The organism is Glycomyces xiaoerkulensis, assembly GCF_002798405.1.
Classification (GTDB): Bacteria; Actinomycetota; Actinomycetes; order Mycobacteriales; family Micromonosporaceae; genus Glycomyces; species Glycomyces xiaoerkulensis.
This window is the reverse complement of sequence record NZ_PGGV01000014.1, coordinates 1-57,671: the sequence shown is the minus strand read 5'-3', so window position 1 is coordinate 57,671 and position 57,671 is coordinate 1. Positions and strand designations below refer to the sequence as shown.

The 57,671-nt window shown below is 70.4% G+C and carries 49 protein-coding genes and 3 pseudogenes (1 of these 52 running past the window's edge); 27 read left to right on the top strand and 25 right to left on the bottom strand.

All coding sequences use genetic code 11. The features are described 5' to 3' along the window. On the top strand, window positions 1–367 hold the 3' portion of the coding sequence (locus tag CUT39_RS04385) for a TetR/AcrR family transcriptional regulator (RefSeq protein WP_100444754.1). It extends 203 nt beyond the left edge of the window; only the last 367 of its 570 coding nucleotides appear in the window; its start codon lies off the left edge, out of view; the stop codon is at window positions 365–367. An 84-nt stretch (window positions 368–451) separates the two neighbouring features. Here the strand turns inward: CUT39_RS04385 and CUT39_RS04380 are convergent, their stop codons facing one another. From CUT39_RS04380 to CUT39_RS04365, 4 genes are all read right to left on the bottom strand, one after another. Then, window positions 452–3,403 carry an RICIN domain-containing protein gene (locus tag CUT39_RS04380; RefSeq protein ID WP_100444753.1) on the bottom strand — a complete coding sequence of 984 codons (2,952 nt, stop codon included), beginning with the start codon at window positions 3,401–3,403 and terminating at the stop codon, window positions 452–454. A gap of 230 nt (window positions 3,404–3,633) precedes the next feature. Beyond that, window positions 3,634–4,458, bottom strand: a complete 825-nt coding sequence (locus CUT39_RS04375) for an NmrA family NAD(P)-binding protein (protein ID WP_100444752.1) — start codon at window positions 4,456–4,458, stop codon at window positions 3,634–3,636. Window positions 4,459–4,635: 177 nt separating this feature from the next. Further along, entirely contained in the window at window positions 4,636–5,034 is a 399-nt protein-coding gene (locus CUT39_RS04370; protein WP_100444751.1) for a TA system VapC family ribonuclease toxin, read from the bottom strand. After that, a complete protein-coding gene (locus CUT39_RS04365; RefSeq protein WP_100444750.1) occupies window positions 5,034–5,267 on the bottom strand; it encodes an antitoxin in 234 nt (77 codons plus the stop codon). Before CUT39_RS04365 ends, CUT39_RS04370 begins: the two co-directional genes overlap by 1 nt. A 171-nt stretch (window positions 5,268–5,438) precedes the next feature. On the opposite strand from CUT39_RS04365, the gene CUT39_RS04360 reads away from it, so the two are divergent. Continuing rightward, on the top strand, window positions 5,439–6,140 hold the full coding sequence (locus CUT39_RS04360; RefSeq protein WP_100444749.1) for an alpha/beta fold hydrolase: 702 nt from the start codon (window positions 5,439–5,441) through the stop codon (window positions 6,138–6,140). Here CUT39_RS04360 and CUT39_RS04355 read toward each other — a convergent pair. Both CUT39_RS04355 and CUT39_RS04350 read right to left on the bottom strand, forming a co-directional pair. Next, complete coding sequence (locus CUT39_RS04355) at window positions 6,137–6,586, bottom strand: hotdog fold thioesterase (protein ID WP_100444835.1); 450 nt, start codon at window positions 6,584–6,586, stop codon at window positions 6,137–6,139. The genes CUT39_RS04360 and CUT39_RS04355 overlap by 4 nt on opposite strands. A gap of 16 nt (window positions 6,587–6,602) precedes the next feature. After that, complete coding sequence (locus CUT39_RS04350) at window positions 6,603–7,226, bottom strand: LysE family translocator (protein ID WP_100444748.1); 624 nt, start codon at window positions 7,224–7,226, stop codon at window positions 6,603–6,605. Between the two features lie 116 nt (window positions 7,227–7,342). Between CUT39_RS04350 and CUT39_RS04345 the strand changes: the two genes are divergently transcribed. Together CUT39_RS04345 and CUT39_RS04340 are read left to right on the top strand one after the other, a co-directional pair. After that, complete coding sequence (locus CUT39_RS04345) at window positions 7,343–7,888, top strand: hypothetical protein (protein WP_100444747.1); 546 nt, start codon at window positions 7,343–7,345, stop codon at window positions 7,886–7,888. An 80-nt stretch (window positions 7,889–7,968) separates the two neighbouring features. Continuing rightward, the gene (locus CUT39_RS04340) at window positions 7,969–8,949 is read left to right on the top strand and encodes an aldo/keto reductase (RefSeq protein WP_408611105.1); all 981 of its coding nucleotides are present in this window, start codon (window positions 7,969–7,971) and stop codon (window positions 8,947–8,949) included. Between the two features lies 1 nt (window position 8,950). Here the strand turns inward: CUT39_RS04340 and CUT39_RS04335 are convergent, their stop codons facing one another. Further along, a complete protein-coding gene (locus CUT39_RS04335) occupies window positions 8,951–9,490 on the bottom strand; it encodes a histidine phosphatase family protein (RefSeq protein ID WP_157930476.1) in 540 nt (179 codons plus the stop codon). Window positions 9,491–9,587: 97 nt separating this feature from the next. Continuing rightward, a complete protein-coding gene (locus tag CUT39_RS04330; protein WP_100444744.1) occupies window positions 9,588–10,415 on the bottom strand; it encodes an SAM-dependent methyltransferase in 828 nt (275 codons plus the stop codon). A gap of 277 nt (window positions 10,416–10,692) precedes the next feature. Here CUT39_RS04330 and CUT39_RS04325 point away from each other — a divergent pair, with 277 nt between their 5' ends. Beyond that, window positions 10,693–11,862, top strand: a complete 1,170-nt coding sequence (locus CUT39_RS04325) for a MalY/PatB family protein (protein WP_100444834.1) — start codon at window positions 10,693–10,695, stop codon at window positions 11,860–11,862. Window positions 11,863–11,886: 24 nt separating this feature from the next. On the opposite strand, the gene CUT39_RS04320 is transcribed toward CUT39_RS04325, so the two are convergent. Together CUT39_RS04320 and CUT39_RS04315 are read right to left on the bottom strand one after the other, a co-directional pair. Beyond that, the gene (locus CUT39_RS04320; RefSeq protein ID WP_100444743.1) at window positions 11,887–12,549 is read right to left on the bottom strand and encodes a DUF4386 domain-containing protein; all 663 of its coding nucleotides are present in this window, start codon (window positions 12,547–12,549) and stop codon (window positions 11,887–11,889) included. 159 nt (window positions 12,550–12,708) lie between these two features. Next, the gene (locus tag CUT39_RS04315) at window positions 12,709–15,087 is read right to left on the bottom strand and encodes a xyloglucanase (protein WP_100444742.1); all 2,379 of its coding nucleotides are present in this window, start codon (window positions 15,085–15,087) and stop codon (window positions 12,709–12,711) included. A gap of 158 nt (window positions 15,088–15,245) precedes the next feature. Between CUT39_RS04315 and CUT39_RS04310 the strand changes: the two genes are divergently transcribed. Continuing rightward, window positions 15,246–17,150 (top strand): glycoside hydrolase family 3 protein, encoded by a 1,905-nt coding sequence (locus CUT39_RS04310; protein ID WP_100444741.1) that lies wholly within the window; start codon window positions 15,246–15,248, stop codon window positions 17,148–17,150. 1 nt (window position 17,151) lies between these two features. Here CUT39_RS04310 and CUT39_RS04305 read toward each other — a convergent pair whose 3' ends face one another. Continuing rightward, complete coding sequence (locus tag CUT39_RS04305; protein WP_100444740.1) at window positions 17,152–17,832, bottom strand: cellulose binding domain-containing protein; 681 nt, start codon at window positions 17,830–17,832, stop codon at window positions 17,152–17,154. A 133-nt stretch (window positions 17,833–17,965) separates the two neighbouring features. On the opposite strand from CUT39_RS04305, the gene CUT39_RS04300 reads away from it, so the two are divergent. The 5 genes from CUT39_RS04300 (at window position 17,966) to CUT39_RS04280 (ending at window position 24,501) form a co-directional block, all read left to right on the top strand. Then, window positions 17,966–19,129 carry a site-2 protease family protein gene (locus CUT39_RS04300; RefSeq protein WP_100444739.1) on the top strand — a complete coding sequence of 388 codons (1,164 nt, stop codon included), beginning with the start codon at window positions 17,966–17,968 and terminating at the stop codon, window positions 19,127–19,129. After that, window positions 19,126–21,414, top strand: a complete 2,289-nt coding sequence (locus tag CUT39_RS04295) for an FdhF/YdeP family oxidoreductase (RefSeq protein WP_100444738.1) — start codon at window positions 19,126–19,128, stop codon at window positions 21,412–21,414. Before CUT39_RS04300 ends, CUT39_RS04295 begins: the two co-directional genes overlap by 4 nt. After that, on the top strand, window positions 21,414–22,232 hold the full coding sequence (fdhD, locus tag CUT39_RS04290) for a formate dehydrogenase accessory sulfurtransferase FdhD (protein ID WP_100444737.1): 819 nt from the start codon (window positions 21,414–21,416) through the stop codon (window positions 22,230–22,232). The genes CUT39_RS04295 and fdhD overlap by 1 nt, the downstream gene beginning before the upstream one ends. Window positions 22,233–22,318: 86 nt before the next feature. Further along, window positions 22,319–23,530, top strand: coding sequence for a 3'-5' exonuclease (locus CUT39_RS04285; protein WP_100444736.1), 1,212 nt, complete (start codon window positions 22,319–22,321; stop codon window positions 23,528–23,530). A 422-nt stretch (window positions 23,531–23,952) separates the two neighbouring features. After that, on the top strand, window positions 23,953–24,501 hold the full coding sequence (locus CUT39_RS04280) for a hypothetical protein (protein WP_100444735.1): 549 nt from the start codon (window positions 23,953–23,955) through the stop codon (window positions 24,499–24,501). Window positions 24,502–24,936: 435 nt separating this feature from the next. On the opposite strand, the gene CUT39_RS04275 is transcribed toward CUT39_RS04280, so the two are convergent. Continuing rightward, the gene (locus CUT39_RS04275) at window positions 24,937–25,608 is read right to left on the bottom strand and encodes a response regulator (protein ID WP_100444734.1); all 672 of its coding nucleotides are present in this window, start codon (window positions 25,606–25,608) and stop codon (window positions 24,937–24,939) included. Then, complete coding sequence (locus tag CUT39_RS04270; RefSeq protein WP_100444733.1) at window positions 25,605–26,780, bottom strand: sensor histidine kinase; 1,176 nt, start codon at window positions 26,778–26,780, stop codon at window positions 25,605–25,607. Before CUT39_RS04270 ends, CUT39_RS04275 begins: the two co-directional genes overlap by 4 nt. 136 nt (window positions 26,781–26,916) lie before the next feature. Here CUT39_RS04270 and CUT39_RS04265 point away from each other — a divergent pair, with 136 nt between their 5' ends. From CUT39_RS04265 to CUT39_RS21415, 7 genes and pseudogenes are all read left to right on the top strand, one after another. Continuing rightward, on the top strand, window positions 26,917–27,510 hold the full coding sequence (locus CUT39_RS04265) for a DedA family protein (RefSeq protein ID WP_100444732.1): 594 nt from the start codon (window positions 26,917–26,919) through the stop codon (window positions 27,508–27,510). Between the two features lie 33 nt (window positions 27,511–27,543). After that, a complete protein-coding gene (locus CUT39_RS04260) occupies window positions 27,544–28,734 on the top strand; it encodes a glycosyltransferase (protein WP_100444731.1) in 1,191 nt (396 codons plus the stop codon). Between the two features lie 78 nt (window positions 28,735–28,812). Beyond that, window positions 28,813–29,241, top strand: a pseudogene (locus tag CUT39_RS21655) (DUF998 domain-containing protein); the annotation flags it as partial. 234 nt (window positions 29,242–29,475) lie between these two features. Next, window positions 29,476–30,186 (top strand): ABC transporter ATP-binding protein, encoded by a 711-nt coding sequence (locus tag CUT39_RS21650; protein WP_408611104.1) that lies wholly within the window; start codon window positions 29,476–29,478, stop codon window positions 30,184–30,186. 83 nt (window positions 30,187–30,269) lie between these two features. After that, complete coding sequence (locus CUT39_RS04250; RefSeq protein WP_198586873.1) at window positions 30,270–32,717, top strand: FtsX-like permease family protein; 2,448 nt, start codon at window positions 30,270–30,272, stop codon at window positions 32,715–32,717. Window positions 32,718–32,932: 215 nt separating this feature from the next. Next, a pseudogene (locus tag CUT39_RS21645) lies at window positions 32,933–33,157 on the top strand (transposase); the annotation flags it as partial. 64 nt (window positions 33,158–33,221) lie between these two features. Further along, entirely contained in the window at window positions 33,222–33,350 is a 129-nt protein-coding gene (locus CUT39_RS21415) for a hypothetical protein (protein ID WP_269799139.1), read from the top strand. A gap of 695 nt (window positions 33,351–34,045) precedes the next feature. On the opposite strand, the gene CUT39_RS04240 is transcribed toward CUT39_RS21415, so the two are convergent. Continuing rightward, window positions 34,046–35,032, bottom strand: coding sequence for a hypothetical protein (locus CUT39_RS04240; RefSeq protein ID WP_232805581.1), 987 nt, complete (start codon window positions 35,030–35,032; stop codon window positions 34,046–34,048). Between the two features lie 99 nt (window positions 35,033–35,131). Then, window positions 35,132–35,353 (bottom strand): annotated as a pseudogene (locus CUT39_RS21640) (helix-turn-helix domain-containing protein); the annotation flags it as partial. A 134-nt stretch (window positions 35,354–35,487) separates the two neighbouring features. On the opposite strand from CUT39_RS21640, the gene CUT39_RS04235 reads away from it, so the two are divergent. After that, entirely contained in the window at window positions 35,488–36,261 is a 774-nt protein-coding gene (locus CUT39_RS04235) for an LbetaH domain-containing protein (protein ID WP_100444726.1), read from the top strand. Then, entirely contained in the window at window positions 36,258–37,412 is a 1,155-nt protein-coding gene (locus CUT39_RS04230) for an acyl-CoA dehydrogenase family protein (protein ID WP_198586871.1), read from the top strand. Before CUT39_RS04235 ends, CUT39_RS04230 begins: the two co-directional genes overlap by 4 nt. A 16-nt stretch (window positions 37,413–37,428) precedes the next feature. Here CUT39_RS04230 and CUT39_RS04225 read toward each other — a convergent pair whose 3' ends face one another. From CUT39_RS04225 to CUT39_RS04190, 8 genes are all read right to left on the bottom strand, one after another. Next, on the bottom strand, window positions 37,429–37,935 hold the full coding sequence (locus tag CUT39_RS04225) for an NUDIX domain-containing protein (protein WP_100444832.1): 507 nt from the start codon (window positions 37,933–37,935) through the stop codon (window positions 37,429–37,431). Between the two features lie 87 nt (window positions 37,936–38,022). Further along, complete coding sequence (locus tag CUT39_RS04220; RefSeq protein WP_100444725.1) at window positions 38,023–38,808, bottom strand: methyltransferase domain-containing protein; 786 nt, start codon at window positions 38,806–38,808, stop codon at window positions 38,023–38,025. 96 nt (window positions 38,809–38,904) lie between these two features. Next, the gene (locus CUT39_RS04215) at window positions 38,905–39,705 is read right to left on the bottom strand and encodes a methyltransferase domain-containing protein (RefSeq protein WP_100444724.1); all 801 of its coding nucleotides are present in this window, start codon (window positions 39,703–39,705) and stop codon (window positions 38,905–38,907) included. A 24-nt stretch (window positions 39,706–39,729) separates the two neighbouring features. Then, complete coding sequence (locus CUT39_RS04210) at window positions 39,730–39,975, bottom strand: anti-sigma factor family protein (RefSeq protein ID WP_198586870.1); 246 nt, start codon at window positions 39,973–39,975, stop codon at window positions 39,730–39,732. Further along, window positions 39,972–40,598: an RNA polymerase sigma factor gene (locus CUT39_RS04205; protein ID WP_100444723.1), complete on the bottom strand. Its 627-nt coding sequence runs from the start codon at window positions 40,596–40,598 to the stop codon at window positions 39,972–39,974. Before CUT39_RS04205 ends, CUT39_RS04210 begins: the two co-directional genes overlap by 4 nt. 46 nt (window positions 40,599–40,644) lie before the next feature. Then, window positions 40,645–41,208, bottom strand: a complete 564-nt coding sequence (locus tag CUT39_RS04200; RefSeq protein WP_100444722.1) for an OsmC family protein — start codon at window positions 41,206–41,208, stop codon at window positions 40,645–40,647. Between the two features lie 154 nt (window positions 41,209–41,362). Next, complete coding sequence (locus tag CUT39_RS04195; protein WP_100444721.1) at window positions 41,363–42,655, bottom strand: caspase family protein; 1,293 nt, start codon at window positions 42,653–42,655, stop codon at window positions 41,363–41,365. A 76-nt stretch (window positions 42,656–42,731) separates the two neighbouring features. Further along, entirely contained in the window at window positions 42,732–43,388 is a 657-nt protein-coding gene (locus tag CUT39_RS04190; RefSeq protein WP_157930473.1) for a hypothetical protein, read from the bottom strand. A gap of 934 nt (window positions 43,389–44,322) precedes the next feature. On the opposite strand from CUT39_RS04190, the gene CUT39_RS04185 reads away from it, so the two are divergent. Together CUT39_RS04185 and CUT39_RS04180 are read left to right on the top strand one after the other, a co-directional pair. Then, a complete protein-coding gene (locus CUT39_RS04185; RefSeq protein ID WP_100444719.1) occupies window positions 44,323–44,985 on the top strand; it encodes an LPXTG cell wall anchor domain-containing protein in 663 nt (220 codons plus the stop codon). Between the two features lie 209 nt (window positions 44,986–45,194). Next, a complete protein-coding gene (locus CUT39_RS04180; protein ID WP_100444718.1) occupies window positions 45,195–46,910 on the top strand; it encodes a DUF6055 domain-containing protein in 1,716 nt (571 codons plus the stop codon). 50 nt (window positions 46,911–46,960) lie between these two features. Here the strand turns inward: CUT39_RS04180 and CUT39_RS04175 are convergent, their stop codons facing one another. Continuing rightward, entirely contained in the window at window positions 46,961–49,624 is a 2,664-nt protein-coding gene (locus CUT39_RS04175) for a rhamnogalacturonan lyase family protein (RefSeq protein WP_100444717.1), read from the bottom strand. Between the two features lie 195 nt (window positions 49,625–49,819). Next, on the bottom strand, window positions 49,820–50,863 hold the full coding sequence (locus tag CUT39_RS04170) for a LacI family DNA-binding transcriptional regulator (protein ID WP_100444716.1): 1,044 nt from the start codon (window positions 50,861–50,863) through the stop codon (window positions 49,820–49,822). A gap of 234 nt (window positions 50,864–51,097) precedes the next feature. On the opposite strand from CUT39_RS04170, the gene CUT39_RS04165 reads away from it, so the two are divergent. The 5 genes from CUT39_RS04165 to xylA all read left to right on the top strand — a co-directional run. Next, window positions 51,098–52,393: an extracellular solute-binding protein gene (locus CUT39_RS04165; RefSeq protein ID WP_100444715.1), complete on the top strand. Its 1,296-nt coding sequence runs from the start codon at window positions 51,098–51,100 to the stop codon at window positions 52,391–52,393. Window positions 52,394–52,470: 77 nt separating this feature from the next. Then, window positions 52,471–53,316 (top strand): carbohydrate ABC transporter permease, encoded by an 846-nt coding sequence (locus CUT39_RS04160; RefSeq protein ID WP_100444714.1) that lies wholly within the window; start codon window positions 52,471–52,473, stop codon window positions 53,314–53,316. Continuing rightward, complete coding sequence (locus CUT39_RS04155) at window positions 53,316–54,149, top strand: carbohydrate ABC transporter permease (RefSeq protein WP_100444713.1); 834 nt, start codon at window positions 53,316–53,318, stop codon at window positions 54,147–54,149. The genes CUT39_RS04160 and CUT39_RS04155 overlap by 1 nt, the downstream gene beginning before the upstream one ends. Window positions 54,150–54,167: 18 nt before the next feature. Next, entirely contained in the window at window positions 54,168–56,483 is a 2,316-nt protein-coding gene (locus CUT39_RS04150) for a beta-xylosidase/alpha-l-arabinosidase (protein WP_100444712.1), read from the top strand. Window positions 56,484–56,500: 17 nt separating this feature from the next. Further along, on the top strand, window positions 56,501–57,671 hold a 1,171-nt coding region (xylA, locus tag CUT39_RS04145; RefSeq protein WP_100444830.1), incomplete at its 3' end, for a xylose isomerase.

Sequence of the window (57,671 nt, the reverse complement as noted above, 5' to 3'; positions counted from 1 at the left end):
CACGCACATGGCCGACGAGGCCGAAGCCGCGGAGGCCCGCATCGCCGCAGGTGAGCGCGCCACCGACGCGCTGCGGTCGCTCGCGTACCGGATCATGGACGGCGCCGCCCACAATCAGGCGGTCAAGGCCGCCGCCCGGTCGATGGGCGCCGACGACGCCCTGCACCACGGATCAGAGCTGCAGCGCGGCATCGACGTGCTCGCCCGCATCATCGCCGCCGCGAAGGCCGACGGCGGCCTCCGAGCCGACCTGACCGTGGAAGACCTCCTCCTGTTCTTCAAGACCGTCCCGGTCGACGCGGCTCCGGCCGTCCGCGCCCGCTGGTGCGAACTGATGCTCGACGGCTTCAGCGCCGGCCGGCCCTGAGGACGCGAGCCCGTACGGCGACGGCAAGGGCCCGCCGCTCTTGTGGAGCGGCGGGCCCCGAACCGATCCGGAAGTGGTCTGGGACTACGGAGCCGGGGCCTTGGCGTAGACCTCGATCTCGCTCATCGTGATCCAGCCGACGTCGCCGACGGTCATCGCCACCCGGATCGCGGTGGTCGGCGCGTCGACGGCGACGTCGATGACCGGCGACGGGTCGGTGCCGACCGCGACCGGGTCACCGGCGTCCACCCAGGAGCCGTCGGCGGCCAGGTACTGGACCTGGAGCGTGTCGGCGTAGCTGGCGCGTCCGCCGTCGCTGTAGAAGTGGCTGACCACCCGGGTCACGTCGCGCTCGGCCGGGAGGGTGAACGTGATCGCGTCCTCGGTGCGCTTGTCGCCGGACACCCAGTTCGACCAGGCCTTGTCGTTCTCGGTCCCGTTGCGCAGCCCTTCGGTGGAGTAGCCGGGCTCGGTGAAGGTCGCCGAGGTCGTCACGCCGTCGTCGAGCGCGGCGTTGACCTCGACCGGCTCGGTCACCTCGACCTCGACGGTCGCCTCCAGTGTGGAGCCGTCGACCAGTTCGGCGGTGCCGCCCAGGGCGACGGTGCCGGTCTCGTCGAACGCGCCCTCGGGCGGCGCGTCCCAGGTGGCCGGAACCTCGACGCGACTGCCGTTGTCGCCGAGGGCCACGACGGTCTCCGGCAGGTCCGGCACGCCGCCTTCGTAGGTCCTGGCCTCGGCGGTCTCGGTGGCGCCGAAGGTGTCGACGGCGACGATCGCGGTCGGCCGGTGCTTGTTCCCGAGCGCGTCGTAGGCCTTGCCGCGGATCTTGATGACCTGGGGCTTCTTCCACTCGCCCTTCTCCGGGTAGTCCCAGGTCACCGCCAGCTCGCCGCGCGGGCCGTCCCGGTAGACCGGGGTGACGGTGTCGGGCAGCTCGGGCTTGAGGTCCGGCACGGTGTAGGCGTGCACGTCCTGGATGTCCTGAACGGTCTCGTCGGTCACCGCCCAGAGCTGGTTGTCGCCCGAGGTCGGCGTGTAGGTGCCGACCGTCGCGCCGTCCTCGGTGGAGTGTCCCCACACGTCCGGCAGGCGTCCGGTGGCGGCGTTGACGAACGTCCAGTCGCCGTCGCCGGTGGACGACATCGTCCACTGCGCGCGTGCCCCGGGGTCGCCGGAGGCGTCCTCGAGGACCAGGGCGTCGTCCTCGGCTACCGCCAGCCGGCCGCCGGTGGCGGCGTTGACCACCTCGTACCGCTCGCGGTTGGTGTCGCCGCCGGTGAGCTTGCCGATCGACCACATCTGGTCGACCGCGGCCGGATCCTCGGTGCGGATGACCACGCCGCCGTCCTCGCCGGGGGCCATCGAGTGCCCGCTCTGGACGCCGGTCAGCCGGTAGACGTGGCCGTCCTGGACCAGCGCCGCGTCCGGGGCGACCCCGGAGACGCCGTCGACCAGGAGCGTGGTGACCGATTTGCCGGGGACGGTCAGCGTCGCCGAGGAGTCGGCGACCTGGACCGGCTCGCCTTCGACCAGGGCGCCGTCGGTCCCGGTCACGACCGGGGTGACGGTGGCGTCCGCGGCGACGGTCCCGAACTTCGACAGGTCGAGCGTGATCTCGCGCGGGTCCTCGCCGTTGTTGGTGTGGACGACCGAGGCCGCCTCGCCGGAGGACTTGAGCGCCGCGACCGTCGAGTCGTCGTCGACGCCGATCATGCGGTCGCCCGGCTCGATGTAGTGGGTGAAGTTGCGGATCGTGTCGTACTTGGTGTTGGTCCGGATCGGGCAGGTCTCGAGGGTGTCCTCGGCGGTGCAGTCGAACGGCACGTGGATGCTGCCCCAGTTGCCGCCGCCCTCCTGCTGCGGGGCCGCGTCCTCGATCGGCTGCCAGAACACCCACGCCGACGGTTCCAGCTCCCGCAGGTCGTCGGTGATGCGGTCGGCGATGCCGAGCCCGGTCTCCATGGTCTCGTAGTCGGTCGGGGAGTGGAAGCTGCCCTCGACCTCGCTCATCCACAGGGTCTTGTCCTCGCCCTTGGCCAGGTCGCGCACGCTGGTGCGCCCGCCGGTGCCGTAGGTGTGGACGTTCATCTGGTCGACGGCCGCGCGGGCCTGGTCGCCGTAGGCGTTCCAGTTGGAGGTGAAGGTCCCGGGGTTGGTCTCGTCCATCGCCGCGATCACCGCGTCGGTGTCGGCCTGGGGGAGCCGTTCGGCCAGCGCCTGGATGACCTGCTGCTGGAGGGCCGGCCCGGCGTGGGCGCCCTCCTGCCGGCCGCCGGTGGGCTGCACGCCGTCGGGGCCCAGGGTGGTGCCCCAGTAGTCGGTGTTCGGCTCGTTGAGCGGGTCGACCGTGTCGAACTCGATGCCGTGGGTCTGCTCCAGGTGGTCCATGACCTCGGTCAGGTAGATCGCGAACTCGTCGAGCGTGTCGGTGCGGATCTGGTCCTGCGCCGAGTCGAAGCCGCCGGAGACGTAACCGGACACGGTCTGGAAGTACGGCGGGGAGTTGGAGAAGGCCTCCCAGTGGGTCACCTCGTCCTTGATCCGGTCGATCCACCAGCGCTGGTTCGCGTCGGCGTCCCAGTTCCAGTGGTCGGGGTCGTCCGGGTCCCACCAGTCCTTGTCCTCGTGGGTGATGCCTTCGGGGGCGGCCCAGTAGCCGGGCATGTCCGCCCCGTCCTTCATGTAGTCGGAGCTGATGTCGGGCGCGTTGCCGCCGCCGATGTTGAAGCGGGCGATGTTGAGGTTGAGGCCCTGGTCGCCGAACACCATGTCCGCCAGTTGCTCGCGGATCTGGTCGGGGTAGCCGCCGGTGGCGTTGCCGGACCAGACGATGCTGGCGCCCCATCCCTCGAACTCGGGGTGCTGATAGGAGGGGTCGGGGGTCACCGTGACCGGGAGCGGCGAGGCCTCCTGGGCGGAGGCCGCCGACGATCCGGTCAGCACCGGCAGCGCGGCGGCGACGATCGCTGTCGCGATCCCCGCGGTGCCGGACAGCGCCAGCACGCGCTTTCTTTTCGGTTTCGGGGATGACATCGTTGTCTCCTTCAGGGGATTTTGGTCGAACGCTATGGATCTTTCCACAGAATCCAACGTTTGTGAACACCCTTTGTTTAACCGACCGAGAAAGCCCACGGGCACCGGCCTCCATCCCCCGAAGCCGTCCACGAGCCCCGGCCTCCATCCGTCGAAGTGATCCAAGGGCGTTGGGCCCGCCCCCGGGCCCGAAGACCGGGTAGAGACGCGTTCCCCACCCGGTCCGGCGCTCAACGGAAGTCGTCGGCGTGCTCGGCCGCCCAGTCGGCGAACGTCCTCGCCGGTCGGCCGGTGATAGCGCGGATGTCGGCCGACTCGGCGGCCAAACTCGCATCCTGGGACGGGTCGCGCCCCCATTGCAGAACGAAGTCGATCGTCTCGTCCTCGATGCCCATGGCTCGCATGCGCTCCCGCGCCTGAGACTCGCTCAGTTCCTCGAATCGCAGCTCCCGGCCGAGCGCGCGCGACAGGATCGCGACCTTCTCGGCCGGGGTCACCGCCTCCGGCCCGGTGAGCACATAGGACCGGCGCGCGTGTCCCTCGCCGGTGAGCGCCGCCGCGGCCACCGCCGCGATGTCGGCCTCGTGGACGAGGTGATGCGGGACGTCGCCGAACGGTTCGCGAACCACGCCCTCGGCGCGGACCTCCTCGGCCCATTCCAGCGTGTTCGACATGAAGTCGCCCGGCTCCAGCAGAGTCCCCTCCAGATCGCTCGCGGCGACCGCTTCCTCGACAGGGCCGCGGTACCCGTTCCACACCACCGTCGCGCGCCGGACCCCGGCCTTCCTCGCCAGTTCGACCAGCTCGGGGGCGTTCGGCACCGGCTCGTACGACGGGCCCTGGGCATCGAGCAGGTGGACCGCGGTGGCGCCCTCGAACGCCGCCTCCATGCTTGCCAGGTCGGTCAGGTCGCCTCCGACGATCTCGACCCCCGGCCCGAACCGCGCCGCCCGCGGGTTCCGGGTCAGCGCCCGCACCGGACGACCGGCCTCGGTCAACCGGCGCACCAGGTGGCGGCCGACGTTGCCGGTGGCGCCCGTAACCAGAATGGACATCGACGTCCCTCCCCTGAATCATGCCTTCGTGGTGGGGCCAAGCCTATGGACGCCCGCGCGGGACGCCCTCGGCCCGAGTTCCCGGACCGCTTCCGACCCAGGTCTTACGACCGGGGACTGCGCCGGGCGAAGTCCACTCGCCCGGCGTCGTCCGGCCGGGCCGGTGAGCGCGGCGGCTCAGCGCTTGGGGACCAGCACCGCCACGTCGCCGTGCAGGCCCGCCAGACCCGCATCGAAGGTGGCCACCATGCCGCTTCGTTTCCTGGCCAGTCCTGCCAGATAGGCGTCGGTGACCTGTCGATGACCGACGACTCCGGAGAGCGAGATGGTTCCGTAGGACAGGTCGTCCGGCCAGAACTCGTATCCGGGCAGGCCGGCGATGCCGTTGACGACGTGCCGGGCCGTATCGGCCGAAGCCCCTTCTCTCATGAGAAAGCGCACGAGACCGCCTTCGGTGATCGGGCACAAGGCGAACCCGTTTTCGTGGGTGGCGAACCACTCGGCAGCGGCCGTGCTGTGGACGTGTTCTGGAACGGCCAATGCGACCAGGACATTGACGTCGAGCAGGTGGACCACTATTCCTCGTCTTCCAGGCTACGGACGTCCTCTGTGGTGACGACGCGTCCTACCGAGAGCTGCGGGAACCCGGTCCGATCGTTGAAGGTGACATCCGCGGTCGGCGCCGTGTCCCCTCGCAGACCCTTCCTCATGAGTTCCGCCACGACGTCGCTGAGTGTTCTCGCGGTGTCTCGGGCGAGAGCGAGAGCCTGCTGGTGGAGTTCCGGTGGAATATCGACGGTGGTTCGCATCCTCTCATTATAGCATTGATGCATCATGATGCAGGTTCATCTTGGTCGTAGGCGGAGCATGGATACCCGCCGGCGTGCGCCATGGATGCGGCCGGTCCAAGGCCCTGCACTCGAGCCGCGCCTGATCGAACCGGCCCCGAGTGTCGGACGCCTCCTCTAGCCTCAGAGCACATGGACATCATCATGATCCCCGGCCTCTGGCTCGACGGTTCCTCGTGGAGCGCGGTCACGCCGCCGCTGGAACAGGCGGGCCACCGAGTCCGCGCACTGACGCCGCCCGGCATGGAATCCAAGGACGCCGACCGCAGCGGCATCGGGCTCCGCGACCACGTCGACTACGTCGTCGCCGCCATCGACGAGGCCGACGAACCGGTCGTCCTGGTCGGCCACTCCGCCGGCGGCGCCATCGCGCAGCAGGCCGCCGACGCCAGGCCCGACCGAGTCGCGCGCGTGGTGTACGTCGACGCCGCGCCGATGCCGCCCGACTCGGTCATCAACGACGACATCCCCGCCGACGGTGGGGAACTCCCGCTGCCGGACTGGGGCTTCTTCGAAGACGAGGACCTGACCGACCTCGACGACGAACTGCGCCGGCACTTCCGGGAGCGGTCGATCCCCTCGCCCAAGGCCGTGGCCTATGAACGCGGCGAGCTGACCGACGAACGGCGCCTGGAGGTGCCGAGCACCATCATCTGCTGCCAGTTCCCCAGCAAGCTGATCGCGGAGTGGATCGACCAGGGCGCGCCGTTCGTAGCCGAGATCGCCCGGATGCGCCGGGTCGACTACGTCGACCTGCCCACCGGGCACTGGCCGCAGTTCACCAAGCCCACCGAACTGGGCGAGGCGCTCCTGGACGCCGTCGGCCGCGGTTAGGCCGGCCGGATCATGCAGGTGAGCCGCCCGGTGCAGACCCGGCGGCCCTGCTCGTCCTCGATGACGATCTCGTAGGTGGCGGTCGAGCGCCCGCGGTGCACGGGCGCGGCCTCGCCGGTGACCGAGCCGGAGCGGACGGCGCGGTGGTGGGTGACGTTGAGGTCCACACCGACGGCGATCTGCTCCGGCCCGCCGTGCAGCATCGCACCGATCGAACCGAGCGTCTCGGCCAGCACCGCCGAGGCCCCGCCGTGCAGCAGGCCGTACGGCTGCGTGTTGCCGTCGACCGGCATCGTGGCCACCACCCGGTCAGGTGAGGCGTACCGCACGTCGATGCCCATGCGGGCGCCGAGGGCCCCCGCCGAGAACAGCGCCTCCAGGTCGATGTCCACCTGCTTGAACGCTTCGGTCACTTCGTCGGGGAACTCGGTCACGGGAGGCTCCATTCCGTCGGTGCGGGGATCAGGCGCGCTCGCCGGCTGCGGCGGCCGCACCGAGCCCGATCATGGACGCCCCGCCGATACCGCCGAGCACCCGCGTGGCTCTCGGTGACTCGAACCACGCGCGGACGGTCGAGGCCAGCAGGCCGGTGAACGAGTCGCAGACCAGCCCCAGGGTCATGTAGATCAGCCCCAAGACCAGCATCTGCACCACCGGCGAGGCACCGGCGGGGTTCACGAACTGGGGGAGCATCGCCAGGAAGAACAGGACCGACTTCGGGTTCAGCATCCCCACCAGGAAGCCCTCGAGGACCGACTTCGAATCGGACCGCCCCGCCCCGGGATCCTCCAACAGGCGCCCGCGGTCCCGGATCGCCTTGACGCCCAGGTAGATCAGGTAGGCGGCACCGGCGTACTTCACGACGTTGAAGACCAGCGCGGACTGCTGCACGACCGCGCCGAGTCCGACCGCGACGAACGCCGCCGCCGCGAACTCGCCGAGGTTGTTGCCGGCGACCGTGGCCAGGGCCGTCTTCCGCCCATAGGCCAGGGCCCGGCCGACGATGAACATGACGCTGGGGCCGGGGATCACGATGATGACGACCGAGGCGGCCGAGAACGCCAGCAGTTGTCCGACACTTGGCATGCTCGCATCCAACCATCGGCCCCGACCGCCGTCAACTTGCGCGGGACCCACCGGCACCGCCGTGCTCGGTACGCTGGAGGTCACCGACCCGGCCCCTGCCCCGAGGAGAGCCCGGTATGCGCGCCGACCGCCGTCCGAACGTGAGGATGCTCTGCTGGCAGCTCGGCTCCTTCGGGATCGTCTGGGTTCCGCTGCTGGTGCTGTTCTCCTCGCAGTCGCCGGACGGGACCTGGCCGGTGCTGCTCGTCGGCTCCGCGGTCGCCACCGCCGCCGGCAAGCGACTGCGGCAACTGCCGGATCGGTTCGCCGACCGCGTCTTCGTCGCCGACGGTGCCGATCGGGCCGGACCGGGGCGCACCGACAGCGCGGTCGTCGTCCCCGCGCGGCTTTTCGACCGGCGCGCTTGGCTCGAGCGGATGTGCCTCCCGGAGCGGTACCGGAGGTTCTGGAGATGGTCGTGGGGCGCCGGTCTGGTCGGTTTCATCCTCGCCCAGGGGCGGTTCGTCGCCGACAGCGGCCTCGGGAACGACCTGATCGAGCTGTCGGTGATCTGGGCGCTGGTGACCGGGATCCTGTGGATCGTGTGGGTCTGCGGCGGCGCGGCGACCGACCCCCGGCGGCCCGGACCGGGGGACCCGCCCGGCATCGAGCCGTCCCGATAAGCCCGAAGAACCGGGCAGGTGACGTCATACGCTGCGGGTTTGCCTTGAAGTGCACTCCAGGTTCTAGCGTCGAGGCCATGATGCAGCGAACACTGGGAAGAAGCGACATCCGGATCAGCGGCCTCGGCATGGGCTGCTGGGCCATCGGCGGCCCGTTCTTCAGCGACACCGGAGCCTGCGGCTGGGGCGAGGTCGACGACGACGAATCGATCCGGACCGTGCACCGCGCGATCGACATGGGCGTGAACTTCTTCGACACCGCCGACGTCTACGGCGCGGGGCACTCGGAGCGGATACTCGGCCGAGCGCTCGCGGGCCGCCGCGACCAGGTGGTGGTCGCCACGAAGTGGGGCAACCGGTTCGACGAGGAGACCAAGTACATCGTGGGCACCGGCGAAAGCCCCGACTACGTGCGCGAAGCGGTCGAGGCCTCGCTCCGCCGGCTCGGCACCGACTACATCGACCTCTACCAGTTCCACCTGAACGGATTCGAGATCGACCGGGCCGCCGAGCTGCTGCCGGTCCTCGAAGACCTGGTCGACCAGGGCAAGATCAGGTCCTACGGCTGGAGCACCGACTCCCCGGAGGGGGCCGAGGCCTGGGGCGCCGGCGGCGCGCACTGCACCGCCGTCCAGAGCGACTTCTCGGTCATGTACGGCGGCAAATCCGAGGTCGTCGAGGTCTGCGAGCGCCACAACCTGGCCAGCATCAACCGAGGGCCGCTCGCAATGGGCCTCCTCACCGGCAAGTACAACGCCGAGACCCGGGTCGGACGCGACGACGTCCGCGGCAGCGACGCGCCGTGGATGACCCTGTTCGAGGACGGCAGGCCCGCCCCCGAGTACCTCGCCCGGCTTGAGGCCGTCCGCGAGGTGCTCACCAGCGACGGCCGCACCCTCGCGCAAGGCGCGCTGGGCTGGCTGTGGGCGGTCAGCGACCGCACCGTCCCGATCCCCGGATGCCGGACGGTCGCACAGCTCGAGGAGAACGCCGGCGCCCTCGAGAAGGGCCCGCTCACGTCCGCCCAGGTCGAGGAGGTCGCGGCGCTCCTGGGCTCCTGAACTACATCCGGACCATGTCCACGTCGTGGAAGCGCGCGGCTTCGCTGTCGAAGTGGAGCCGCGCGCCTTCCATATAACCGAACAGGGCGCCCCACCGGTCGTGGTCGGCCTCGGGGAACAGCGACACCAGCGCGCACTCCATGTGCCCGCCGTGGCCGATGACCAGGGCGGCGTCCCCCGGGCCGAGCGGCACCATCAGGTCCTGCCACTGCGCGGCCATGGCCTTGGAGTAGTCCTGCACCGGCCCCGGGCGGCCGACCAGCCGCGCCAGGCGGGTGAACGGCGCGCCGACGTCGTCGGCGGCCGCGGCCGATTCGGCCATGAACTGCCGGATGTTGGGCAGCGTGGCCAGCTCGCGGTCGGCGGCGAACCCCATCGCGATGGCGGTCTCGCGGGTCCGCGGGGCGACGCTGCAGGCCACGGTCTCGAACGGGCCCAGCATGGTGCCGGCCCAGCGGGCGAGCTCGACGCCCGCCTGCGAGAGGTGGACGGCCTCGGGGCTGTCGCGCTTGCTGTGCCGGCGGATTTCGAGCATGGGCATGGACGGCCTCTTTTCCTATGTCTCGCCAGCGGATCGGCATAGAGCCTACGCGCTCGCGACGGGTGCGCCGACCGCGCCCGACCGATGCGGGGCCCGGTCAGGCCTTCCTGGCGATCGCGGCCATCTGGGTCCGCTGGTGCGGTGGCAGCTCCTCGACCTCCGGCACCGGGCGGTCCGGCTCCTCGGGGAACCACCTGGCGATGTAGTCCAGGCCGGGCGGCACCAGCTCCATCCCGTTGAAGTGCCGCTCGATCTGGTCGACCGGGCGGCACCAGCCGCTGCCGAGCGTCTCGACGCAGGCCTTCGAGAGCGCGTGCTGCGCCGGTTCGCCGGTGTCGGGCCAGGCGGTGATGAACAGGTGGCTGCCCGACGGCAGCGGCTCCATCAGCCTCGCGATGAGATCATCGGGTCGACGGCCATCGGGGATCTGCATGATCATTCCGATGATCATCAGCCCGATCGGGCGATCGAAGTCCAGGAAGGACCGGATCTCGGGGTGGTCGGTGATCCCCTCGGGATCGAGCAGGTCGGCGGTCACGACCGTGGTGGTGTCGTTGTCGGCCAGCAGCGCCCGGCCGTGGGTGAGCACCATCGGGTCCTTGTCCACGTAGACCACGCGGGCGCCGGGATCGATGTCCTGGGCGGCCTCATGGGTGTTCTTGCCGGTCGGCAGGCCGCAGCCGACGTCGAGCAACTGGCCGACCCCGGCCCCGCGCACCAGGTACTCCACGCCGCGGACCAGCGCCGTCCGGTTGTCCTCGGCGCACTCCCGGGCCTGCGGGATGTGGCGGGAGAAGACCTCGGCGGCCTCGCGGTCGACCTTGAAGTTGTCCCGGCCGCCGAGGATGGCGTCGTAGACGCGCGCGGTCGAGGGGACGGTCGTGTCGAGACCGGGAGGCGGCCACTCGGTGATTTCCTCAGCCAACGTCGTTCCAATCGCACGGGCGGGACCTGGCACGGTGCCCCGCCACCCCCGCGGGGCACCGCTTCAGGCTACTCCACCCGACCTGGCGGTCTGGCGCGAATGCGCCCCCGAGTCGCGCACATGTCTTCCGGCGGTGGCGGATCGCGGGGAAGTAATCCGACATTGCGTACAATTCGCATAGGATATTCCACTGCGGATCCGACTGCGGACCGTCCGAACCGAGGGAAGCCCGACAAGGACCGGGACATCCGGCCCCCGGCTCATTACGGTGGAGGTCATGTTCGGCTCCACCAGTACCCCGCCCGGCCCTCCCGACAACCCGCTGCGGCGCCTCACGCTCGACCAACTGCGGCGGCGCACCAGCGTCAAGTGGCGCGCCCACCCCGGCGACGTGCTGCCGCTGTGGGTGGCCGAGATCGACGCGCCCCTGGCCGAACCGGTCGCGGCGGCCCTGACCGACGCGATCGCGATCGGCGACACCGGCTACCCGTCCGGCACCGGCTACGCCGAAGCGCTGTCCGCGTTCGCGGCCGAACGCTGGAACTGGACCGACCTAGCGGTCGAGCGGACCCGCCCGGTGCCCGACGTCATGGGCGGCACCGCCGAAATACTCCGGCTGCTCACCGCGCCCGGCGACGCGGTCGCGGTCAACTGCCCGGTCTACCCGCCGTTCTACGGCTTCGTCCGGCACATCGGCCGCCGGTCGGCCGAGGCCCCGCTCGGGCCTGACGGCCGGATCGACTTCGCCGCGCTCGAAGCGGCGTTCGCTCGGCCGGAGGTGACCGCCTTCCTGCTGTGCAACCCGCACAACCCCACCGGCACCGTCCACACGGCCGCCGAACTGGCCGAGGTCGCCGCGCTCGCCGAGAACCACGGCGTGCGCGTGGTCGCCGACGAGATCCACGCGCCGCTGATCGCCCCCGGCACCGCCTATGCGCCCTTCCTGACGGTGCCCGGGGGTGAGCGGGCGCTGGCGGTGACGTCGGCGTCGAAGGCGTGGAACCTCGCCGGGCTGAAGGCCGCGGTCGCCGTCGCCGGCACCGGTGCGGTGACCGACCTGGAGCGGTTGTCCGAGGAGGTCGGCAAGGGCGCCTCGCACTTCGGAATCATCGCGCACACCGCCGCGCTGCGCGAGGGCGGCGCCTGGCTGGACGCGCTCCTGACGGCGGTCGAGGACAACCGCCGCCTGCTGGGGAGCCTGCTGGCCGAGCGGCTTCCGGCCGTCGCCTACCGGCCCCACCCGGGGACCTACCTGGCATGGCTGGACTGCCGGGATCTCGGCCTGGGCACCGACCCGGCCGCGGTGTTCCTGGAGCGGGGCCGCGTGGCCCTGAACTCGGGCCTGCCCTTCGGCACCGGCGGCGCGGGCCGCGTGCGATTGAACCTGGCGACCTCGCCGGAGATCCTCACCGAGGCGGTCGACCGGATGGCGGCCGCCGTCGAGTAGTCGGGCCTCCGTTCGGGTGCGGGATCATTCCTCGACGGTGGTGCGGGTGCCCTTCGCCAGGAGCCAGATCAGGAGCACGATCTCGCCGAGGAAGGTGTACATCGCCAGGTCGAGCCCGTAGTCGCGGACCACGATCGTGCCGAAACCGTCCACGAGGTACCCGGCCGCGGCGACCGCGAGCAGGAGGCCGAGGATCTTCGGCATGAACGCCGCCCGGTAGGCCAGCCAGCCGATCAGCAGCAGGTGGACCCCGAAGACGCCCAGGCCGATGTTCCACAGTGCGCCGAACTCCTCGATCGAGGCCAGTGCCCGCTCGGGCTCGTCGAGCCGCTCCGGCACCAGGGCGAGTTGCCCGATCGCCACCAGGAACGCCGCCGAGTAGGCGACCCGGACCCAGGCCGCCGTCATCGACACGGTCCGGTCGACCGAGGCGAACACCCTGAACAGCGCGGCGGCCACGATCAGGTCGAGGATCACCACCGCCACCAGGGCGGCGACGCCCCACCGGAAGGTGGACTCCGCGGCGGTGACGTCGGCGGCCGTCTGCGCGGCGTCGCCCGGCGTGGTCAGCGATTCGACGGCGACGAAGTTCCCGAAGATCGCCAGGACGGCCATCAGGAGCAGGGAGATCCCGGCGGTGAGGCTGGCGGGGCGCAGCGACCGGGCGGGGGAGTGGACGGTGTTCATCTGCGGACTCATTTCATGAGAGGAAGGATGTCCTCTCGAATGTAAAGCAGACTTTACCTCATGTCAATCAACGTTGACGTGATCCCGGATACGGGAACCGCCCCGAACGCGAGGCGGGCCGCACCGAGACTTCGGTGCGGCCCGCCGTCTCGATCCGGTTCAGTGCTCGATGTCGCCGTAGATCAGGCCCCGCCCGTTGGTGGCGATGTAGACCCGCCCGAAGACCGCCGGATCGCCGGTGACGGCGGCCCCGGTCCACCCCCACTGGTGGTCGTCGTCGTTGATGCGGACCCAGTGGTTGCCCCCGTCCAGCGACCGGTAGATCCCGCGCCGGCCGCCGGCCCGGGCGGAGGTGTAGATCGCCGGGTAGTGCGCCGGCTTGGCGCTCTTGCCGAAGCCGACCGCGTCGGCCGCCTCGAACTCGCGGATGCGCTTCCAGCTCCGCCCCCCGTTCTTCGAGCGCCACATACCGTAGTCGGCGCCGTCGCCGCCGACGAGCCAGATGTGCCGCCGGTAGCCGGGGACGCAGCGGAAGTCGACGTCGCCGGAGGCGGGAAGGCCGGTCGAGCCGGTGTCGGCGAAGCTCGCCCCCGCGTCGGTGCTCCGGTAGAACGCACCCGCCGCGAACGCGTACGCGACGTTCGGCCGGGCCCGGTCGGTCCGGATCACGGCCCCGGCCGGGAGCCCGGCCACCGGATCCCACGTCTGCCCCAGGTCGGTGCTGTAGACCGGGGCGACGTCGGTGTCGCCGGGGGACCAGAGGACGACCGCGCCGTCGGCGCTGACCGCGACGACGCCGCCGTGGCCCTCACCGGGCACGCCCTCGAGGCGGGCGGTGGTCCGCCAGGTGGCGCCCCGGTCGGTCGAGACGCCGACGTGGCCGTCCACCTCGCCCTCGACGTCGCCGCTGCCGACGATGACGTCCGGGTTCAGCTCGGCGAAGTCGACGCTGCGGCCCGAGCTCCAGTCCGGGTCGCGGATCATCATGGTCGCGACCTCCAGATCCCGGTGGACGAAGCCGCCCAGGTCGCCGACCGCGCTCACCAGCGTGCCGCCGAGCGCGGCGATGTCCTGAACGGAGGTCTCCTCGAGGCCCTCGACCCGGACCCCGACGGTGAACCGCTCGATCGGCAGCGCGGTCTGGCGGCCGGCCTCGTCGTCCCAGCCGACCAGGTCGCCCTGCTCGTCCCACCGGGTCAAGTCCTCGGTCCCCCAGATGGTGGCCCCGGTGCCCCACATGAGCCGGTCGGAGTCGTGCGGGTCGATCGCCAGCGCGTCGATCATCCACCCGTGCTTGACCGCGTACGCCGGACCGTCGTCCTCGGCGCCGAAGGTCAGCCACGGGCTCCCGGAGTGGTCCATCTCGAACCGGTCGGTGCGCTCCGGCGGCCACGACCAGTTCTCGTCCCACACGTAGTCCCAGCTCGTCTGCCAGGTGGCACCGGAGTCGTCGGAGCGGAAGAGGACCTCGTCGGGCCACCAGTTGTTGAGCGTGGCCGCCATGAGAGTGCCGGGGTTCCGGCGGTCGAGCGTCAGGCCCCCGAAGCCGGGGACGGCCCCGACCGGGTTGTAGGGCGGGGTGACGTCGGTCCACTCGCCGGTCCGGGTGGACAGCCGCCAGATCTGGCCGCCCCGGCCGGAGTCCGGTGCGCCGCTGTAGGGGCCGGGGTCCCAGCCGGTGACGACGAACAGGTGGCCGTGCTCGTGGTCGATCGCGGCCTGTTTCGGGATGGTGGCGTTGCCGTCGGCTTCGCCGAGCGCCGCCGCGGCGCCGGGGACGCTCCGCCAGGTCGCGCCGCGGTCCTCGGAGACGTACAGCGGGTCGGCCGGGTCGGCTACGCCCACATAGGTCGTTCCGTCGACCGGGTCGATCCGGATCCAGGTGATGCCCTGGTTGTCGCCGAGGTAGTCGTCGCCGGGTTCGACCGTGAAGTTCCCGGGGTTGGGGAAGTGCTCGACCCGGGCCCAGGTGCGGCCGTGGTCGGTCGAGCGCCACAGCCCGTGGCCGGAGGGTGCGCCGAGGTAGACGGTGGCGTTGTCGGTGGGGTCGATTTCGAGGCGTTCGCCCATGCCGCGGCCGGGCATGTTGCCGCCCTGTTTGAACGGGAGGTCGGCGACGCCCCAGGTCCGGCCGTAGTCGTCGGAGTGGAGGACGGCCCCGTTGCCCGGGTCCCAGTCGTTGGTGTAGGTGCCGACGGCCGCGTAGACGCGGGCCGGTTCGACCGGGTCGGTGGCGACCGAGACGACGCCGGTGTGGCCCCAGGAGTCCCAGCCGATCCAGTCCAGCAGCGGCTTCCAGGTCCGGGTGTCCTCGCTCCAGCGGTAGAGCCCGCCGATGTCGGTGCGGGCGTAGATGAGATCGGCCTCGGTTTCGTTGAACACGATCCCCGGCACGAATCCGCCGCCGTTGACGGTGACGTTGCTCCAGGTGTAGGCGTCTTCGCTCTTCTTGCCGCCCTTGGCGAGGGCGGGCGCGGGCATGGTGCCGGCCGCGACCGCTGCGGCGCCGATAGAGGCGCCGAGAGTGCGTCGTCGCACGGTGCTCTCCTTTGAAGGGGTTCGAGGGAGTTTGTTTAATGACCCAACATAACAGTCGCGACACCTGCTCGCAATAGGTGCGAATCCGGCCCGGCCGGTTGGGTACGGTGGACCGAGGTTGGGGTTGTCCGGATACGAAAGCCGATAGGAGACCCCACATGTCCTCACCGTTCAACCGCCGCGCCGCGATCTGGACCGGGGCGGTCGCCGCCGCCGCGGCGGCGGCGCTGGCCGTCTGGCTCGTCGTCGTTCCGGACGATCCCGGTCCGGGCGACCGGTTCGATCCCGGGGCCGCCTACCTCGACCCCTCGCTGCCGATCGCCGAACGGGTCGACGACCTGCTGGCCCGCATGACGATCGAGGAGAAGGCCGGCCAGATGACCCAGGCGGTGGTCGACGCGGTCGGCGGCAGCGAGGACGACATCCGGGACCTCGGTATCGGCTCGCTCCTCAACGGCGGCAGCGACGCCCTCCACGACACGCCCGAAGACTGGGCGGCGATGATCGACGGCTTCCAGGAGCGGGCGCTCGACTCGCGGCTGCGCATCCCGCTGATGTACGGGCTCGACGCCGTGCACGGCAACGCCTCCCTGCCGGGCGCCACCGTCTTCCCGCACAACATCGGCCTCGGCGCCGCCGGCGACCCCGGACTGGCCGAGCGCACCGCCGCGATCACCGCGATCGAGACGCGCGTGGCCGGGGTCCACTGGACCTTCTCGCCGTGCCTGTGCGTCGCCCGCGACTCTCGCTGGGGCCGCACCTTCGAATCCTTCGGCGAGGACCCCGACCTGGTCGGCAGCATGGCGACGGTGGTGAACGGCTACCAGGGCGAGGACCTGTCGGCCGCCACCAGCGTCCTGGCCACCGCCAAGCACTTCGCCGGCGACGGCGGCACCGCCTACGGCAGCTCGACCACCGAGGACTACCTGCTGGACCAGGGCGTCACCGAGCTGAGCGAGGAGGAACTGCGCCGCCTCCACATAGCGCCCTTCGAGGACGCGATCGAGGCGGGAGTCGGCTCGGTGATGGTCTCCTACTCCAGCAACGACCTCGGCGACGGGCCGGTCAAGGCCCACGCCGACGAGTACCTCCTCACCGACGTCCTCCGGGGCGAACTCGGCTTCGACGGCATCGTCCTGTCCGACTGGCAGGCGATCGACCAGATCAGCCCCGACTACAACGAGGCGGTCCGCACCTCGATCAACGCCGGCATCGACATGGTCATGGTCCCGTTCGACTACCGGAAGTTCATCGACACCCTGCTCGAAGAGGTCGAGGCCGGCAACGTCTCCGAAGACCGCGTCGACGACGCGGTCGGGCGCATCCTGACCCAGAAGTTCGCGCTCGGCCTGTTCGAGGAGCCCTACGCCGACACCTCGGGTGCCGACCTGGTCGGCTCCGAGGAGCACCGCGCGGTCGCCCGCGAGGCGGCCGCCGCCTCGCAGGTGCTGCTGCGCAACGAGGACGACCTGCTGCCGCTGTCCGGGGAGGAGTCGGTCTACGTCGCCGGCTCCGGAGCCGATGCGCTCGGCCGCCAGCTCGGCGGCTGGTCCGGCGCCTGGCAGGGCACCGTCGAGGGCGTGAACGAGGGAACCACGATCCTCGAGGGGATCGGGGAGGTCGCCGGGCCGGGCGCCGAGATCCGGTTCAGCGAGGACGCGAGCGAGCCGATCGGCGCCGCCGACGTCGGGGTCGTGGTCGTCGCCGAGGACCCCTACTCCGAAGGCGTCGGCGACGCCGGGGCCGGAAGCCACGACATGACCCTGTCCGAAGCCGACGCCGCGGCGGTCGACTCCGTCTGCGCCGCCGCGGATTGCGTGGTCATCGTCGTATCCGGCCGCCCGGTCGAACTGGACGGCCACCTTGAGCGGGTCGACGCCCTGGTGGCCGCCTGGCTGCCCGGCAGCGAGGGGGCCGGGGTGGCCGACCCGCTGTTCGGGGTGGAGCCCTACACCGGCACGCTCCCGGTGAGCTGGCCCCGGAAGGTCGACGACGAACCGCTCAACGTCGGCGACCCCGGTTACGACCCGCTGTTCGAATTCGGGTTCGGCCTGGGGACCTGACTCAACCGAACGCCTTGCACGGCGCGGTCTCGGGCACTTCGAAGCCGCGGTCGACTTCGGCCTGGAAACCGGCGCCGGTCCACTCGTCGGGCGGCGGCTCGGAGTTCCAGTGCACGCTGGAGTACCGGTCGCCGCCCTCGTGCTCGAGGCCCCAGGAGTGGTAGAGGTCGGCCTCGAGGTCCAGGGTGATCTCCCAGCCCGAGATCGCCTCGCCGCCGTCGTTGTGGACCGCGACCCCGACCTCGACGTGGCCGTCCCACCGCTCCTCCTCCCACAGGTGGGCGGCGCAGCTCACGCCCGAAGAGGCCGTCGTCTCCTCCTCCTCGGGCGGGGGCTCCTCGCCGCCGCCGGCGCCGCCGTCGTCGGTCGGTTCGGTCTCGGTGCTCGGCTCCTCCGAAGGGGACGGCGACGGCGACCGCGACGGTGAATCCGAGGAGCTCGGCGAGCCGAATTCGGCCTCGGCCCCGGGTTCGGTCGGGGACCGCCCGCCGGAGGGCCGTTCGTCGGGCAGCGACTGCTCGTCGGCGGTCGGGAACGGCTCGTCGCCCTCTTCGCCGCCCATGAGGCTGGTCAACTGCCAGACCGCGATCAGCACCGCGACGACCGAGACCACGCCGAGGACCCGCAGCCAATCGCCGTGCAGGCTCCCCGTCGCCTCCCTCGATCTCGTGTGGCGCCCCACCGCACCTCCGTTATGGGCTCCGATCCGGCCGTGACCTCCCGTAGCGTACCGGGATCGGACCACCCGGAGTGATCCGCCGATGCGCCCCGATTGGTCCGGGATTAGGGCCTTATAGTGCGGGTACGCTTAAAAAGTGAAGGCCACACTGAAACTGGGCAACGTCGCCGGCGTCGCCGTGGGCCTGCACTGGAGCGTGCTGGGCGTGGTGGCGCTGCTGGTCACCGTCGTGTCCGCCGGCATGGCGACCGCCTTCCCCGGCCGCCCCGGGGCCGTTTACGCCGCCGCCGGCGTGCTCGCCTCCGTCCTGTTCCTGTTCTCCCTGCTGGCGCACGAGGTCGCCCACGCGATCGTCGCCAGGCGCAACGGCGTCGAGGTCGACGACATCACCCTCTGGCTGCTGGGCGGGGTCGCTCGGCTCCGCGGCGAATCGCCGACCCCCGGCGCCGACTTCCGCATCGCCTTCATCGGACCGGTCGTCAGCATGGCCGCGGCGGTCGTCTTCGGCCTGCTCGCCTCCCTGATGGCATGGGTCGGCGTCGGCCCGCCGTGGCTGCAGGTGGTGGCCTACCTGGCCGGCATCAACGTCATCCTCGCGGTGTTCAACCTCATCCCCGCCGCCCCGCTCGACGGCGGCCGGGTCCTCCGGGCGGCCCTGTGGGCCTGGCGCGGCGACCGCACCGGCGCCGCGGTCTGGTCGGCGCGCGCCGGACGGGCCTTCGGGCTCGCCCTGCTGGCGGTCGGCGTCCTGTCGTTCCTGTTCGGTCACGGCAGCGGCCTGTGGTGGGTCCTGCTGGGCCTGTTCATCGTCGTCATGGCCGGCGCCGAGGAGCGCCAGGCGCAGGTCGGCTCGGCCCTGTCGGGCCTGCGCGTGCGGGACGTGATGACCCAGGACCCCGACACCGCCCCCGGCGAGACCAACGTCGAACAGTTCCTCCAGCAGACCGCCCTCCTCCACCGCCACTCGGCGTTCCCGCTGCTCGACGAGTCCGGCCGCCTCGAAGGGCTCATCACGCTCAACCGCATGAAGGGCGTCGACGCCGACCACCGCGCCGACACCAGGCTCCGCGACGTCGCCTGCCCGCCCGACGAGGTCCCCCGGACCGAACCGGACGAACCGCTCGCCGACCTGATGCCGCGCCTGGGCGGCTGCACCGACGGCCGCGCCCTGGTCTTCAGCGACGGCCGCCTGGTCGGCATCGTCTCGCCCAGCGACGTCAGCCGCGCCGTCTCCCTGCGCGGCCTCGGCGTCGAAGCCGAGGCGTTCAGCGGCCGCACCGCACCTAAACTGGGGGAATGACGAAAGCTCCGCAGGACGACCCCGACCAGGACTCCCCGCAGGTCTCGCGGCCGGGGCGCCGCGCGGCGGGGCTGCCGGCCGTAGCGAACTCGCTGCGGACCGTCGGCGCCCAGGCCGGGCTCCGGCGCGGGCTGCCGCTGCTGCGCGCGGTCAACCAGACCGGAGGGTTCGACTGCCCCGGCTGCGCCTGGCCCGAACCCGACCACCGGCACCCCGCCGAGTTCTGCGAGAACGGCGCGAAGGCGGTCGCCGAGGAGGCCACCCGGCGCACCGCCGGCCCGGAGTTCTTCGCCGAGCACAGCCTCGAGGACCTGGCCGGCAAGTCCGGCTACTGGCTCGGGCAGCAGGGCCGGATCACCCGGCCGATGCACCTGGCCGAAGGCGCCGACCACTACGAGCCGATAGGCTGGGACGAGGCGTTCGGCCTGATCGCCTCCGAACTGGGCGCCCTCGACCACCCCGACCGGGCGGCCTTCTACACCTCCGGCCGCACCGGCAACGAAGCGGCGTTCCTCTACCAGCTCCTGGCGCGCAGGTTCGGCACCAACAACCTGCCCGACTGCTCCAACATGTGCCACGAGTCCTCCGGCGTGGCCCTCGGCGAGACCATCGGGATCGGCAAGGGCAGCGTCCGGCTCGAAGACCTGTGGGAGGCCGACCTCATCATCGTCGCCGGCCAGAACCCCGGCACCAACCACCCGCGCATGCTGACCGCCCTCGAGAAAGCCAAGCGCGCCGGGGCGAGGATCGCCACGGTCAACCCCATGCCCGAGGCCGGCATGCGGCGGTTCAAGAACCCCCAGACCGCGCGCGGCCTGGTCGGCCGCGGCACTGAGCTGACCGACCTGTTCCTCCAGATCAAGGTCGGCGGCGACCTCGCGCTGTTCGGCGCGATCAACCGGATGCTGCTGCGGGACGACGCGATCGACCGCGACTTCATCGACCGCCACACCCACGGCTTCGACGCCTTCGCCGCCCACCGCACCGCCGGCGACGACGCGGCGGCCCTGGCCGAGGCCGCCGATCGCACCGGCCTGACCGAGGCCGAGATCGAGCGCCTCCACGAACTGGTGCTCGGCTCCGGCAGGATCGTCGTCTGCTGGGCGATGGGCCTCACCCAGCACAAGCACGCCGTACCGACCATCCGCGAGATCGTCGACTTCCTGCTGCTGCGCGGCAACATCGGCCGGCCCGGCGCCGGGGTGTGCCCGGTGCGCGGGCACTCCAACGTCCAAGGCGACCGCACCATGGGCATCTCCGAGCGGATGCCCGAGCGCTTCCTCGACGCCCTCGGCGCCGAATTCGGCTTCGAACCGCCCCGCGAACCCGGACTGGACACCGTGGACACCATCCGGGCCATGCGCGACGGCAAGGTCGAGGTCTTCATCGGCATGGGCGGCAACTTCGTCTCCGCCACCCCCGACACCGCCGCGACCGAACGGGCCGTGCGCAACTGCCGCCTCACCGTCCAGATCTCCACCAAACCGAACCGCTCGCACGTCGTCACCGGCGCGAGCGCCCTGATCCTCCCGGCCCTGGGCCGCACCGACCTCGACTTCCGCGGCGGCACCGAGCAGTTCACCACCGTCGAGGACTCCATGGGCCTGGTCCACGCCACCCGCGGCCGGGTCCGGCCCCTGAGCGAGCACATGCGCTCCGAAGTCGCCATCGTCTCCGGCCTGGCGCGCCGCCTGTTCGGCCCGGACGAACACCTGCCGTGGGAGGAGCTCGCGTCCGACAACGACCGCATCCGCGACCGCATCGAACGGGTCGTGCCCGGATTCGAGGACTACAACGCCCGCGCCCGCCGGCCCGGCGGCTTCGCCCTGCCGCACGCCCCGCGCGACGAGCGCGCCTTCCCCACCGCCACCGGCAAGGCCAACTTCACCGTCAACGAGGCCGCACCCACCGAAGTCGGATCCGGCCGCCTGCTGCTGCAGACCCTGCGCAGCCACGACCAGTTCAACACCACCGTCTACGGCCTCGACGACCGCTACCGGGGCATCCGGGGCGGCCGCCGCGTGGTCATGGTCCACCCCGACGACGCCGCCGAACTCGACCTGCCCGACGGCTCCTACCGCGATCTGGTCGGCGAATGGGACGGGCAGGAGCGGCGCGCCCCGCACTTCAGGATCGTGCACTACCCCACCGCCCGCGGTTGCGCCGCCGCCTACTACCCGGAGACGAACGTGCTGGTCCCGCTCGACTCGGTGGCCGACGCCAGCAACACCCCCACCTCCAAGTCGATCGTCGTCCGCTTCGAACCCGACAGCGGAGGCCGCTGATGGGACGGGTCACCGACCGCCGCAAAGTGGTGCGCCTCGACGGCCGCGAGCGCACCACCCGCGCCGACACCCTCGTGGTCGAAGAGCCCCTGGAGATCCGCGTCGGCGGCGAATCACTGCTGGTCACCATGCGCACCCCCGGCGACGACTTCGACCTCGCCGCGGGCTTCCTCGTCTCCGAGGGCGCGGTCGCCGAATCGGCCCACATCACCACGATGCGGTTCTGCGCCGGGACCGACGAGACCGGCGCCAACACCTACAACCTCCTCGACCTGCGGCTCGCCCCCGGCATCGCGACCCCCTCGACCGCCAAACGCCTCTTCGCCGCCACCGCCGCCTGCGGCATCTGCGGCAAGGAATCCCTCGACGACGTCCGCACCAAGGCCCGCTGGAGCATCGCCGACGACCCCCTCCGGGTCGCGCCCGAGACCCTCACCTCCCTCCCGGACGGGCTCCGCGCCGCCCAACGCGTCTTCGACCGCACCGGCGGCCTCCACGCCGCCGGACTGTTCACCTCGGACGGTCGGCTGATCGCCGCCCGCGAGGACGTGGGCCGCCACAACGCGGTCGACAAGCTCATCGGCTCGGCCGTACGCGACGACCGCCTCCCGCTGCGCGAAACGATCCTCATGGTCTCCGGCCGGGCCTCGTTCGAACTGGTCCAGAAGGCGGTCATGGCCGGCATCCCGGCTCTGGCCGCCGTCTCCGCACCGTCCTCTCTGGCCGCGGACCTGGCGGCCGAATCCGGCCTGACCCTCGCCGGGTTCCTGCGAGGCGACACGGTGAACCTCTACGCCCGCGCCGACCGCATCGCCTGACCGCCGCCCCGACCGAGGTGTTCCCCGACCCCGGCCCGGCCGGTAAAGTGGTGTCACTCACAGTCTCGGAGTGAAAGCGGAATGTCATGTACGCGGTATTCGATGTGGAAACCACCGGTCTGTACAACAGGGACAGAATCGTCGAGATCGCCATCGCCCACCTCGACGGCGACGGCAACCTCACCGACCGCTGGGAGACCCTGGTCAACCCCAGACGGGACCTCGGCCCGCAAGAGCTGCACGGCATTCGCTCGGCCGACGTCCGGCGCGCACCCGACTTCGCCGAGATCGCCGGGGAGATACGCGCCCGCCTCGCCGGGCGCATCCCGGTCGCGCACAACATCGCCTTCGACGGCCGGATGCTCACCCACGAGTACCGCCGCCTGGGCCACGAGATACCGAACCTCTCCGAATGCGGCGTCTGCACCATGTCCTGGGCCGGACACTTCCTGCCGGGCGCCGGACGGGCCCTGGACGACTGCTGCCGCGCCGCCGGGATCCGCAACGACCGCCCCCACGAGGCCATGTCCGACGTCCTGGCCACCGCCGAACTGCTGACGCTGTACCTCGGCAGCACCAGCGCGATTCCGCCCTGGGACGACCTGCGCGACCTGTCGGCCCGCCTGCCCTGGCCGACCCTGCCGACCGGCCGCGCCGCCCCGGTCCGCCGCGGAGCCGGAGCGGCCGACGGCAAGGACTTCCTCAGCCGACTGGTCGACCACCTCCCGCGCGTCCCCGACCCGCCCCAGGCCGACACCTACCTGGCCCTGCTCGACCGGGCCCTGATCGACCGCCACGTCTCGGCCAGCGAGGCCGACCAGCTCGTGGACCTCGCCGCCGACCTCGGCATCACCCGGCCGATCGCGATCGACCTGCACCGCCAGTATCTCCGGGCGCTGGCCGAGGCCGCGCTCGACGACGGCGTGGTCACCGACGACGAACGCGCCGACCTCGAGCACGTCGCCCGGCTCCTGTCCCTCCCGGCCGCCGAAGCCGACCGGGCCCTCCGAGCGGCCGCCGCCCTCGAACGGCCGATCCGAGTGCCGGCCCCGTTCACCCTGAAAGCCGGCGACACCGTGGTGCTGACGGGCTCCTTCGCCGAATCGAAGCGGTACTGGGCCGACCGCCTGGAATCGGCCGGACTGCGGGTGGGCGCGGGCGTCACCAAGCGGACCGCCCTGGTGGTGGCCGCCGACCCGGACTCGATGTCCGGCAAGGCCACCAAGGCCCGCCAATACGGCATCCCGGTCATCGGAGTCGAGTCGACCGACCTCGTCCTATCCCGCCTCACCGATTGATCGGCGACCCTCCGGTGACGCGGGGCTGCAAAAGATCCGACCCTCCGGCCCGGAAGGCGACTCCGGGCGCCGACCGCGCGTGCCGGTCCGGCCGGAGGCGGCCGGGTCCGCGGCATGGTACGCCACCGCGGCGGCGCATAGTGGACGCGATCCGGGAAGCGCTCGAGACCGCCGTCGACGTCGCCTCCCGCCGCGCGCGAGCGATCGGCCCGTAGGCACCGGTCAGGCCTGCGGATCCGGAAGGCGAGCGTGAAGTCAACGGCTGCAGCGCGCAACTCGTACTGTCGGCATGTCGTCACTGACTGGATCCATCCATAGTGAGCTGTCAAGCTGGGTGGGCCCGCAATCACCTCTCGAAGGGAGTGCCTATGCGCCGAGTCAGGCGAATCACGCTAGCGATAGCTCTTGCCCTCAGCGTCACCATGCTCGCGCCGGCCACACCGGCCCAGGCCGAATCACAGCGGGTCCCCGTCTGCCACATCGTGTGGGAGCGGAACGACGACGGCCAGCTCGAACCCCACCAGGTCTGCATCTACATCGAACTCCCCGACCTCCGGTTGGAGAACCCGTGCCCGCCCGCCTGCGGCCCGGTGTTCGACTGGAGGGAGCGGATCAACCCGGTGGACGAGTTCGAGTACTTCGAACGCTGGAACGACGCCTTCCGGACGCTGAACGAGTCCCGGCTCGCTGAGGATCCCGAGTTGGAGCGGAAGCTCCGCCACGAAGCGACCGAACGATTCCTCGGCGCCGCCAGGATCCTCGAAGGATCCGAAGTGGAGCTGAACGGGATCGGCTGGTTCGATCCCGAGACCGGGGAGTCGTACAAGTCCGACAGCCCGCGACTGTGGGAGATCGGCGAGCAACTGGCCGAAGGCCAGCGGCTGATGAGCGCGGCGGTCGAGGACCGCGAGGCCGTGGAGCCCGCGATGGAGGCCTACGACGCGGCCCTGGACGGGTTCGGATACGAGTGAGTCCGCAAGCCGCCGCTCGCCCCCGGGCCCGGGGGCGAGCGGCGGCTGCCGAGAAGGCTTGGAATCCCAAAGGACCGTTGTCAGGACGCGGTTGGTGGCGCGACACTAGACGACGGCCGGTACGACTTCCACCTCAAGCTCTACGACCCGACTGATCTGCACCGGCCTGCTCGCGCTCACCCAGCCCTACTCACAGGAGAACATCGAGGTGCTCGGTGGCCGGGAGACCGCGATGCGGGGGCACCTGGAGATGGTCGACGCCATGCAAGCGGGCGACGCGGAGAGGTAAGCCGAGCTGCTGCGCCGGCACCTCAGCACCGCACGCGATCGGCTGACCGCGGCCCGGATCAACCCGCGCGGCCCGGCCGACCCCGGCCTGACGTCGCTGCTCGGCAGCCGGGTCCGACTGGCGATCGGAGATCGGATCACGGCGAATCACCCGCCGCCCGGGGTGACCAGGCCGCACTCGTAGCCGAAGACGACGGCCTGGACCCTGTCCCGCAGCCCAAGTTTGTGCAGGATCCGGCTGACGTGAGTCTTCGTGGTCTGCTCGGCGATGAACAGGGTGGCCGAGATTTCCGCGTTCGACATGCCCTGTGCGATCAGGCGCAGCACCTCGCGCTCCCGGTCGGTGAGCCCGTTCAACGCCACCGAGCCGTCGGCGGGTCGTGGTCGAGAGGCCACGAAGGTCTCGATCAGTCGCCGGGTGACGCTCGGCGACAGCAACGCCTCACCGGCGGCCACCACCCGCACCGCGTGCACCAGATCCTCCGGCTCACCGTCCTTGAGCAGGAAGCCACTCGCACCGATCCGCAGCGCCTCGTAGATGTAGTCGTCCAGGTCGAACGTGGTCAGCATCAGCACCCGCGGCTCGTGGCCCTCGACCCGCTCCACCCCGAGCAGCGCCCGCGCGGCGGCCAGGCCGTCCAGCACCGGCATCCGCACGTCCATCAGCACCACGTCCGGCCGGGTCCGCTGGTACAGATCCACCCCGGCCCGGCCGTTCTCGGCCTCGCCCACCACGGCGATGTCGTCCTGGGACTCCAGGATCGCGCGGATACCGACCCGGATCATCGCCTGGTCGTCCACGATCAGTACCCGGATCAATCGACACCCCTCGGCAGCCGCGCGTACACCCGGTAACCTCCGTCGTCGGTCGGTCCGGTCTCCAATGATCCGCCCACCAGACGCACCCGTTCCCGCATCCCGGGCAGACCGTGTCCACCGGGCGTGGTCAGCATAGAGTCCGCCGCCGGGGCCTCGTTCACCACCTCGATCTCCACCGCGTCCGGCCCGCAGTCCACCACCACATCGGTACGGGCACCCGGCGCGTGCCGGATGACGTTGCTCAACGCCTCCTGAACGATCCGGAAGCCGGCCATGCTCACCGGGCCGGGCAGGGCCGGTACCGGCGACAGCGTCAGACGCAACGGAACGCCGGCCTGCCGCGTCGACTCCACCAGGTCGTCCAGCCGGTCCAGACCGGGTACCGGGGCGAGCGACGGGTCAGCATTCTCGTCCCGCAGCACGGCCAGCAACTGCCGCATCTCCCGGATCGTCGAACGGGCGCCGTCCGCGATCCGCACGAACTCCGCCCGCGACTCCGGATTGATGTCTTCAATCCGGTACGAGGCCGAGGTGGCCTGCATGTGGATCACCGATATGCTGTGCGCGACCACGTCGTGGAGTTCCCGGGCGATCCTGGTCCGTTCCTCGGCCACAGCACGCTCGCTTTGCTCCACCGCGATGTCCCGCCGCGCGTCGGCCAGTTGCCGCTGGATCCCGGCCCAGTAGCGCCAAACCAGCGCCGCGATCACCAGCAGCACCGATCCGACGGTATGGGCGACCACCACGTCCGCGGCATCCTCGATCGTCCGGCCACGCGGGTCCAGGAGCGCCAGCAGGATCAGCAGCAGCACGCTGCCCCACCAGACCGCCAGCGCGTAACGCCAGGACTGACGAAGCGCGATCACCCCGACGAAGAGGGTGAGTGCGATCGTTGCCGGAACCGACATCGGCCAGAGCACGCCCAGGCGGACCGGAGCGGCCACCGACCACACGATCACCGAGCCGAACTGCAGGGCGACGGCTTCCACCGGCCGGACCAACGCCAGCGGAAGTGAGCCGGCCTGCGCGGTGGCGGCCAGGAAGGCGACCAGAACGGGTACATCGTGGGACGCCGCGGCGACCGGGAAGGAGACCACCAGCAGGGCCGTGGCCAGCGTTCCGGTGCCGAACCACCAGAGCAGGGTCGGCGATTGGTGCCGCCGGGTTTCCATCACGCCCCGACTGTATCCAGGGGCGTCTCAGGATTGCGTCGCTCCGTGGAGGTATCCGGGTCCGTACCACGGAGGTACGGCAAACGGGACCGGAGCGTGACGACATCGCCGGTGCCCCGCCCATACGGTTCCTCCCATGGATGTGGCACAGCTGCTCTGGACCGCGGTGACCGACCACCTGTACGCGTCACTCGGCCTGCTGGTGCTGGTCGAAGGGCCGGCGGCCACGGTATTCGGGGGATCGCTGGTCGGGGCCGGATTCGTGGTGTTCTGGCCGATCATGCTGATCGTCGTCGTCGCCGAGGTGACCGCGGACAGCGGGCTGTATCTTCTCGGCCGGTTGGGCGCCCGTCCCCGGGTGGCCCGCCTGCTGCGCCGCCTGGGACTGACGGCCGTCCGGCACGAACGACTGACCGCGATGATCAACGACGACCTGCCGCGCGTGGTGGCCGGCGCCAAGGCGGTGGACCTCGCCGCGATACCGGCGTTTCTCGCAGCCGGGCTGGCGCGGGTGCCGTACCGCCGCTTCGTTTCCTGGACCGCGCCAGCCAGCACCGTCCGCGCGGTGCTCCTACTCGCCGTCGGCGCGGTCTTCGGCCACAGCGTGGCGGGCCTGTTCGACTTCCCTGTCGTCGTGCTCGCCCTGGCCATCGCGCTCGCCGTGACGGTTGGGCTCGCCAACCGGCTGGTCCGACGCCGGACGGGGCGCCGATTTCGACTGACGAGCTGAATTTGGCCGACGAGATGAAGGAGAAAACCGGAGATGCGAGTTCTCATCGGAGCAGACACCTACACCCCCGACGTCAACGGCGCGTCCTACTTCACGCGACGGCTCGCCGCCGCGTTGACCCCACGGCACGAGGTGCACGTGGTGGCGCCGGCCCGCCAGGTCAGGAGCCGAACCGTATTCCGTGACGGTGTCGTCGAACACCGAATCCGATCCCTGCCGATCGTGCGACGCAGCGGATTCCGGTTCTGCCCACCGGTCGGCCTGGTCACCACCGCCGGCCGGATCCTGGACCGGGTCCAGCCGGACGTGGTGCACGTCAATAGTCACTTCCCCCTGTGCCGCGCGGTCATCGCCGCGGCCCGTACGCGAGGTGTCCCGGTGGTGGCGACCAACCACTTCATGCCAGAGAACCTGGTGCACTACCTGCCGGTGCGCGGGGAGTTGCGCGACCGGGTACGACGCTGGGCGTGGGCGGACGCCGCGAAGGTGTTCGCCCACGCCGACGTGGTGACCGCGCCGACGCCGTACGCGGCGGCACTCACCGAGTCGTCCGGTCTCCGCACCCCGGTACGTCCGATCTCGTGCGGCATGGACCTCGCCCGGTTCCGCACCGGCACCGCGACCGCGGACTTCCGCCTCAAGTACCGGGTGCGGCAATGCCCGACCGTCGGCTACGTCGGCCGGCTGGACCTGGAAAAGAACCTCGACTTGCTGGTGCGGGCCCTGCCCGTGGTCCGCCGCCGGATCACCGACGTGCAACTGATGCTGGTCGGCACCGGAGACCAGCGGCGACGGCTGGAGAGACTGGCCACCCGGCTCGGCGTCGCCGACGCCCTCGTCTGCACCGGTTTCGTGGCCGACGCGGACCTGCCGGCTGCCTACGCCGCCGCCGACGTCTTCGTCAACCCGGGCACCGCCGAACTGCAGAGCCTGGTGACCCTGGAGGCGATGGCGTCCGGTCTCCCGGTGCTCGCCGCCGACGCCTCCGCACTGCCGCATCTGGTACGCGACGGCCACAACGGCTACCTCTTCCCACCCGGTGACTCGGCCGCCCTCGCCGACCGGCTGATCGCGGTCCTCTCAGACCACTCCCACGCCGGTATGATGGGCCGGCGCAGCCGGGCCCTAGCCGAGCGGCACGACGTCCGCGCCACGATCGGTGCGTTCGAGTCGATCTACGCGGAGGTGACCGCCACGTCGGCACCGCGGCTGGTCGCCGCATGAGCCCGGCAGTCAGCGGTAGGCTCACCGCCGGTGCCGCCGCGGCCGGGCTCGGGACACACGCTCGGGCCAGTGGACGCCATGCATCAGGTGCTCAGCGACGCCACCGTCACCCCGTCCGGCGCCACCGCGCCGGGGACGGCATGCGCTGCACTGGTGGCGACGGCCGATCTCCTGGCCGCGGACGCCCGTCGAACGAAGTGGAGCGGACCGGTGCGGGCGCTGCTCGCGCCCTGGGCGGCCGACCTGATCGCGCTGGCGGTCTTCCCGACCAACCTGCCCGGGACCAAGGCCACCACGAGCGCCGTCATCCACCGGTATGGAGCGGCGATCGCGGTGGCCGTACCTCCGCTCGTCGCGCTGCTGGTCGCACGAACCCCGCGGCTGCGGACGGTCGCGCTGGGCACCGGCGCGATGGCCGCCGGCTACAGCCTCGCGCACATCCCCACGATCCTCACCGGCGTCTCCGCGCTGCCGTTCACCGGGCCGTGGGAGCGCCTGCTACTCGGGCTGGTGCTGCTGACCAGTGCCGAACTACGGCAGCCGGAGGTGTCGGGTTCGCCGGGGCGCGAGATGAGCCTCGTACATGCGGGCCGCGACGACGAGGCCGGAGGCCGCGATGACCCCTTACAAAACCCTGACCAACCACTCATCGGAGGTCTAATGTCCCCAAATCCAGATTCCACGGTCGTCGAGCAGCAGTCGGTGAGCGCGCTGTCAGCCAACGCTGACGACGCTGCGGCTATGCTCGTCGGCGCCGTCAAGCGATACGGCTCCGGCGAGTCGGCCGTCGTCGCGCTCGACGACGTCACCATCGCGTTCCCGGCGGGCAAGTTCACGGCCGTGATGGGCCCGTCGGGTTCGGGAAAGTCGACGATGATGCACTGCGCCGCCGGGCTGGATCGACTGACGTCGGGCAGCGCCCTCGTCGGCAACACCGATCTGTCGACTCTCGACGACCGCGAGTTGACTAGGCTGCGCCGAGAACAGATCGGGTTCGTGTTCCAGACGCTCAATCTCGTCGCGACGCTCACGGCCGAGGAGAACATCTGCCTGCCGTTGACGTTGTCGGGCCGTCGACCGAGCGATGCAGTGCTCGATCAGGTCGTGTCGATGCTGCGCCTCGGTGATCGCATGCATCATCGGCCGACGGAGCTCTCGGGCGGCCAGCAACAGCGCGTCGCCATCGCCCGGGCGCTGGTCGCCCGGCCGCAGGTGGTGTTCGCCGACGAGCCCACCGGCAACCTCGACACCCGGTCCGGACGGGAGCTCCTCGGATTCCTGCGATCAGCGGTCGACATGCATCACCAGTCGATCGTGATGGTCACGCACGATCTCAACGCCGCTGCCTGGGCGGACCACGTCGTGTTCGTCGTCGACGGCCGAGTGCACGACGTGATGGATCGCCCGTCGGCGGATTCGGTGCTCGACGTGATGAAGGGCCTGGGGCGATGAACGAGATGACACGGAGTGCCGCTCGGAGCGTGCTCGCGAGTCGGAGTCGGTTCCTGCTCACGGGCACGGCGATCATGCTGTCCGTGGCGTTCCTCGTCGCGACACTGGTGCTGTCCGACTCGATGCGCGGCCGAGCGGCCAATGACATCGCCGAAGCGATGGCCGGGACGGACGCCGTGGTGCAGGGCGTCGCCCTCGGCGAGCCCGGCGGAGGGCCGGGAGATCCTGCCAGGTCGGTTCAGCGATCACTGGATCCCGACATCGCCGAGCGCGTCGCTGAGGTCGACGGCGTCGACGCGTCCGCCTCGCAATGGGTCGGCTTCGCCAAACTGGTCGTCGACGGATCGTCGGTCGGAACCGGTACGGCGAGCGACATCGGTCGCAACTGGGTCGCCGACCCGGCGCTCAACCCGTTCCAGCTCGCCAGCGGGCAAGCGCCGACCGAGGTCGGAGAGATCGTGATCGATCGATCACTCGCCGATAACGCAGACGTGGCTGTGGGTGACGTCGTACAGGTCCTGACCGCGACAGGGATGCACGACGCAACCATCACCGGTATCGCGACGTTCGCGCAGGCAGACGCGGCACCACTGCAGCGAACAGTTCTATTGCCCGACGAAACGGTGTCCGCCTGGCTCGACACTGCGGCACCTACCGAGGTCCTCGTCGGCATCGCGGAGGGGGCCGACCGCACCGAGGTGCTCGGCCGGCTGTCGGCGCTGTCCGACGCCGAGGTCGTCGACGGACCCGACTACATCCAGACGATGCAGACCGATGCGACGTCACCGTTGGAGTTCCTGACCGTGTTCCTCCTGGCCTTTGCCGTGGTCGCGGTGTTGATCGGCGTCACGATCATCTTCAACACGTTCACGCTCACCGTCGCCCGCCGCCGGCGGGAGTCGGGGCTGCTACGTGCGATCGGCGCGGAACGACGCCAAGTCCTCGGTGGAGTGGTGATCGAGTCTGTGTTCGTCGGAACGATCGCCACACTCCTCGGCATCGTGCTCGGGGTGGCGGGAGTGGGCGTCCTGCGCTGGGTCGTCGGACTCACCGGGGTCAGCCTGCTCACCGGGCCGTCAATCGTGAGTCCGACCTCGATCGCGATCGCCGCGACCGTCGGTATCGGCGCAACGATCCTCTCGGCGTGGATCCCGGCTCGCCGCGCGGCGGCGACACCGCCGATCGAGGCGCTACGCGAAAGCGCGGCGGAAGCAAGTGGCGTGAGCCCGGCGCGGACTGCAAGCGGACTCGTGCTCGCCGCCGCGGCGATCGCTGGGGGAGCACTCGCGGTGTGGACCTCGAGCCCGATGTGGCTCGGGCTCGCCGCTGCCATCATCCCGGCGCTCGTGTTGTGCGGCCCGGCGATCGTCACCGCCACAGCGCGTCGGAGCGCTCCGGTGGCTCGCCGCGCCGCCGGTGTATCTGGCTCGATCGCAACGGGCAACCTGGCTGCGAGCCCCCGTCGATCGGCGTCGACGGCGCTCGCGCTGATGCTCGGCACCGGGATGGTGGCGATGTTCGCGATCTTCGCGAGCTCTCTGACCAGCGGCATCGGGTCGGACGTCCGTGAGGGGCTGAAGTCGGACCTGGTGGTCACGTCGGCGACCCCCGACTTCGCGACGATCGACCCCACTCTGGCTGGCCGGATTGCAGAGCAGCCCGACGTCGACGCGGTCACTTCCCTGTCGATCGCCGAAGGGATCGTGGCGGGAAAAGCTGAGGCGATCGGCGGCATCGACCCGACGGCACTGCCCGCTATGGTCGACCTCAACCCGATCGCCGGCGACCTCGCCGACTTGAGCACGGGAGGCGTGGCCGTGGTCAGCGATGATCCGACGCTGCTCGGCGGAACCCTGGAGATCGAGTTCGAAAGAACGACGCTCGAAGCGCCGATCGTCGCTGTGGTCGAAAGGAGCACGGGCGGTTTCGAAGCCCCTCTGTACTTCGTCGATGCCGCGACGCTCGACGCCTCGGTCGGTCATCTGCTCGACGCGCTGGTGTTCGTCAACCTCAAGGACGGAGCGGCCGCGGCTGCAGAGGAAGATGTGCAGGCGCTGGTCCAAGCCACGCCCGGGTCATTCTTCGAGACCAGAGACGAACACGTCGCCAACAGCGGGAGCGAGATCGCAGCGTTCGGGAACTTCATCGACGGGATGCTCATCCTGGCGAGCTTCATCGCGCTGCTCGGAGTCGCCAACACCACGGCGCTCGCGATCAAAGAACGCTCTGGAGAGATCGGGCTGCTGCGAGCGGTCGGCGCGACTCGCCGAGAGCTGCGTCGCATCGTGCTGCTCGAGGCGGCACTCCTGTCGTTCGTGGCAGCATCGATCGGTATCGCCGTCGCAGTCGGTTTCGGCTGGGCGCTGATCGATGTCACCGGTGGCACGGAGATCCCATCCGTCGTCGTACCGTGGTCCCGCCTCGCAGTGACGCTCGTCGTTGCGGTCGCAGCCGGCGTCGTCGCTGCAGCGTGGCCTGCGTTCCGGGTCTCCCGGGTACCCGTGCTCGAGCTGGCGGGCCGGGACCGCTGATGCGCAGGTCCCGCGCCTAGACCGGGTGGCCCACGACCGGTCCCGGTGCAGGGACCTGCTCGATCAGATGCCCCCACCCCGGCCGCTCCCGCCGAGACCGCGAAAAAGCAGGTCAGAACGTCGACACACGCAGGACGGCCGACGCGAACGGCCACACCCGCACTGCACCCGCGTGACACCCACGCACTGTCCGTTGACACGATCACCTCTCGGGCCGGACCTGGGGTGCGAAGGGACAGACACCGGTGGTAGCCCGTACCGGGAATCGGTTCGGCCTCAACGCGATGAGTGCGATCGCGACGACCGGCAAGAGGTACTTCACGATCTTCCCCGGCCGCTTCGACGCATCGACCTGCATCGCATTCTTCGCTAAGCTCATCGCCCACTTCCAGGGACAGAAGATCCAGCTCGTGCTCGATCGGCCCTCGGTCCAACGCGTACCGGGCCCCGAAGCAGTGGCACCCGAGTCGTTCAGGCAGGCGTTCGCCACGGCGCTCGACCGGGGTGCCGGATCAGGCCGGCAACGACATGGACATCGAACGCGCCTACGCCGCCGAGCGCGACTACATGCAGAGCGGCGAGGAACGCGCGGCCCAGCCCCCAGCCGCCTCGCCTGACGACGGCCATGCGTGAGTCCTGCCAACCGTCACAACAGTAATAGGCTATGAGCAGGGAAAACATAGACCGCAAATTTGCAGCCTTAGACCAGGGGACCAGGTGATGTGCCTCGGTCCAGGAGACCGTTCGAGTGCAGCCATGCCAGGCGCAGCCGGTCCCGGATGGAGGAGAAGCCGCTGACCTCGCGGCGGAGGCGTTCGCCGGTGCACTCGATGGCGGCGGCAAGGGCAGCGGTCTCGATCCGCGAGCGGAGCGCGGCGGCAGGGGCGTCGCGGTCGGTTTGCGTCCGGGCCCATCTCGACCTCCCTCCGCTGTTTCGTACAAACCTTCTGTTTATGCTTGTTCGTGCTAGCTATCCAGTATAGGTCGCAAAACGGTCGTTCGATATCACCCGCTAGGGGTATAGAAGATTCATGTTTCTTGCCTCGCAATCGGAATCGAGAAGTCCACTCCCGGAGCGGCCCCGCCTACCGGCCGCTACCGGGCCGGTCCCGGATACGCCTTGTCTCTCCCGACTCGGCTCGGTCTCGTTCCGGCATGCGACCTCGTTGCCCTTCGGCCTTTCCGTCGCCGCCGCCCGAAGCTCGACCCAGACGGACTGCAGAGGTGATCGCCGCGCGGTCGACAGCGAGACCTTCGAGCCACCCGCGCCGGTGGGCCCGGCAGTTCCGGTCCGGCCGGCTCGATCCCGACACTCGGGATCGCCCGGTTCACAGTCCGTATCGGGCACCCAGTCGATGCAGCAGCGGTGACGACCCGCCCTCGCGGGTGTACAGCAGGTCCTCCACCAGACGTCGTGACCACGGACGGTGGTGCAGGTACTGCGGGGCGGTCTGGTCGAGTTCGGCGAGGGCCTCGATCGCGAGATCGATCCGGCCCCGCCCATGGGCCGCCAGGCCGACGTCCTGCCAGTACCTTCCACGCTCGTGCGCCTCCGGTACCGCCTGGAGGTCCACCGCGTGCGCATGGTGCAGCGCGGACCCGTAGTCGCCGAGCACCCGATCGCAGGACACGGCGAAGACGTCGAGATCGGCGCGCGCCAATCGCGGCGTGTCGCCGAACGGCTCGATCGCTCCTCCTGCGGCCGATAGATACTCGGCGGCGGCGTCGCGGTCGTCATGCCCGGCGGCGGTGTAGGCGGCCGAGGCGAGGATCTTGCCGTACATCCCCGCCGAATCCGCGCCGCGCAGCGCGGTTTCGGCGCGAAGGAGTTCGGCGGCGTCGATCATCACCTTGTCGGCGAGTGGGCTGCCCGCCCGGCGCAGCACGACCGCCTGGTTCCGCGCGGCCCCGGCCATCGCCACCGGGTCCCCGGCGAGCTCGGCGTAGCGTGCCGCGCGGTCGGCCGCCACCGAGGCGATCGATTCGCGGGACACGCGGATCTGCTGCTGCGAGGTCACGCTCAGTGCCCTGGAGAACAGGGACGCGGCCCGTTCCTTGGCGCTCCCGGTGACCGCTTCCCACGTGGCCCGGGCCGTACTGAGCAGGCGCGGCAGACGCCGGTTCAGCTCGCCGAGCCCGGCCGCCTCCAATGTGCGTTCGGCCGCCGCCACCTGCCCGCCCAGGAGCCGCAGGCTCACCGGTTCGGCGGTGGCATCCCCGAACAGGGCGTTCTCGATCCCGCGGTCGGCCGACGACCCGCCGATCGCGGCGGAGACGGCGGTCAGGCCGGCGGCGAAGAACGTGCGGCGTCTCATGTGCTCATCATCCCGCACGGAGACCGCTTGCGAAACCTGCGCCACGACATTTCCGGGCCTCGGATCGGTGAGTCCGACCAGATACGAGGGCACGTTCAGGGCCGCCGCCACCCGCGCGAGGTCGCCCACTGTCCAGTTGCGTTTGCCTTGTTCCCATCGGGAGACCGTGGCGGCCGAGAATCCGCATCGGGCTCCGGCACCGAGCTGGTCGAGTCCCAGCGAATGCCGAGCCGCTTTCAGGACACGGCCGATCTCGGCGTCGCTGATCTGCGGCGGCCGAAGCGAGTGCGGAGGTTTTGACACGGGGAATCGCCTCCGCATTCAGCGTGCACGTGGATTGCAGGCCGTGCAATCGGGTTGCCGACAGTGAACAGTCCATTGAAGATCAATTTTGTGCGAGGTGGACTCGGGTCAGGCGGGCAGCGGAGGCCCGCCCCGATCCGAAGGAACCGCCGATGTCACAACAACCGCCACCCGAATGGGCCGCAGCCGCAGCCGAAGGACTTGCCGCAGTCGCCGCCGACGCCCGCATCCACCCCACCGCGCAACTCATCCCCGCCGACCGCACCGGCCACCGGCGCCGCATCGTCATCGGCCCCCGATGCCGGATCGGCGCCTTCGCCGTCCTCCACGGCGGCACCGACCTCGCCGCCGACACCGAGATCGGCCACGGCTGCGTCGTCGGCGAACCCGAGACCGGCTACGCCCTCCGGGCGTACCACCGGGGAGAGGGCGCCGCGACCCGCATCGGAACCGGCGCCGTCCTGCGAGCCGGAGCCGTCGCCTACGCCGGAGTCGAGATCGGGCCGCGCACCACCGTCGGCCACCACACCCTGCTGCGCACCGGCGTCGCCATCGGCGCCGACAGCCAGCTCGGCCACCACCTCACCGTCGAGCGCGGCGTCCGCATCGGCGCGGGCGTGCGCTGCTCGCCCGGTTCCCACCTCACCGCCGACATGCACATCGGCGACGGCGCGTTCGTCGGCGCGGGCGTGCGCACCATCAACGACAAGCGACTCATCTGGCGCGACCCGGCACGGCAGCAGCCGCTCGCCCCGCCCCGCATCGACACCGGCGCGAAGGTCGGCACCGGCGCGATCCTCCTGGCCGGCGTCGTCATCGGCGCCCGCGCCCTGGTCGGCGCCGGGTCCGTGGTGACCCGCGACGTCGCCGCCGACACCGTCGTCTACGGCGGCCCCGCCCGCGCCCGGAACGGAGGCACGCCGTGAACACCCCGCTCGACTGGCTCGACGCTCTGCGCCCCAGCCTCCACCACCGCCGGTGGTCCTCCCTGAAAGCGCTCGACGCCGACCTGGCCGCACTGGCCCCCACCGACCCCGGCCCGGCCGACCCGGCCGCCCGATCGGCCTGGCTGCTGCGGCTCCGCCGCCGACTCGCCGGGCACCGGGCGCCCGACGGCCCCGAAGGCCCCCAGTGGCAGGCTGCGGCGCAGTTCCTCGCCGGATACCGCGACCTCGACCTGCGCGAGGCCACCGGCACCGGACACGGACAGATGATCCTCGACCACGCCCCGCCCGACCTCGCCGCGTACTGGCGCGACCGGCTCGCGGCCGGGGGACTGGTCGGCATCGCCGCCACCGAGGCACACGGCGGCTCCCGCATCCGGGAGATCACCACCGCCGCCGTCCCCGGCGCTGACGGCCGATGGCGGATCAACGGCTCGAAACGGTGGGTCTCCCGCCTGACCGAAGCCGAAGCCTTCGTCGTGTTCACGCGGGACCCGGACGGGTCCATCGCCGCGGTCGTCGTCGACGCCGACTCCAGGGGTCTCACCAGGCAGATGGTCGATCCGGCCGGACTCGGCGGCTGGAGCTGGGGCCTGCTCCACCTCGACCGGGTGGCCGTCGACCCCGGCACGCACCTGCTGGGGCGCCCCGGCAAAGGCGCGGCGATCTTCCGCTCCCACTTCGCGCGCTTCCGCCCGCTGGTCACCGCGTGCGCGCTGGGAGCCGCCGCCGGGGTCTGCGACCGGGTCCGCGCCACGCTGGCGACCAGGCTCGCCACCAGCGACCTGCCGCGGGTCCGCGACAACGCCATGATCGCCCTCGGGCAGTCCTGGGCGGCGATCAACGCCGCGACTCTGCTGGCCTTCCACGCCGCCCGCGACGGCACCGCCGGAGCCGCCCCGACGGCGGGCAAGGCCCACGGCGTGGACGTCGCCGTCCAGGCAGTGGACCGCTTGGCGCCCTTGATAGGCGCAGTCGGCTTCCAGCGCTCGCACCCGATCGCGAAAGCGCGGTCCGACCTCGCGGCGCTGCAGTACGCCGACGGCATCCACGACAGCCTCTACCGGTCCGCCGGAAAGTCACTGCTCGACGGCGTCCCCGAGCCGGTCCGCGACGGGGGACCGGCGCGCTGACGAAGCACGAGGCCGGCTATCCGACCGGATGGCCGGCCTCCAGGTACGCCGTCACTCCGCTCTCGAGTGCCGCAAGCGCGGATTCGATCCGGCGGGCCACCAGCGGGCGCATCCGCTCATGCACCTGGGGAATCGTGCACCACCGCCAGGAGCGCAGCTCGTCGGCGGCGAGCGCGATCGTTGACGTCAGCTCCGGATCGAGGCGCCCGCCGTCGAAGACGTAGACCATCGCCTCGGTCCGGCCGTCCATCGGCGGCACCCAGTCGACCGCCGCCAGCCGACCCGGCTCGACCTTGAGCCCCAGTTCCTCACTCACCTCGCGGACCGCCGCGCCGCGCGGCGACTCCCCGGCCTCCACCGCGCCGCCGGGCGCCTCCCACACCCGCTTGTACGTAGGCTCGCAGAGCAGCACCCGTCCGGCGCCGTCGGTGAAGACCACGCAGGCGGCGGCGCGCTTGCGCGCCACCGTGTGCGTGTGTTCGGCCGTGCCGATACCGCGCTCGGCCTCCCGGCTGTAGCTCATCGGCAGAATGTAGCACTCGGTGACCGCCCAACCGCGCAATCGGACGGGCCGTTCCGGACGATTCCGGACCCGGAGTCGACTGTGCGGTCACTCGGGCTTGCGGGCGTAGAAGACGTGCGCGAGGACGTTGAATCGCCGCGCGTTCTCCTCCCCGCCGGCTCCGGCGAAGACGTCCACGGCGGGTCCGATCTCGACGTCGACGAAGCCCGCGCCCTCGATGACCGACCGCCAGCCCTCCTTGGACTGTCCGCCTGCGATGCAGTCGGTCCACAGGTCGATGTTGCAGGCCGCGTCGGCCGGAACCGTCTCGTTCACGGCGATGTCGGCGAACTGCAGTCGGCCGCCGCCGCGCAGCACCCGGAAGATCTCGGTGAACACCGCCGCCTTGTCGGCGACCAGGTTGAGCACGCCGTTGGAGACGACCACGTCGGCCCAGCCGTCCTCGATCGGCAGGTTCTCGGCGATGCCCTCGCGGAACTCCACATTGCGCAGTTCGAGCTCCTCGGCCGTCCGGCGCGACTTGGCCAGCATCTCCGGGGTCATGTCGACGCCGACCACCCGGCCCTCGGGGCCGACCAACTGGGTGGCGACGAACGAGTCGAACCCGCCGCCGCTGCCGATGTCGACCAGCCGGTCGTTCTGGCCGATCGGGTGGAACCCGAACGGGTTCGCGACCCCGGCGAAAGACTCGACGGCGCGGTCGGGGAGGGAATCGACCTGGGCCCGGTCGTATCCCAGGAGGGCGGCCAGAGGCCGTCCGTTGTGGAAGTGGAAGCGGCCGTCCGGGTGCAGCGCCACATCGCGGTACTTCTCGCGTACGGACGCGCGCAGCGCCGCGGGGTCGACCGGCAGTTCGGTGTGCGTCTGTGCCATGGTGGTCCTCCTGCGTCATCGTCATGGACGGATACGGGTAAGGACGACCCCGGCGCGCTTCCCATTGCGTTTGCGAGGCACCGAACCGCCCGGCGGTCAGCCCGGGTGTTCGGCCTTCGCGATGACGCAGGTGGCGATCTGCCGCTGCTCGGACTCGGGCACCACGCGTTTCATCAACCGGATCACCTCGTCGTCGAACAGCGGGTAGACGGCGACGTCGTCGATGCTGAACGGGATCCGCTCGCCCAGTTCGACATTGGTGAATCCGCTGTTGGCGAGCTTCTTGGCCAGCACCTCTTCGGACAGCGCGCCGGCGATGCAGCCGGCCCACGCGGCCCCCGAGGTCAGCACCTCCGGCGGCAGGTTGTCGCTGACGACGAAGTCCGAGATGCACAGCCGGCCGCCGGGGCGCAGGACCCGGGCGGCCTCGGCCAGCGCCCGGCTCTTGCGCGGCGACAGGTTCACCACGCCGTTGGAGATGACCACGTCCACGCTGTCGTCGGGCAGCGGCAGGTCCTCCATCTCGCCGTGGGCGGCCTCGCACCACTCGGCGACACCGGCGGCCTCGGCGGCTTTCCGGGTGCGTTCGCACATCTCGGCGAGGGTGTCGACGCCGGTGACCCTGCCGGTCGGTCCTACCGCCCGCGCGGCCAGGATCGAGTCGATGCCGCCGCCGCAGCCGAGGTCGACGACGTGATCGCCGGGTCCGAGCGCGGCGTGCGCGACCGGGTTGCCGACGCCGAGTGACCAGTCGACCGCCTCGTCGGGGAGGTCGCCGAGCTGGTCTTCGCTGTAGAGGCGAGCCGCCATGGAGCGTCCGGCGCCGCTGGGCAGGCGGCCGTAAGTGGAACGGACGACGGTGCGGATCTCGTCCTGGAACATCAGGTCCTTGGTCACGCCATCTCCCCCTCGTCGGTGGTGCTACGTGTTCGGGTTCGTCGGGTCGAGCCCGTCGATGAACTCCTCTAGGACGTCCTTGACGTCGGTGGGCATTTCGGGTCGGCTGCGGGTGGCCAGGACGCCGCGGAGTTCGTCGGCGAATTCGGTTTCGCCGCAGCACCGCACGCACAACCGCAGATGCTCTTCGATGGCGCGGTGGTCGGTCTCGTCCAGTTCGCCGTCGAGGTAGGCCCAGAGCCGTTCGACGACGTCACGGCAGCGGATCATCGGGATCGGGCCTCCTTCCGCGGCGGGCGTTCGGCGCCGGCCCCCTGTTCGAGTAGTCCGGATTCGTTCGCATACTCCCATAGTGCCCGTTCGAAGTGCTCCCGGCCACGGTGGAGCAGCGAATACACCGTCCCCGCCGGCAGGCTCAGCAGCTCGCTGATCTCTCCGGTGCCGAAGCCGTCCATGTACCGCAGCAGCAGCGGCACGCGGTAGCGCTCGGGGACCCGTTGCAGCACAAGCTGGATGTCTTCGGCGGAGAAGGCGCCGAGGAAGTCCACGTGCATGGTGTCCGACCACGGCAGGGGGTCCTCGTCGACGAGGGTCTGGTACAGGGAGAAGTGCTCGGGCTCGGGGGAGGGGTCGACCAGGACCTCCTCGGGCCGGCGCCCGTTCCGCCGCAGCCGGTCGCGCCAGACGTTGGTCATGATCACCCGCAGCCATTTGGGGCCGGCCTTGACGTCGTTCAGCGAAGCGAAGGAGCGGCAGGCCCGCACCATCGTGTCCTGCACCAGCTCCTCGGCCTCGGCCCGGGTCCGCGTCAGGTACCGGGCGAGGGCGTACAGGCCGGGGAGCTCGGCACGGGCGAGCTCCTGGAGCGACGTTCGGTCGACCGTTCCCAGCATCCGTTCCCCCGTCCTCGATACTAGCCCGTGCCGTGGCTCGAGTGGTTCAGGCAATCTTCAGTGACGTCTGCACCGGCACCGGGTTGGCGATGATGTCGCGCGCCGGCGAGGTGTCCTGCACGTACTGGCACAGCTCGGTGAGCTGCTCCTGGGTCGCGTTCGGGCTCTTCACGGTGCCCACGACCCTGATCTCGCTGAATCCGGGGCGCTCGCCGTCGAGGCCGAGGAAGCGGCTGACGTCGAGGTCGCCCTCGACCTCGTACTCCATCTGCTCGATCTCGATGCCCCTGGCCGCGGCGTTGGCCACGTACCCGACGGCGTAGCAGAAGACGAGCGCCTGCAGGATGAGCTCCACCGCGTTCGGTCCGCGGTTCGAACCCAGCAGGACGGGCGGCTCGTCGCCGTGCAGGCGGAACGGGGCGCCGCGGCTGGCGTCCTCCTGGCCGGCGTGCGTGAACCCGCCGATCCTGCCCTCGTTGTAGGTTCCGTCCTTCCAAGTGCTGGAGGCGCGGAACGTGAACGAACCGACCGACTGGTCGCCCTTCACGCCGTCGATGGTCTGCAGCAACTGATCGACGTCGATCCCGTTGCGCACCGTTGTCGTGCTCATTTGAATCTCCTCCTCATCGGTCCCGCCGCGTTCGCGGCGGCCCTGCAGACAAGGACGCGGGGGTGGGCCGACCCATTGCGCCGCGGCCGGATTTTTTCGATGCACCGGCCCGCGTCCCGGTCCGCACCTTCGGACCGGGACGCGGGCCGGTCTTTCAGATGGTGAACGGCCGCTGGTTCTCGAACCTGGGATCGGCCGGTGTGGCCCAGAACAGGTTGGGAATCTGCTGCGGCGGCATCAACTCCACGATCTGCCGGTGGAACTCCGGGTACCCGATCCCGGAGAACCGCCCCTCGTCCCAGGTCTCCAGCAGCCGCTGCGTGAACAGGCCGTTCTTCGATCCGTCGAGCGACAGTTGGTGGTCCTGGGAGCCGGAGACGAGCAGCACGTGGGCACTCGGCGGCGTCGCCGCGCGGGCGGACTCCTTGACGTCCTGGTAGAGGTCCTCGCGGCGGCGGGCGTCCCGCCGTGCGATCTCCACCGGCAGGTCCCTCGTGCGCGGCGGGCTGCTCGGTCCGGCGCCGCCGGCGCCACCCCGGATCGGCGCTAGCACCTGCTCGGTGAAGCGGTCGACGTCGGCAGGCCGCACCGCCGTAGCGGTCGTGCCCTGCAGCTCGGCGACCACCGACGGGACCACCTCCCGCACCGACTCGTGCAGGTCCGCCCACCCGGCCACGTCCCGGCTGGCCGAGGCCGGCAGTCGGGACGGCGTATCCAGGACGAAGCCGACGTTCTCATCGTCCTGGTAGCTCAGGGCGAACGCCTCGTAGGCGGGGAACGCGACGCGGGCGACGGTGCCGCTGTGGCAGGAGTCGGAGATCATCAGGATCCGCACGCCCGGCTGGAACTCGCCCCACAGCGCGTAGAGCTCGTCGTCCATCAACTGCCGGTCGTAGCCGACCCAGGTTTCGTCCATGTCGTCGGCCTCGTCGCCGGTGGCATCGGGTATCTGGCTGCCGTGGCCGGCGTAGGTGAGCAGGAAGAAGTCGCCGCTCCGCAGTCGCCGGGCCGCGTCGCCGATGGCGTCGATGATGTTCTGGCACCGCCCGTCCCGGTCCAGCAGGGTCGTGGTCGAGAATCCCTGGGACCGCGCCAGGGCGGTCATGTCGTTGGCGTCGTTCACGCACCCGGCCAGTGGTGGAATCGGGGTCCCGTACGCCTCATCGTCGACCACGTTGAGCCCGATGTGCAGGGAGATCCCCTGGGCCTGCCCGTCGCCGCCGCCGGATTTGGTCAGCGCCTCCCAGCTCCGCGGTCCCACGACACCGTCCTGGACCAGCCCGGCGGCTCCCTGGAAATCTCGCACCGCCTGATCGGTCCGTCGTCCGAAGACGCCGTCGACGGGACCGGGGTCGTGCCCGGTCATCTGCAGTAGTTGCTGGACGTGCCGCACGTCCTCGCCGCGACTGCCCAGACGTAGGTACCGCCGCGATCGCTGTCGAAACATGATTCATCCCCCGGTTGCGGGTGGGGCGGGCGGCCCGCCCCACCCGTTCGATTCGGCTTCTTGTCGGCGCGGGCCGCTACTTGAGCGCCTGGATCAGCTTCGGCACCTGCGGCAGGAGCGCCGGGACCGCCGCGCCCAGGAGCGGTCCGACGAACCGGCTGGTCATCTCCGGGTCGGAGATCCGGGTCGGCATCTCCCGCCGCCCTTCGAGGAACGCGTTGGCGATGTGCGGCGCGGACTTGATGATCCCCTCCGCGAGCGGGGGCAGAATGGATCCGAACAGCCGCACGGTCGCCTCGTCCTCGTCCCGCGGCAGGTTGCGGCTGCTCGACTGCACCGCTTCGAGGACCTGCGGAATGGCCTCGACGATCTCGGGCGTGATCGCGCCGATCACGGACATGAAGTCGCGCTCCTGCTGCTGTGGGTCGCGGGTCTCCGGGATCAGGTCCCGGCTCCCCTGCTTGATGCCGTCGATGATGGACGGAACCGCCGAGACGACTGAGGGCAGGATGGCTCCGAGCGCCGGAAGGAACCGCTCCTGGATCTCGGAGGCCGCTTCGGGGGACAGGACGGTCCCGGTGTCCCGGGACGCGCCGTAGGCGGACTCCGCCCCGGCTCCCGCGCCGCCGCCCTGCCCCGCGGCGACCTGCTGGATGGCGTTCTCGAACTGCCGGTTCATCTGCTCGGCCAGCTCCTGGAGCTCGGGGCTGGACGTGGCCGTAGTACTGGACATGTTGCCTCCCAGTGGTTGAAATGAGTCATCGCCGAATCACCCTGAGCCTCGAACGCGACTACCGCTTGTGATCGGCGGTTTGAGAGTAGGACGCGGTCGGCGGCCCGGTCACCCGATCGGGCAAACTACGGGCCGGTACTCCTCTTGCGGGACAGGCGTAATGGGACCGATCACCTCGGGACTGAGCTGCGGGATCGGATCGGCGCGATTCCGGTGTGCGCGCTCCAACCCCGAGTGCCTGGATAGTGCTTGCCGGTCTTGCACCCGTGTAACGACCGGCCGCCGAGGCGACGAACCCTCGGATGCGGTGTCGATCAGTGGCGCCACTCCCCGGTGCCTCCCATCGACTGCTTCCTGTTCAGGGAATGATCGTTGTCGAACAGGTCGGCACCAGGTGGTTCCGGACCGATCCCCGCGCCGAAGTGCCGCGGCCGCGCCGGTGGCCCGGCCCGTTTCCGCACGCCGACGCCCGAAAATCCGGGCGACGGTTGTTGCATCGTCCTAATGAGTGAGCGTCCGTTCTGCTAGGATAAGTCCGCTGTGATCCGTATCATGGTTATTCTGATGTCCGGTTTCGCGCATCTCCACAGGGGATGCTTTACGGGGGTGATTGTGTGCGGGGGATATGAAGGCCGTCGGCCGAGTCGATTCCGGTGTCGTCGGCGGATTGATCGGGATCGGGTAGGCAAGATAGGCGGCAAGCCGCTTCATTTGCAGCCCTTGGGTTCCATGGGTACAGATTGTCGTTCCTATTAGCCATAAGGGACCCCGAGTTGCAAAGGGGCGGGCTTGCCCGTTACCTTGCCGCGCGGTTCTACCGGGGCGATCGAAACCGCGGTCGGACGCGTGCCCGACCCCATTCCAGCGGAGCTCGGTCCTCACCGAACACGACTGCTCGACTTTTCATCGTAGGATCTTTTTCAGGGAGGTTCCATTGTCCGCCAAGTCCTTTCTTCGACACATATGGCTGCCGCTGGCGGCCGTCGGCGCGCTCGCGGTGCCCGCGGCGGCGCAGGCGCAGGAGACCATCAGCATCAACCCTGGCAACGTCCCCACCACCGCCGAGGGCTTCGAGGACATCAGTTGCGAACAGGTCCCGGTCGGCATCGGCGACGACCAGGACGGATGGGTGTTCGTGCTGCCGGGCGGCGAGGGAGCCTTCGTTTCGGTCACGGCCCAGTTCGAAGACCTCAACGGTGAGCCGCAGTCCGCCTCCACCGGTTCGGACGGCGGGGTCGTCGATGGGGAAGGGACCAGCAAGGCGTACATCATCACCGACGCCGGCTGGACCCTCACCGGTGCCACCGCGGAGGTCGAGGACACCGATCGGGATCAGTTCAACCTGACCCACACCTGTCCCGGCGCACCCTCGGACGACGAGACCACGCCGCCCGACGACGAAACCACGCCTCCGGGGGACGAGACCACGCCTCCGGGCGATGACGGCACCACGCCCGGGGAGGACGCCACGGACGGCGCCGACGACGGGCTGCCGACGACCGGCTCCAGCCTCCTGCCGCCGGCGCTGCTCGCGGTCGCGCTCCTGGCCGCGGGGGCCGGTGCGCTGTATCTCGTGCGCCGCCGCGCAGCCGCCTGACCGGAACGCGACCTCGGGGCCGCGGAGCGATCAACGCTCCGCGGCCCTCGCGCTGCCCCGGGTCGACTGCGGCCCCTTGTGCTCAGATTTCGGGCGCCGTCCCGCCTTTGCGGGCAAACCCACCGACACCTTATAATTTATATTAATCAATATACTAATTCGATTCCGGCGGTGCGTCCCGGACGCGCGCCGAGGAAGGAGGCGGCTGCATGGAAGCAGCAATGACCCGACTACGGCGCGGGCGGATCGGGGCGGTCGCCGCGGTCTGCGGAGCGCTGGCCGCCGGATCGGTGGCAGTCGTGGCGGCGAACCCGGCACACGCCGCCGCATGCGACTCGGTCGAGTACGACGTGGCCAACGAGTGGGCGAGCGGCCACCAGGCCGCCGTCTCGGTCACGGCCGGATCCGACGGGATCGACGGCTGGACCCTGGAGTTCGAGCTGCCCGGCGGCGCCGAAGTCCAGAGCGCCTGGAACGTCGACTGGAGCCGATCGGGGACGACGTTCACCGGCTCGGACGTCGGCTGGAACGGCTCCGTCCCGCCCGGTCGGACCCGGGAGCTGTTCGGCATGATCGTCTCGGGCGGTTCGGCCCAGCCCGAGCGGTTCGTGCTCAACGGGGCCGAGTGCGGGGGCGAGGTCGAAGAACCGACCGGCACCCCGAGCGAAGAACCCACCTCGGACGAGCCCACCGGCGATCCTTCAGCGGACAAGGAGACCCGCACACCGCGGTTCATGATCGACGCCGGGGCCTCCACCTCGAACTACGTCGAATCAGAGCACTTCACCGTCCGCTGGGGCGACGAGATCGACGCCCTCGCCTGGGGACGGCAGCACGGGTACGACAACTATCCGATGTGGGTCGCCGACCACATGGACGGAATCTACGACTTCTATGTGGACGAGGTCGGGTTCGTCGATCCGGCCGACCACGACGTCGGATCCCGGTACCGGATCAACCTGTACCTCTGCGGCACCTGGTCCGGGGACTTCCTGCCCCCGGCAAACTGGGCCGGCGGTGACGACATCGGCGTCGGGCACATGTGCCTGCCCTACGACAAGACCTGGGACGAGTGGGTCGAGTCGCACGAGTTCGCCCACATCCTGCAGACCTACGCCACCGATCTCAACATCGAGAACGGCAACGGCGGCGGCTGGGGCGCGGGCAACCCCGTGGCCGGCCCGGTCTGGGAGGCCCACGCCAACTACATGGCACGCATGAAGCGGCCCGGGGTCGTGACCGGGTCCGGCTACCACGTCGACCGGCAGCATTTCCGCTGGCTCGCCCAGGAGACGTACTACGGCGACTGGATGCTGTTCAACACCATCCGGGACCGCTACGGCCCCGAGGCCGTCGACCGGCTCTGGTACGAGGCCGAGCAGGGCGAGCACCCGATCGACACCGTCAAGCGGGTGCTCGGCCTGGACCACGGTCAGTTCGCGGAGCTGCTCGCCGAGTTCACCTCGCGGCAGGTCGTATACGACTTCGCCGACGGCGAGGCGATCCGCTCCGACCTGTGGTCGGACGGCGGCTACCGGCCGCTCCACACCGATCCGCTGCAGAGCCTCGGCGGCGGGCAGTACCTCATGGCCGACTCCGAGGCCCCGCACCAGTACGGGCACAACATCGTCCGGCTGAACCCGGACGGCGGACGTGTGTCGGTCCGGCTCCAAGGGGCGTCGGATCTGTCCGGCGCCGACTGGCGGTTCCGGCTGGCGGCGGTCTCGAACGACTTCTCGGTCCGCTACAGCGACGTCCACGCGCCCGGCCAGACGGCGGACTTCGGTCTGCAGAGCGGTGAGACCCACCTGATGCTCGTCGTCGCGGCCACCCCGTCGCAGCACCGCGACTATCCGATGTGGGAGACCGGGGTCGGTGACCCGTTCCCGTACCAGCTCACCATCGACGGCGCCACGCCCGCGTAGCGCACCGGAAGACGGCGAGGCGGACCCGACCGGGTCCGCCTCGCCTTGTTCTACGGGGTGTGGACGTCCGGCCAGGGAGCGGCCGACATGTCGCTTCCGATGTAGAAGCTCGGGTGCGGCGGCTGGTTGTAAGCGGTGTTCTGCCAGGCGATCGCCACCCGGTACTGCGGGTCGTGCATGAGCGTGGCGATCCGCAGGTCGGTCTCGTACGGCGTCGCGTAGATCCGCAGCGCCGAGGAGTCGCTGGTGCGCCAGACGACCTCCTCGCGCCAGTCGCCGAACAGGTCGGCCGAAAGCGCCGGGTTGGCCTTGGTGCCGTTGTTGGAGGCCACGCCCGAGCCGGTCAGCAGCCGCCCGTCCTGGTAGTCGTCGATGCGGGTGTCGTCGAGCAGTTCGCGCTCGCCGTCTCCGTCCCACCAGGCCAGGAAGTTCGCCGAGCTCGGCTTGGAGCCGACCACGGAGTTCGAGGCGTTCCGCAGGCCGCTCACCGCCGACGACCAGAATTCGGCGCCCGGGTTGCCCGGGTCGACGTTGCCGGCCACGCCCCGGCCGTTGTCCCCGGCGGGCGGGGACTGGAAGATCACCGAGCCGTCGGCGGCGATGAGGCGGTCGGCCGGCTGGTCGGAGGACTCGCCGGGCATGAACACCTCCTGGCCGGGGCGGTCGGGGTCGAAATCGCTCACGTGCAGCGCGTCGCCGTGGTACATCCGGGTGTTCCACAGCGGCTGCCCGTTCGAACCGATCGCCATCGCCCCGTAGACGACGTCCTGGCGGCCGTCGCCGTCCAGGTCGGCGATGGAGAGGCTGTGCGCGCCCTGCCCCTCGTACTGCGAGCCGGCCTGGTCGGAGTCGAAGACCCAGCGGGTGCTGAGGCTCTGGCCGTCGAAGTCGACCGCCCAGATCACCGAGCGGGTGTAGTAGCCGCGCGCGAAGATCATCGACGGGTTCGCGCCGTCCAGGTAGGCCGTGCCGGCGAGGAACCGGTCGACGCGGTTGCCGTAGCAGTCGCCCCAGGAGCAGACGTCGCCGCGGCCCGGCCGGTAGTCGACCGTGTCGACCGCCGCTCCGGTCCGCCCGTCGAAGATCGTCAGGTACTCCGGACCGTCGAGCACGTAGCCCTCGCCGTTGCGGTGGTCGGCGTTCGGGTCGCCGATGACCGTGCCCTGGCCGTCGACGGTGGCGTCGGCGGTCTTCATGGCGATCTCGGCGTCGCCGTCCCCGTCGTAGTCGTAGACCTGGAACTGCGTGTAGTGCGCCCCGGAGCGGATGTTGCGTCCCAGGTCGATGCGCCACAGCCGGTCGCCGCTCAGTGTGTAGGCGTCGATGACGGTGTTGTCGGTGTAGCCCGACTGGGAGTTGTCCTTGGCGTTGTCGGGGTACCACTTGACGATGTACTCGTAGGTCCCGTCGCCGTTCAGGTCGCCCACGCTCGCGTCATTGGCCGAGTGGCTGCCGGAGGGCCGGTCGATCGGGATGTCGAGGTGGCCGCTGGAGTTGAACCGGGCCTCGGTGCCCGCCTGCGAGCCTTCGCTGCCGCCGGTCACCGCCGCGACGGTGTACTGCGAACCCGAGGAGCCGCCCGAGTCGAGGTAGTTCGTCGCTCCGGTCAGCGGCGAGGAGTTGAGCTGCTGCCCGTCGCGGTAGACGTTGAAGGCCACGCCCGGGTCGTCGGTGCCCAGCAGCCGCCAGCTCACCAGGTTGCCGCCGCCCGAAGGCACCGCGGAGACACCGCGGGTCAGTGCCTCCGCCTCATAGGCGCCGTCGCCCCCGCCCGGCGGGTCGGTCGAGCCGTCGTCGGCCGACACGTCCAGGTAGTCCAGGTTGGGCAGGCCGCCGGAGCCGGTGGCGGTGATGTCGATGGTGTTGGAGCCTTCGGTCAGGTCGGCCGTGACCGTCCGGGTGGTCCAGGACGTCCAGGAGCCGGTGGAGTCGAACGGTACGGTCTGGACGGTCGAGCCGTTGACGGCCACCTCGGCCGACCGGCCGGTGTCGGCGCCGTTGGCGTAGCGCAGGTCGAGGATCGCGCCGCCACTCGGGACGTCGACGGTGAACTGAGCGGAGGCGCCGGCGGTGTTCTCGGTGTTGCAGAATCCGCTGCCGGAGTAGCCGGTGTGGTTGGAGTCGATGGTGCCGTCGCAGGTGGCCGGGGCGTCCTCGGCTTCGTACCGGCCGTACCCCTGGGCGGGTTCGCCGGTCTCGTCGTCGGTCGGTTCCGTGCTCGGCTCTGTGCTCGGCTCGTCGCTGGGTTCGTCGGCGCCGTTGCAGACGTCGCCGTTGATGGTGAACCGCTCCGGGGCGGCGCTGCCGCCGGTGGCGGTGAAGCCGAATACCTCGCGGCTTTCGCCGGAGGCGATGGAGCCGTTCCAGCCGACGTCGTTGCCGGTGAAGGTGGATCCGCTCTGGCTCCAGTCGACGTTCCAGGCGCTGTCGACCGAGGTGCCCGAGGGGAAGTCCCATTCGAGCTGCCAGCCGTCGATGGGTTCGTCGGCGCCGATGGTGATGCTGGCCTGGAAGCCGGAGCCCCATTCGTTGGCGACGGTGTAGTCGACTTCGCAGCCGGCCTCGGCCGATGCCGGGTCCGCCGAGGTGATGGTCAGGGCGGTGGCGCCGAGCGCGGCCACGGCCAGGCCGGTGACGGCGAGGTACCGGTGCCGGAAGCGTCGGCTCGGGGCCCGTGGCGGGTCCGGGACCGGTCCGTGAGGGTGAACGGTCATCTGTGGTCACTCCGTTCGGGGGAGAGGCGTCTTCGAATTTGTAGAGCGCTCCCACTTAAGGGGCGCGGCGCCTGCGCGGGACTGTGAGTGCCGGTGGGCGCTTACATCGAAGCATCGAATTGAATCGATACAATCGATCGGGTCAGCATACATGGGAGGGGTTGCGGTGGCAAACGCCCGCGCCTCCGGCCCGGCTCAGCGGGCGCGCCGCGGCTTCGCGGTCGACTCGCGGACGATCATCTCGGTCGCCAACTGCACGTGGTGCGAGTCCGGGCCCCGGCCGTCGGCCAGTTCCAGCACGGTCCGGGACGCGACCCGGCCCATCTGCCGCAGCGGCTGGCGGACCGTGGTCAGCGCCGGCTCGGTCCACATGGCGCCGTAGGTGTCGTCGAAGCCGACCACGCTCAGGTCGCCCGGCACCTCCAGCCCCCGCCACTTGGCGACCCTGATGACACCCATGGCGATCACGTCGCTCGCGGCCACGAACGCCGTCGGCGGGTCGTCCAGGTCCAACAGGGACTCGGCGATCGAGGCTCCGGTCTCGGCGGTGAACGGACCGGGCCGCACCAGGGCCCGGTCGGTGCCGATCCCGGCCGCCTCGAGCGCTTCCCGGTAGCCGTGGAGGCGTTCGCGTCCCGGCACCGAATCGGCGGGGCCGCCGGCGAAGGCGACCCGCCGATGCCCCAGGTCGATCAGGTGACGGGTGGCCTGGACGCCGCCGGCCCAGTTGGTGGCGCCGACGCTCGTGACGCGGTCGTCGAGCGGGTTGACCGGGTCGATGACCACCAGCGGCAGCCCCGCGTTCTCGCAGGCGGCGATCTCCTCGCCGGTCAACTGCGCGGTCACCACGATCAGCCCCGAGTGGCCGCGAGCGGCGATCTCCTTGATCCGGTCGGCCCCCAGGCTCCGCTCCGGGGCCTCGCCGCCCGAGGCGAGCGCGCTGGTGACCACGTCGACCCCGAACTCCCGGCCGCCGCCGATGACCCCGTCGAGCACGTAGAGCGAATACATGTTGATGATGCGGTCGAAGACCACGTGGACCGCGCCGCGCGTGACCGGCTCCCGGGGGCCGGTGCTGGGGCTGTAGCCGAGCTCGGCTATCGCCCGCTGGACGTGTCGACGCGTCGGCTCGGAGACCCCCGAGCGGCCGTTGAGCACTTTGGAGGCGGTGGCCTTGGAGACGCCGGCGTGCTCGGCGACGGCCGCCAGGGTCGAGCGGGGATTGGGCGGTCTGCTCATCGGGTTACCTCATGATCGTCCGGGGCCGACATTCTAGCCAGTTTACGAAAAAGTTTCTGAGAGTGTGGAGCCGATGCTCTGAATGTAGCCAAAATCCAGTCGTTAAGTTTATGCTCCTGTGACTTGACGCACCAGTGAACAGGGCGTAGGTTCGAAACGATCAGAAACAGACGCGAAAAAGTTTCTCACAATATTGCGTTCTCGGGCCAAGTCCCGGAGAAAGGAAACCCAGCAATGAAGCTTGGAACTCGCCGCCGCACGCTCCTCGCCGCCGGCGCCGCGGCCCCCTTCGCCGCCGCGAGCGCATGCGGAAACGAGCCCGGCGGATCCAACGGAGACGGCGCCACCGCCTGGGGGCTGACCGGTGGATCCGAAGAGGCTATGCGCTCGTCGTTCGAGGCATGGAACGACGCCAACCCCGATCGGCAGATCTCGGCCGAGTACTTCGCCAACGACGCCTACAAGGAGCGGATCCGCACCGCGGTCGGCTCCGGCAACGCACCGACCCTGATCTTCAACTGGACCGGCTCCACACTGGCCGACTACGTCGCCAACGACTACGTGGTCGACCTGACCGACGGCACCCGGGACCTCATCGACCGGGTCATCCCCTCGGTCGCCGACGCCGGCACCATCGACGGCCGCGTCTACGCGGTCCCGAACAACCAGTCGCAGCCGATCGTCTTCTACCACAACCTCGAGGTCCTCGAAGAGGCCGGAACCGCGATCCCGGAGACCTGGGACGACCTGATGAACGCGGTCGATCAGCTCCAGTCGGCCGGGAGGACCCCGATCGCGCTGGCCGGGCAGAGCGTGTGGCCCGAGCTGATGTGGATCCAGTACCTGTCCGACCGCATCGGCGGGCCCGAGGCGTTCAACCGGGTCCTGGCCGGTGAGGCCGGGGCCTGGACGCACCCGGACATGGTCGCCGCCTGCGAGCGGATCACCGAGCTGGTCGATGCCGGCGCGTTCGGCGACGCGTTCGCCTCCGTCAGCGCCGACGCCGGCGCCGACCAGGCCCTGATGTACACCGGCGAGGCCGGGATGATCCTGCAGGGGAGCTGGATCTACCCCGACGTGGTCTCCAACGCCCCGGACCTGGTCGAGAGCGGCGGAGTCGGCTACTCGACCTTCCCGTCCATCGAGGGCGGCGCGGGCGAGTTGTCCAACATCGTCGGCAACCCGGCCAACTTCTGGTCGGTCTCGGCCAACGACTCCGAGGAGGCCCAGCAGATCGCGCAGGACTACCTGTCCGAGATGGTCCTCAACGACGACCACATCGACTCGCTCATCGAGGTCGGCACCGTCCCGCCGATCGTCGACCTCGAGGACCGCATCAGCCAGTCCGACATGGGCGAATACCTGCTGTTCACCTACGAGATGGTCCGCGACGCCGGGCACTTCCAGCTCTCCTGGGACCAGGCACTCCCGTCCGGGCAGGCCCAGTCGCTCCTGGAGAACCTGAGCCAGTTGTTCCTCGGGGAGCAGTCCGCCGAGCAGTTCGCCGAATCGATGGACGCCACCCTGTGAGCACCGCCGTCACCGCTCGACACCGCCGGAGCGCGCGCCGCCGAGGAGGCGCGCGCCCGGCGGGCCCCTCGGCCTGGATGGCCGCGCCCGCCCTGCTGATCTTCGGCGTGTTCGCCCTCATCCCGCTGTTCGGCGTCGTGGCGCTGTCGTTCGTCCACTGGGACGGACTCGGCGACATCACCTGGGCCGGGTTCGACAACTGGCAGACCGCCCTGACCGACCCGGTCTCCCGCAACGCGCTGTGGCTGACCGTCCAGTTGACGATCCTCTGCGTGGCCTTCCAGGCCCCCGTCAGCCTCCTGCTCGGGGTCTTCCTGGCCGGCCGCCAGCGCCACCGGGCCTTCCTGGGGGTGCTGTTCTTCCTGCCGCTGCTGTTCAGCTCCGCGGCCGTGGCCATCACCTTCACCGCCCTGCTCGACCCCAACTTCGGGGCCGGGTCCGCGCTGAACGTGGCGCTGCTGTCCCAGAACTGGCTCGGTGACCCGGACCTGGCGCTGTTCGTGGTGGTGTTCGTGATCGGGTGGTCGTTCATCCCGTTCCACACCCTCCTCTACCAGGCCGGCACCCGCCAGATCCCCAAGGAGCTCTACGAGGCCGCCCGCATCGACGGGGCCGGGCCGTTCGACCAGTTCTTCAGGATCACCCTGCCGATGCTCAAGTACACCATCGTCACCTCCACCACGCTGATGACGGTCGGGTCGCTGACCTACTTCGACCTGATCTTCGTGCTCACCGGCGGCGGGCCGGGCAACGCCACCCGCGTGCTGCCGCTGGACATGTACCTGACCGGGTTCCGCTCCTACGACATGGGCAGGGCCAGCGTCCTGGCGCTCGTCCTCATCGCCGTCGGTCTGGCCATCGCCCTGGGCCTGAACCGGATCACCGGCACCTCCCGCATGGGCGGCCGAGGGGAGGGCATCTGATGTCCGCGAATCAGCACCGCCGCCGACCCAACGTCCTGGGCACGATCGGCGCCTGGATCTGGCTGGCCGTGATCATCCTGCCGATCTACTACATCTTCATCACCAGCCTGCGGCCCCGGGAGGACTACTACTCCGAGAACCCCCTGTCGTGGCCCTCGAATGCCTCGCTCGGGGCCTACCAGCGGGTGATCGAGAACGACTTCATCCGGTTCTTCCTCAACAGCGTCATCGTCACCTCGGTGGCGGTGGCGGCCACCCTCGCGGTGTCGCTCATGGCCGCCTACGTGGTGGTGCGGCGGCGCGACCGGTTCGGCTCGGGCCTGTTCCGCGTGGCGCTGCTCGGCATCGCCATCCCGATCCAGGCGGCGATCATCCCGGTCTACTACCTGATCGTCCAGATCGGACTCTATGACACGCTGCTGGCGCTGATCCTGCCGTCGGCCGCGTTCGCCATCCCGCTGACGCTGCTCATCCTCACCAACTTCCTGCGGGAAGTGCCCGAGGCGCTGTTCGAGTCGATGCGGATGGACGGGGCCACCGAATGGAGGATCCTGGTGAAACTGGCGCTCCCCCTGTGCCGCCCCGCCCTGGCCACCGTCGGCGTCTACCAGGCCCTCCAGGTCTGGAACGGGTTCCTGTTCCCGCTGGTGCTCACCCAGTCCGCCGAGACCCGGGTGATCCCGCTGTCGCTGTGGAGCTTCCAGGGCCAGTTCGGCGTCGACGTCCCCGCCGTGCTCGCCGCGGTGGTGCTGTCGGTGCTGCCGATGCTGGCGGCCTACATCGTCGCCAGGCGCCAACTCGTGTCCGGCCTGACCGCCGGATTCGGCAAGTAAAGTAAGGAGAGCCGCAAGATGGCCGAGACCCCCGACCGGCACGACACCGCACTCGGCACCGCCGAGCGCGTCGAGGCGCTGCTGTCGGCCATGACCGTCGAGGAGAAGTTGGCCCAGTTGGGCGCCTTCTGGCCGCCCCACAGCGACGACGAGGCCGACGGCGAGGTCGCGCCGATGGAGGACGCGATGCAGGCCGGCCCCAAGACCCTCGAGGAAGCCGCCGCACACGGTCTCGGTCACCTCACCCGCGCCTTCGGTACGCGGCCGGTGGCCGCGGCCGAGGGCGCGGCGGCGCTGGAGCGGATGCAGCGCCGGGTCGTCGAACGCTCCCGCCTGGGCATCCCGGCCATCGCGCACGAGGAGTGCCTGACCGGGTTCACCACCCTGGGGGCCACGGTCTACCCCACGTCCCTGGCATGGGCGGCTACGTTCGACCCGGGCCTGATCGAGAGGATGGCCGCCCGGATCGGCGCCGACATGCGCGCCGTCGGCGTCCACCAGGGCCTGTCGCCGGTGATGGACGTCGTCCGCGACTATCGGTGGGGCCGAGTAGAGGAAACGATGGGGGAAGACCCCTACCTGGTCGGCTCGATCGGGTCCGCCTACGTGGCCGGCCTCGAATCGGCCGGGATCGTCGCCACCGTCAAGCACTTCGCCGGCTACTCGGCCTCCCGCGGGGCCCGCAACCACGCCCCGGTACCGATGGGGCCGCGCGAGTTCGCCGACGTGATGCTGCCGCCGTTCGAAATGGCGATCCGCCTCGGCGGCGCCCGCTCGGTGATGAACTCCTACTCCGACGTCGACGGCCTCCCGGCCGGGGCCAACCGCGAACTGCTCACCGGCCTCCTGCGCGACCGGTGGGGCTTCACCGGCACCGTCGTGTCCGACTACTGGTCGGTGGCGTTCCTGGACATGATGCACCGCATCACCGCCGACCGGACCGAATCGGGTGCCGCGGCGCTGACGGCCGGAATCGACGTCGAACTGCCCTCGACCGACGCCTACGCCCGCCTGGCCGACCGGATCGCCGCAGGAGAACTCGATGAAACGATCGTCGACACCGCCGCCCGCCGCGTCCTGACCCAGAAGGCCGAACTCGGCCTGCTCGAACCCGAACCCGGCCTCGCACCCGCCGACCCGGGCATCGACCTCGACTCGGCGGGCAACCGCGCCCTCGCCGGCGAGATCGCCGAGAAATCGGTGGTCCTGTGCGACAACAACGGCCTCCTGCCGCTCGACCCGGGCGCCGGCCGCGTCGCCCTGGTCGGCCCCACCGCGGCCGACCCGCGGACGCTGATGGGCTGCTACTCCTTCCCCAACCACGTGCTGTCGCGCTACCGCGACCACGGCACCGGCATCGACGTCCCCACCCTGCGCGAGGCGCTCGCCGCCGAGTTCCCGGCCGCGACCATCGAGCATCGCGAGGGTGTCCCGGTCCGCGAGACCGACCGGTCCGGCATCGAGGACGCCGTCGCCGCCGCCCGCGCCGCCGAAGTGGCCGTCGTCGCCGTCGGCGACCTCGCTTCCCTGTTCGGCCGCGGCACCTCCGGAGAAGGCTGCGACGCGGCCGACCTCACCTTGCCGGGAGTCCAAGCCGAACTGGTCGAGGCGGTCCTGGCCACCGGCACCCCCACGGTGCTGGTGGTGATCTCCGGCCGCCCCTACGCCCTCGGCGACTTCGCCGACCGCACCGACGCGATCGTGCAGGCGTTCCTGCCCGGCGAATCCGGCGGCGCCGCGATCGCCGGAGTCGTCTCGGGCCGGATCAACCCCTCCGGCCACCTGCCGGTCGGCGTCCCCCGCATCCCCGGCGGCGGACCCGGCACCTACCTGTCGCCCCCGCTGGGGCAGTACAGCGAAGGAGTCTCCAACATCGACCCCACGGCGCTGTTCCCGTTCGGGCACGGCGAGTCGTACACCACCTTCGAATACCGCGACCTCGCCCTGAGCGAGACCTCGATCGCGGCCGACGGCGAACTGACCGTCTCGGCCACGGTCGTCAACACCGGCGACCGCACGGGCGAGGACGTGGTCCAGATGTACCTGTCCGACGAGGTCGCCCAAGTGACCCGGCCGGTCCGGGAACTGGTCGGCTACGCCCGACTCGCTCTCGAACCGGGCCGGTCGAAGCGCGTGGCCTTCCGGCTCCACGCCGACCGGACCTCGTTCACCGGCCGCGACGGCACCCGCATCGTCGAACCCGGCGACTTCACCGTCGCCATCGGCCACTCCAGCCGCGACCTGCCCCTCACCGAACACTTCCGCATCACCGGCTCGGTGCGGAGCCTCGAGGGCGAGCGCGTCATGACCACCGGCGCAGAGATAACCGAGTAAGCAAAGGACACAGTGAAATGAGCGATGAGTTCGCACCCACCCCCGAAGACAAATTCTCGTTTGGGGTTTGGACGGTGGGTTGGCCGGCGCAGGATGTGTTCGGTCCGGGTACGCGGGCGCCGATGCCCGCTGAGCGGGCGGTGCGGAAGCTGGCCGAGATCGGGGCCTACGGGGTCAACTTCCACGACAACGACGTGTTCGACTTCGAGGCGAGTGCCTCGGAGCGCGAGGAGCGGATCGGCGCGTTCCGCAAGGCCCTGGAGGAGACGGGCCTGAAGGTGACCACGGCGACGACGAACCTGTTCTCCCATCCGGTGTTCAAGGACGGGGCCTTCACCCACAACGACCGGGACGTGCGCCGGTTGGCCATCGCGAAGGTGATGCGGAATCTGGACCTGGCCGCCGAGCTGGGCGCGAAGGTCTATGTGTGCTGGGGCGGCCGGGAGGGGGCCGAGTCCGGTGGGGCCAAGGACGTGCAGTCGGCCATGGCCCGTCTCAAGGAGGCCTTCGACGTGCTCGGCGACTACGTCACCGAGCGGGGTTATGATATCCGGTTCGCGATCGAGCCGAAGCCCAACGAGCCGCGGGGGCATATCCTGCTGCCGACGATCGGGCACGCGCTGGCCTTCATCGGCCGGTTGGAGCGTCCGGAGTTGGTGGGGATCAATCCGGAGGTGGGTCATGAGGAGATGGCCGGGCTGGATTATGCGGCCGGGGTGCGGCAGGCGCTGTGGCAGGGCAAGCTGTACCACATCGATTTGAACGGGCAGACCGGTCCGCGGTATGACCAGGATCTGCGGTTCGGTGCCGGGAATGTGGGCGGTGCGTTCTGGGCGGTGGATGCGGTCGAGGAGGGGATCGCGGCCGGGCAGTATTCGGGGCCGATCCATTTCGATTTCAAGCCGCCGCGGACCGAGGACGACGACGGGGTGTGGGTCTCGGCGGCGGCGTGTATGCGCAATTACAAGATCCTGCGCGAGAAGGTCAGGGCGTTCCGTGCCGATCCGGAGGTGCGGGAGGCGCTGGCGGCCGCGCGGGTCGACCAACTCGCGGTGCCGACGTTGGCCGAGGGTGAGACCGCCGCCGACCTCAAGGATCTCCGGGTGGATGTGGATGGTCTGGCGGCGAAGGGGATGGCCTTCGAGCGGCTCGACCAACTCGCCCTCGAACACCTCTACGGCATCCGCT

Coding starts and splice junctions, on each gene's coding strand:
- CUT39_RS04380 (WP_100444753.1), bottom strand. CDS start 3,403: ATGTCATCCCCGAAACCGAAAAGAAAGCGCGTGCTGGCGCTGTCCGGC.
- CUT39_RS04375 (WP_100444752.1), bottom strand. CDS start 4,458: ATGTCCATTCTGGTTACGGGCGCCACCGGCAACGTCGGCCGCCACCTG.
- CUT39_RS04365 (WP_100444750.1), bottom strand. CDS start 5,267: ATGCGAACCACCGTCGATATTCCACCGGAACTCCACCAGCAGGCTCTC.
- CUT39_RS04360 (WP_100444749.1), top strand. CDS start 5,439: ATGGACATCATCATGATCCCCGGCCTCTGGCTCGACGGTTCCTCGTGG.
- CUT39_RS04355 (WP_100444835.1), bottom strand. CDS start 6,586: ATGGAGCCTCCCGTGACCGAGTTCCCCGACGAAGTGACCGAAGCGTTC.
- CUT39_RS04350 (WP_100444748.1), bottom strand. CDS start 7,226: ATGCCAAGTGTCGGACAACTGCTGGCGTTCTCGGCCGCCTCGGTCGTC.
- CUT39_RS04345 (WP_100444747.1), top strand. CDS start 7,343: ATGCGCGCCGACCGCCGTCCGAACGTGAGGATGCTCTGCTGGCAGCTC.
- CUT39_RS04340 (WP_408611105.1), top strand. CDS start 7,969: ATGCAGCGAACACTGGGAAGAAGCGACATCCGGATCAGCGGCCTCGGC.
- CUT39_RS04335 (WP_157930476.1), bottom strand. CDS start 9,490: ATGCCCATGCTCGAAATCCGCCGGCACAGCAAGCGCGACAGCCCCGAG.
- CUT39_RS04325 (WP_100444834.1), top strand. CDS start 10,693: ATGTTCGGCTCCACCAGTACCCCGCCCGGCCCTCCCGACAACCCGCTG.
- CUT39_RS04320 (WP_100444743.1), bottom strand. CDS start 12,549: ATGAACACCGTCCACTCCCCCGCCCGGTCGCTGCGCCCCGCCAGCCTC.
- CUT39_RS04310 (WP_100444741.1), top strand. CDS start 15,246: ATGTCCTCACCGTTCAACCGCCGCGCCGCGATCTGGACCGGGGCGGTC.
- CUT39_RS04295 (WP_100444738.1), top strand. CDS start 19,126: ATGACGAAAGCTCCGCAGGACGACCCCGACCAGGACTCCCCGCAGGTC.
- fdhD (WP_100444737.1), top strand. CDS start 21,414: ATGGGACGGGTCACCGACCGCCGCAAAGTGGTGCGCCTCGACGGCCGC.
- CUT39_RS04285 (WP_100444736.1), top strand. CDS start 22,319: ATGTACGCGGTATTCGATGTGGAAACCACCGGTCTGTACAACAGGGAC.
- CUT39_RS04280 (WP_100444735.1), top strand. CDS start 23,953: ATGCTCGCGCCGGCCACACCGGCCCAGGCCGAATCACAGCGGGTCCCC.
- CUT39_RS04270 (WP_100444733.1), bottom strand. CDS start 26,780: ATGGAAACCCGGCGGCACCAATCGCCGACCCTGCTCTGGTGGTTCGGC.
- CUT39_RS04265 (WP_100444732.1), top strand. CDS start 26,917: ATGGATGTGGCACAGCTGCTCTGGACCGCGGTGACCGACCACCTGTAC.
- CUT39_RS04260 (WP_100444731.1), top strand. CDS start 27,544: ATGCGAGTTCTCATCGGAGCAGACACCTACACCCCCGACGTCAACGGC.
- CUT39_RS21650 (WP_408611104.1), top strand. CDS start 29,476: ATGCTCGTCGGCGCCGTCAAGCGATACGGCTCCGGCGAGTCGGCCGTC.
- CUT39_RS04240 (WP_232805581.1), bottom strand. CDS start 35,032: ATGAGACGCCGCACGTTCTTCGCCGCCGGCCTGACCGCCGTCTCCGCC.
- CUT39_RS04235 (WP_100444726.1), top strand. CDS start 35,488: ATGTCACAACAACCGCCACCCGAATGGGCCGCAGCCGCAGCCGAAGGA.
- CUT39_RS04225 (WP_100444832.1), bottom strand. CDS start 37,935: ATGAGCTACAGCCGGGAGGCCGAGCGCGGTATCGGCACGGCCGAACAC.
- CUT39_RS04220 (WP_100444725.1), bottom strand. CDS start 38,808: ATGGCACAGACGCACACCGAACTGCCGGTCGACCCCGCGGCGCTGCGC.
- CUT39_RS04210 (WP_198586870.1), bottom strand. CDS start 39,975: ATGATCCGCTGCCGTGACGTCGTCGAACGGCTCTGGGCCTACCTCGAC.
- CUT39_RS04205 (WP_100444723.1), bottom strand. CDS start 40,598: ATGCTGGGAACGGTCGACCGAACGTCGCTCCAGGAGCTCGCCCGTGCC.
- CUT39_RS04200 (WP_100444722.1), bottom strand. CDS start 41,208: ATGAGCACGACAACGGTGCGCAACGGGATCGACGTCGATCAGTTGCTG.
- CUT39_RS04195 (WP_100444721.1), bottom strand. CDS start 42,655: ATGTTTCGACAGCGATCGCGGCGGTACCTACGTCTGGGCAGTCGCGGC.
- CUT39_RS04190 (WP_157930473.1), bottom strand. CDS start 43,388: ATGTCCAGTACTACGGCCACGTCCAGCCCCGAGCTCCAGGAGCTGGCC.
- CUT39_RS04180 (WP_100444718.1), top strand. CDS start 45,195: ATGGAAGCAGCAATGACCCGACTACGGCGCGGGCGGATCGGGGCGGTC.
- CUT39_RS04175 (WP_100444717.1), bottom strand. CDS start 49,624: ATGACCGTTCACCCTCACGGACCGGTCCCGGACCCGCCACGGGCCCCG.
- CUT39_RS04170 (WP_100444716.1), bottom strand. CDS start 50,863: ATGAGCAGACCGCCCAATCCCCGCTCGACCCTGGCGGCCGTCGCCGAG.
- CUT39_RS04165 (WP_100444715.1), top strand. CDS start 51,098: ATGAAGCTTGGAACTCGCCGCCGCACGCTCCTCGCCGCCGGCGCCGCG.
- CUT39_RS04160 (WP_100444714.1), top strand. CDS start 52,471: ATGGCCGCGCCCGCCCTGCTGATCTTCGGCGTGTTCGCCCTCATCCCG.
- CUT39_RS04155 (WP_100444713.1), top strand. CDS start 53,316: ATGTCCGCGAATCAGCACCGCCGCCGACCCAACGTCCTGGGCACGATC.
- CUT39_RS04150 (WP_100444712.1), top strand. CDS start 54,168: ATGGCCGAGACCCCCGACCGGCACGACACCGCACTCGGCACCGCCGAG.